Consider the following 54,641-nt stretch of genomic DNA (forward strand, 5'->3'; position numbering starts at 1 on the left):
CCGCAACAATCCCTGGTCAAGCAGACGCTTCTGCAGACGCGCATAGAAAAGCGCGGCCGACCGGCTGTCATCGGACGGGCCGGCCTCGCGCGCGGGTTGCGGCGGGCGGACGGCCGGCACGGGCGACGGCTCCACCGGGGGCGCGGTCGTCGGCTGGCAGGCCGCCAGCCCCAGGGCCAGCAGCAGGGCGGGGCGGCGCAGTTCGATCATGCGGGGGGAACGGCGGTGCCGGCATTGGTTCCCACACCGTCCTTGCGGGCGCTGGCCGAGGCGAGCGTCTCGCGCAGCTCCTTCTCCATCTGCTCCAGCTCGCGCTCGGCCTCGGCCCGGCGGGCCTTGCCCTCGTCGGCGATCTGCAGGCTTTCGTTGATCGTGGCGACCAGGTCTTCGTTGGCCTGGCGCACCGCCTCGATGTCGAACACGCCGCGCTCCATCTCCTGGCGGACGACGCTGTTGGCCTCCCGCAGGTTCTTGGCGTTCGCCGTCAGCAGTTCGTTCGTAAGGTCGTTCGCATCGCGCACGGCCTCGGCCGCCTCACGTGAACGTTGGATCGTAACGGCTTGGGCCAGTTGGGTTTCCCAAAGCGGGACCGTATTCACAAGCGTCGAGTTGATCTTGGTGACCAGCGACTTGTCGTTCTCCTGCACCAGACGGATCGAGGGCAGGGACTGCATCGTCACCTGCCGCGTCAGCTTCAGGTCGTGGACCCGCCGCTCCAGATCGTCGCGCGCGGCGCGCAGGTCGCGCAGCTCCTGGCTCTGGATCATCTTGTCGTCCTCGGGCGCGGCTTCGACCTCCGCCTCCTTGGCGGGGATGGTCGTGGCATCCAGATCGGCCAGCTTGGCCTCGCCCGCGGCGATGTAGAGACCCAGCTCCTCGTAGAAATCGAGCGTTTTCTCATAGAGCTTGTCGAGCGACTTGATATCCTTGAGCAACACGTGCTCGTGCTTGAGCAGGTCATCGGTCACGCGGTCGATCTGGCCCTGCACGTCCTCGAACCGGGCGACGAAATTGCTGAACGGGGCGGCGCGGCCCAGCAGCTTCTCCCACCAGGACCGCTTGCGCCGCACGTCGAGCTCGCTGACCGAGAAGCCGCGGATGGTCGAGACGATGTTGCGCAGGCTGTCGCCGGCGGGGCCGACATCCTTGTTCTTGACGTCCTGCAGCATCGCCTGGCTGATCTGCTGCAACTCGGCCTGTGCGGCCGAACCGAAGGCGATGATGGACTGCGTGTTGGTCATGTCCAGCTCGTCCATGCGCCGGCGGATGTCGGCGGCGACCGGTTCGGGCGCCTGTTCCAACGGGACGATCTCGCGCCCCGGTTCGGGCAGGGTCTGGGCGGCGACCTGGTCGATTTCGGCAGTCTCCTGCGCGGCCTTCTGGCGGGTGGCGGTGTCCATGGTGCTCAGTCTCCGGTTGGCAGGCCGTCGGCTTTCAGACGGTCCCTCAGAACTTCGATCTCGACGTCGAGGTCGGTGCGGTCGGACACCAGCAGCGTCTCGCGCTTGGCATTCATGCCCCGTTCCAATTCGTCGAGCAGGTTGAAATACGCGGCCTTCGCCTCCGCGTCGCGCGTCGCCACGTAGAGGTCGGCGAACTTCACCGTCGCGTCGCGCGCGCCCATCAGGTACACGCCCAGATAGCGGCGCGCGGCGGTCAGGTCCCGCGGGTCGTCCTCGACTGCGCGGAACATCTCGCGCGCCCGGGCCGACAGACGGGCCACGCGCGTCTCCGCCTCGCGGTCGCGGGCACGCCGAACGGCATCCTGCATCGCAGCCAGATGCCGTTCCGCCTCCTCGATGGTGCGGGCGACGCGTTCGGTCTGAAAGGCGTCCACGCCCTCCATCCCCTTGTCGGACATCGGATCCAGCCCGAAGGACACCACGTGCAGCGCGGACGCCACGATGCCGTAGACGATCGCGGCCAGCGACGGCTCGAACCCCGAAGCGGCCGCAAGCGCGACGCCGCAGCCGGTGACGACGGCGCCGAAAACCTTGCGCGGCAAGGCCGGGCGGCGTGCGATGCGGCGGGCCTGCCAGGCGGCTTCGGCCTTCAGCCCCTCGCGGGTCAGCGCCGCGCCCCCGAACAGCAGCGCGCCCGCCAGCAGGCTGCCGGCCAGCGACAGCGCCCCGTCCTGCGCAAAGGCCGTCACCACCGGCAGGGCGGACAAGGCCATCAGGATGGTCGTGCGGGCGCGTCCACGCAGCGGCGGCGGCAGGGTCGTTGCCGGCGCGCCCACCGGTCCTGGGCCGTCCGGTTTGCCGCCGGGGCTGAACTGTCCACCGAAGCGCCTGGCCATGCCCCTAGAGCCCCCCGCCGTCCAGGATGCCCAGACCGGCAAGCGTGATCAGCACCGCCAAAGCGACGAATGCGGTCTTCTGCACCCCGCTCGATCCCATGCCCCGCAGTCCTTTCAATTCCCGCCGGTATCCTATGACAGGTTCCTGCCGATAGACCACCCCGTCGCCCTAGCCCTTCTGCCGAAAGAGCAGGTCATGGCCGGTCTTCCGATCACGCAGGTCGCCGCGCAGGTCGGCCCTGAGCGCGCGGCCGGCGCGCACGCCGGGGCGGGCGCCGACCTCGTCCAGCCAGCGGGCCAGGTGGGGCTTGTCGTCGAGGGTCTGCTGCTGCCCTTCCCACAGCGAAGCCCAAGGCCAGACGGCGATGTCCGCGATCGAGAAGAAGTCGCCGGCGACATAGGCGTTCTGCGACAGTTGCGTGTCGAGCACGCGGTAGAGCCGCCCGACCTCGCCGCGATAGCGGTCCTTGGCGTAGGGCAGGTCCTGCGGCGGCTCCATCGCCGGGGCGTATTTCAGGAAGTGATGCGCCTGGCCCGCCATCGGGCCGACGCCGCCCATCTGCCACATCAGCCATTGGTCGACGGCCACGCGCTCCCGCTCCGATGCGCCATAAAGACGGCCGGTCTTGCGGGCGAGGTATTGCAGGATGGCGCCGCTTTCGAACACGGCGATGGGCGCGCCGTCGGGCCCGTCCGGGTCGACGATGGCGGGCATCCGGTTGTTGGGGCTGATGGCCAGGAAATCGGGCTTGAACTGGTCGCCCGCGCCGATATCGACAAGGTGCAGATCGAAGGGCAATTCCAGCTCGTGCAGCACGATCGAGGCCTTCCACCCGTTGGGCGTCGGCCAGAAGTAGAGGTCGATGGGGGCGGTCATGGCGGTCTCCGGCGGTTCGCGGCCACAGTTCGCATTACGCGGCGTCATTGCAAGCACGCAGCCCGACTTGACCGGACGGCGCCCAGGGGCTAGGCCCCGCTGCGAGGGGATTTGAACCAGCTTGCGGCCCTCGTGAAACATACCGCTAAAGAGGTCCGGCGTCCGCGCCCCCCTCCGAAAGTTCTGGTGCGTTTCATTCCGGTCCGAAGGAGGCCCACCCGTGAAAGACACATCCAATCGCCGGTTGAACCCCCGCACGAAGGCCGTGCATGCCGGCACGCGAAGGTCGCAATACGGCGAGGTGTCGGAGGCGATGTTCCTGACGCAGGGCTTCGTCTACGACACCGCCGAAGCGGCCGAGGCGCGGTTCCTGGAAAGCACGCGGGAGGAGTTCATCTATGCCCGCTACGGCAACCCGACGGTCGCGATGTTCGAGGATCGGATCGCCACGCTGGAGGGGACGGAGGATGCCTTCGCCTGCGCCTCGGGCATGGCGGCGGTGAACGGGGCGCTCATCTCGATGCTGAAGGCGGGCGACCATGTCGTCGCGGCGCGCGCGCTGTTCGGATCGTGCCTCTACATCCTCGACGAGGTGCTGCCCCGCTATGGGGTGGAGGTGACGCTGGTCGACGGGCGCGACCTGGGCGCGTGGAGGGCCGCGATCCGGCCGGACACGAAAGCCGTCTTCTTCGAGAGCCTGTCGAACCCCACGCTGGAGGTCATCGACATTCGCGGCGTCTGCGACCTGGCCCATGCGGTCGGCGCCACGGTGATCGTGGACAACGTCTTCGCCACGCCGACCTATTCGCGTGCGCTGGAACTGGGCGTCGATGTCATCGTCTATTCGACCACCAAGCATATCGACGGGCAGGGGCGCTGCCTTGGCGGCGTGATCTGCGGCACGACCGATTTCGTGCGCAAGGTGGCCGAGCCGTATCTGAAGCACACGGGCGGGTCGATGTCGCCCTTCAACGCCTGGGTGATGTTGAAGGGGCTTGAGACGCTGGACCTGCGCGTCCGCGCCCAGGCCGAGACCTGCGAAAGGCTCGCGCGGGAGTTGGAGGGGCATCCGAAGCTCGCCCGCGTGATCCATCCGCACCTCGCCTCGCATCCGCAGCAGGCGCTTGCCCGCGCGCAGATGGACAAGGGCGGCACGGTCCTGTCGCTGGACCTTGCGGGCGGCAAGGTGGCCGCGTTCCGGTTCCTGAACGCGCTGGAGATCGTCGTCATCTCCAACAACCTGGGCGATGCGAAATCCATCGCGACCCATCCGGCGACCACGACGCATCAGCGCCTTCCGGACGGGCAGAAGGCGACGCTGGGCCTCACACCCGGCTTGGTCCGGCTGTCCGTCGGGCTGGAAGACCCCGACGACCTGATCGCGGACGTGCTGGCCGCGCTCGACCATGCGTGAGGTCCGGCGTGGCATGTCCGACGATGTCCCTGCGCTGATCGACGTGTTCTGGTGCGGCGTCCATGAGGGCGCCGCCCCGGCCTATGACGAGGGCCAGCGGCGGGCCTGGCTTCCCGCGCGGCCGTCGGTCGAGGCTTTTGCAGCTCGGCTGGACCCGCAGACCGTGTTCGTGGCCGAAGCGGCGGGGCGGATCACCGGGTTCATGACGCTCCGTCCGGACGGCCATCTCGACCTCGCCTTCGTCCTGCCGGACGTGCGGGGCGACGGGACCGCAGCCGCGCTCCTCGCCATGGTCGAGAACCACGCCCGCGTGGCGGGCCTGACCCGGCTGGAGACACGGGCCAGCGACATGGCACGACCGTTCTTCCTCCGCCATGGCTGGACCGTCCTGCGACCCGCGCCGCAACTGCGGCATGGCGTCACCATTCCGGCGACCGAGATGTCCCGCGATCTGACCCGGATGGGCATTGCCCTCGCCTCCTGACATGGGCCCGTCGCGGACATGACGGCTGCGGGGGTGGACAGGCGCCTTCGCGGTCGCCACGTTAACACTTCACGCGCGAACCGAAGGGAGGGACGGCCATGAACGTCCACGGACCGGATATTGACCGCCAGCCGACCGAAGCCGAGGCGCAGGCCGCGCTCGATCTTCTGAAGCGCTATGCCGCCGGTGCGCGATCGCCCGCGCCGCAGTTCTATCCTGACCTGTCGGCGGTCTATCCCGATCACGTCGCCTCCGACGCCTATCGCGCGACCCTGCCCGACCTGCAGAACGGGCCCGCGACGACGATCCGGGGGGCGGACGTGCCGATCCAGCATGTCGGCATCTCGAACTTTCGCCTGCCGATGCGCGTGCCGACCCGCGCCGGCGATCATCCGGTGGACATGGCGGTGACCGGCACGGTCAGCCTCGTCGCCGGCCGCAAGGGCATCAACATGAGCCGGATCCTCCGGTCTTTCTACGATCACGCCGACCGCGCCGCAGGCTTCGACGTGGCCGAGGCCGCGCTCGACGACTACCTGACCGAACTGGACGCATTCGATGCGCGGCTGTTGCTGCGCCACACCCTGCCGCTGCGCATGGCAAGCCTGCGTTCGGGCCTGACCGGGTGGCAGTATTACGACCTCGCGATGGAGGTGGTGCAGGCCGGGCGGACGCGGCGGCGCATCCTGCATCTGGACTACGTCTATTCGTCCACCTGCCCCTGCTCGCTGGAGCTTTCGGAGCACGCCCGCCGCATGCGCGGCCAGCTTGCGACGCCGCATTCGCAGCGTTCGGTCGCGCGCCTGTCGGTCGAGGTGACGGGCGCGGTGACGTCCGAGGACCTGATCGACATGTGTCGCCGCGCGGTGCCGACCGAAACGCAGGTGATGGTCAAACGCGAGGACGAACAGGCCTTCGCCGAGCTGAACGCCGCCAACCCGATCTTCGTGGAGGATGCGGTGCGCCTGTTCGCCGCAGGCCTCGCGGCGATGGATGGCATCGGCGACTATTGTGTCGTGGCCAGCCATCAGGAAAGCCTGCACAGCCACGACGCCGTCTCCGTCCTGACGCGCGGCGACCTGTTCGCCGCCGAGACGCTGGAGCCGCGCCTGTTCGGAACGCTTACCCACGCCGGTTGACGCACGCCGCCCGCCCGCGCTAGCCATCGGGCGGGGTCGCGCACACCCCATCAGGCTCCGGCCCAAGTCGCGCATCCTTGTTACCGTTCACTCGGAGGATGCCCCTTGGCCCATCATTCCATCACCCCCGTCGATCTTGCCGCGCGTCTGCACCGCATCGATGCCCCCCGGATCCTCGACATGCGCGACGACGATGATGCCGCGTCCGATCCGCGCCGCATGCCCGGCGCATGCCCGATCCAGCTTGCCGAGCTGGAACGAATGCCGATCCCCGCCGGTCCCGTGATCTGCACCTGTCAGAAGGGCGGCAAACTGAGCCAGCTCGGCGCCGCGATCCTGCGGGCGCGAGGCGAGGTGGGACGCTATCTGGCGGGCGGGCATCTGGCCTGGGTGGCCGGGGATCTGCCACTTTGTGACGCAGGCCGTCCGGCGGCGCGATGGGTGGTGCCGTGCGATCCTGGTTGGGACGAACTTTGCGCGCTCTGGGTCCTTCGGCGACTGGTCGACCGCGATGCGCCCGCCATGCCGGTGGAGCGGGACTGGCGGGACGCCGCAGCCGAGACCTGGGACGCGAGGCCGTTGCCCGCCACGCCGGCGGAAATGGCGACGCTTGCCGGACTGGACCACCCGATCCTGCCGCGCCTTGCGGGCGGACCGGCGCGGCTCGTGGCGGGGCGGCTGGCGCGCGGCGGCGACCCAGTGGATGCGCTCGACCTCGTCGACGACTGGGTCGCGGCCCCGGCAATCGCAGCATGAACGTTCCGTCCTGGTCCGCGATCACCCGCACCTTCGGCCGCATCGGCCTTCTGTCCTTCGGTGGCCCGGCGGCACAGATCGCGTTGATGCACCGCGAACTTGTCGAACGCCGCGCCTGGCTCGATGAGGATACGTTCCTGCGCGGCCTCGGGTTCTGCACCCTGCTGCCCGGGCCGGAGGCGATGCAGCTTGCCACCTTCGCCGGGTGGCGCCTGCGCGGCACGGGCGGGGGGCTGCTGGCGGGGCTGCTCTTCGTGATCCCCGGGGCCGTGGTGATGATGGCCCTCGCCGCGCTCTACCTGACCTATGGGCGTCTGCCGTTGGTCGAGGCGGCCTTCCTCGGCGTCAAGGCCGCGGCCCTCGCCATCGTCGCGGGCGCGCTCTGGAAGCTGCGTGCCAAGGCGCTGAACGGGCCAGTGGCGGCAGGTGTGGCGGCGCTCGCCTTTCTCGCCCTCTTCGTCTTCGGGGTGCCGTTCTGGGCCGTGCTCGGCGCGGCCCTCCTCCTTGGCTTCGCGCGGGGTGGGGCGGGACGGGCACCTGTCGCGCCATCGGCCCCGGCGCGCACGTTGCGGACGATTGGCATCTGGCTCGCGATCTGGTGGGCGCCGCTCCTCGCCCTGCTGCTCCTCGCGCCGGGATCGGTCCCGGCACAGGCGGGCCTGTTCTTCAGCTGGCTTGCCACGGTCAGCTTCGGCGGCGCCTATGCCGTGCTCGCGGCGCTTGCGCAGACGGCGGCCGAGACGCAGGGCTGGCTCACCCCCGAACAGATGGTCGACGGGCTTGGCCTGGCCGAGACGACGCCCGGCCCGCTGATCCTGGTGACGGTCTTCACCGGCTGGCTGGGCGGCGCGCAGGTCGGGCCTGGCACGGCCATCGCAACGGCGCTCGTGACGCTCTGGGCGACCTTCGCGCCGTGCTTCCTGTGGATCTTCGCGGGCGCGCCGCATCTGGAGCGCCTGACCGCGAACCCGCGGCTTCGCGGCGCGCTCGACATGGTGTCGGCGGCGGTCGCGGGCGTGATCGCCAACCTCTCGGTCTGGTTCGCGATCCACGTGCTGTTCGTCCACGTCCGCGACACGCAGCCGCCGATCCCGGTCTGGGCCAGCCTCGATGCGAAGGCGCTCGCCCTGGCGGTCTTCGCGTTCCTCTGGCTCCTCGTGCTGAAGCGCGGGTTGCTGGAGGTGCTGGCGCTTGCCGCTCTGGCAGGGGCCGCGCTGCATCTCGTCTAGACGGCCGCGCGCACCGCGTCGGCCACGCCGTCGACGACATTGTCCAGAAGGGCCGGGTCCTCGCTCTCGGCCATCACCCGGATCAGCGGCTCCGTCCCGGAGGCGCGGATAAGCAACCGCCCCTTGCCTTCCAGTCGCGCCTCCGCGTCCGAGATCGCGGCCTTCACCGGCACGGCCTCCAAGGGCCGTGCCCCGGCCTCGTAGCGCACGTTCTCCAGCCGCTGCGGCACCGGATCGAAGCTGTGCATCAGATCGGCCGCCGGCTTGCCCGTTCGAACCATCTCGGCCAGGAACTGCAGTCCCGCGATCAGGCCGTCGCCGGTGGTGGAGTAATCGGTCATCACGATATGGCCCGACTGCTCGCCGCCCAGGTTGAAGCCGCCCTGGCGCATTGCCTCGACCACGTGGCGGTCGCCGACCCGCGTGCGATGCAGATGCAGGCCCTTGTCGCGCAGAAAACGTTCCAGCCCCAGGTTCGACATCACGGTCGCGACCAGGGTATCGCCGTTCAATCGGTCCTCGGCCGACCAGCGCGACGCGAACAGCGCCATGAGTTGATCGCCATCGGCCACGCGACCATCGGCATCGAGGATCATGACCCGGTCGGCATCGCCGTCGAGCGAGATGCCGACATCGGCCCCGTGCGCCACCACCGCCTCGGCGCAGGTGGCGGTGGCGGTCGATCCGCAGTCGAGGTTGATGTTGCGCCCGTTGGGCGACACGCCCACCGCCACCACGGTCGCGCCAAGTTCGACCAATACGTCGGGCGCGGCGCGATAGGCGGCGCCGTTCGCGCAGTCGATCACGACCTTCAGCCCTTCCAGCGACATGCCCGCCGGGATCGTGGTCTTGGCGTATTCGACATAGCGCCCGCGCCCGTCGTCGATCCGCTTGGCGCGGCCGATATTGGGCGCATCGGCGGGGGCCACGCCCTCGGCCACCATGCGCTCGATCTCGGCCTCGGCCTCGTCGGAGAGCTTGAAGCCGTCGGGGCCGAAGAACTTGATGCCGTTGTCGTCGGCGGGGTTGTGACTGGCCGAGATCATGACCCCCAGATCGGCGCGCATCGACCGTGCCAGCAGGCCCACGGCGGGCGTCGGTACGGGGCCCAGCAGCAGGACGTTCATTCCGGTCGAAGTCAGCCCGGCCGTCAGCGCGTTCTCCAGCATATAGCCCGATTGTCGCGTGTCCTTGCCGATGACCACCCGGTGCGCGGCCAGGCCCGTGCCTTCGCGACGAAAGTACCGGCCGGCCGCCGCACCCAGGCGCAGCGCCATTTCGGCGGTCATGTCGCCGTGGTTCGCGCGCCCGCGCACGCCGTCAGTTCCAAACAGGCCCATTCGGTTCCCCAGTCTCGCGCCACAGGGCCAGGCCCTGCGCCATCTCCGCCACGTCGTGGACGCGGTGCATCTGCACGCCTTGTGCCACAGCCGCCAGCGTCACCGCCAGAGTGCCCGGCATCCGGTCGGCGGCGACCGGCGCGTGGCCCAGGGTGCCGATGAATCCCTTGCGCGACACGCCCAGCAGGATCGGCACGCCAAGCCCGTGAAACAGCGCGATATTCCGCAGGAGCGTCAGGTTGTGGCTTTGCATCTTGCCGAAACCGATGCCGGGGTCGACGACCATCCGCGCGCGGGGGATACCCGCGGCCTCGGCCGTCGCGATCCGATCGGCCAAGGCGTCGTAGACGTCGAACAGGACATGGTCGTAGCGGGGCGCCCGTTGCATGGTGGCAGGGGTTTCTGTGCTGTGCATCAGACAGATATGGGCATCGGTCCGCGCGACGGTCGTCGCCATCTCGGGGTCGAAGCGCATGGCCGAAACATCGTTGACCAGTCTCGCTCCGGCCTGCAGCGCGGCGGTCGCCACATCGGCCTTGCGCGTGTCGATCGAGATGCGGCGGCCGTCCAGGGCTGCGATGACCGGCAGGACGCGTTCGGCCTCGACCTCGACCTCGACTTCCACGGCGCCGGGCCGTGTACTTTCGCCGCCGATATCCAGGATATCGGCCGCGGCCATCGCATCGGCGCGGGCCTTGGCCGCGTCGGGGTCCAGGAACCGGCCGCCATCCGAGAAGCTGTCGGGCGTGACATTGAGGATGCCCATAATCGACGGCCGGTCGCAGGGGACGCCGGCGATCGGCGGGCGGGTTTCGCAGAGGGGGGCCAAGGCGGCATCGGGCACGCTTGCGGCCGGTACGATCTGCGCCTCGGCCCCCCGGTCGAGCATGGCGACATGGTCGAACCGGCACCATCCGCCCGCCAGGCGCGGCCCGGTGGCATGCCGGGCGGGAAGGGGCAGGACGTAGGTCAAATTGCCGGGTCGGACCCGTTAGGCAGGATGCCGTCGGGGCCCGTGACGTCCAGCGCGTGGAATTGCGCGGCGAACCACTGCGCGAGCGTCCGTGGCGAGACGTCCGCAGGGCCATGCGTCGCATCGAGGACCAGCCGGGCCGGGGCCCAGACGGTCAAGCCGCCCCGGCGCATCGACCAGTCGAGTTCGGTGCGGCTGTCGACCACGATGCAGCGGCGGTCGCGCGCCGCGAGCCGCCAGGCCGCCTGTTCCAGCGTCAGCAGGTCGATACGCCGCTGCGCCATAGGATGCGCGGCGACCGGCGGCGGCGCGAAATCGGGCGTGGCGATCAGCACGACGGGCGCTGCCCGCGCGACGAGGTCGTCGAGGCGCGCGGGAAGGCCCGGATCGTCCTGCGCGCCGGGCGGCAGCAGCACGACATGGGGGCGCGGGGCATCATCAGAAAGGGCGCCTACGCGGCTCTGGGCGCGAGAGCGGACGATCTCCACCCCGAGCACATGCGGGCCCCGGTCGAGCTTTTCGATCCGGACGAAGACCCGCGCGGCCCGGTCGTGCAGCAGGACGCGGGCCGCAATACGTTCGGCAAGCGTTTCCAGCAGATTGAGGCGTTCGGCCTCCAGCTCGATCCCGATGGCGTCGATCAGCGTGTCGTAGCTGAGGATGCCATCGACGTCGTCGCCGGCCACGGCATCCGGGTCGGGCACGACCTCGGCGACGATGTCGAAGCGAACCCGCTGGGTGACGCCGCGCTCTTGCTGGAAGGCGCCGATTTCGACGTCGCGCACATGGTCGCGGAGCGAGATGCGGTCGAGCGGTGCGCCGCCTGCCCGTGCGCGATCGAGCGGGGCAGCGAAGGCCAGGCGCAGCGCCTCCTGGTCGGGGGCGATCTCGGCGGGCTTGGCGCTCATCTCTGGAACCTCGGGGCCGGGCGATTCATGCGCCCCCTCCAGACCACGGGCGGGGGGCATTGAAAAGCCCCGGGGGGCGTCCGGGCGCCGGCGCGGGGAATCAGGCGCCGGGGATCTGCTTGTAGAAGATATGCCGCCCCAGCGTCGCCGTGCGGGGATAGACCCGTGCCCAGTTCGGGCTGACATAATCGGCATGATAGTGGGTCGCATCGCCCGTCAGCGCACGCGGCGCCCCGTCGAGGAGATGACGCGCGATCTTGCCCGCCATGTCCCAAGATGCCTGGTCGTTGACGACCTCGTCCTGACCGTCACAGGTATAGCTGAACTGACAGGCATGCATGCGCCCGGTCCCCTGGTTGACGACGCGGCACACGGTGTCGGGATAGTTCGAGGCGTCGACGCGGTTCAGGATCACCTCGCCCACGGCAACCTGGCCCTTGATCGGCTCGCCGCGTGCTTCGAAGTAGATGGCTTCCGTCAGGCAGCGCCATTGTTCGTTCCCGACGGCCTTGGGCATCCCGGCGAAGGTGTTCTGGTCGAGGGCGGTGGGCGCATCCTCGTCCTGCGCGGTGGGGGAGGGCGACCGGGTTGCAACCCTTTTGCGTCCCTGGTCCGACAGCGGGCGGGCCGCACCGGGAAGACTGCGTCCGGTGTCCGAGCCGAGGCTGGCCAGCTGCGTGAAACTACGCAGTTCGACCGCGCCGGGCATCGTCAGGTGCTGCGCCGCGGCAGAGGTGACGAGACAAAAAACGAAAGCGGCCGCGGTCGAAAAGACCGCGTTCCAAGAAATACGCATTCGGAACCCCCAACATCAACAACATGATCGACCTAGACGGCCGACGTTAGGAAAGGGTGAATGGCAGACCCCCGATCCTGGGGGTCAGGTGCCGCCTCGGGGCGGTCGGTGCAACCTCAGTCGCCCCATGGGGTTCCGGGGGAGCCGGTAAGTCGCAGCTTTCCGCCGAGGGGTTCGCGGACGGTCGGCATCAATCCGCCACTTCGCCGCGCCCTGCCTCCGTTTGGGCCTGCGCCAACAACGTGGCCTGCGCGGCGGCGAGCTTGGCAACGGGCACCCGAAACGGCGAGCAACTCACGTAATCGAAACCGGCCAGACGGCAGAAGCTGATCGATTCGGGGTTACCGCCATGTTCGCCGCACAGCGCAAGCGTCACGTCCGGGCGCGCGGTCCGACCCCGTGAGGCGCCAAGCAGGAGCAACTCGCCCACGCCGTCCACGTCCAGCGTTCCGAACGGATCCTCGGGATAGACCCCCTCGTTGACATAGGCCGACATGAAACGGCCGGCATCGTCGCGCGACAGACCATAGGTCATCTGCGTCAGGTCGTTGGTCCCGAAGCTGAGGAAGGCCGCCATCTCGGCGATCTCGCCCGCGCGCAGGGCGGCCCGGGGCGTTTCGACCATGACGCCCAGGCGGTATTCGAACTCGGTGCCGGTTTCCTGGCGGACGGCGGTGGCGACGGCGTCGATCCGGCGCTTCACCAGCTCCACCTCGCGACGCGCGGTAACCAGCGGGATCATGATCTCGGGCGTGATCTCATGCCCCGAGGCCAGCGCGGCCACTGCGGCCTCGAAGATTGCGCGGGCCTGCATCTCGTAGATCTCGGGCAGGGCGATCCCCAGACGGACGCCGCGCATCCCCAGCATGGGATTGTATTCCTGCATCGCCGCGATCCGGGATCGCACCTCCGACAGCGGTCGATCCAGCGCCTCGGCCAGGGCCTGGATCCCGTGGGATTCCTGCGGCAGGAACTCGTGCAGCGGCGGATCCAGCAGACGGATGCAGACCGGCAGGCCCGACATCAGGCGGAACAGCTCGGTGAAGTCGTCGCGCTGCATCGGGAGCAGGCGTTCGAGGGCCGCGGCCCGGTCGGGGGCGCTTTCGGCGAAGATCATCTCGCGCATCACGGTCAGGCGGCCGCTGTCGAAGAACATGTGCTCCGTCCGGCACAGGCCGATGCCGTCGACGCCGAAGGTCCGCGACAGCGTGGCGTCCGCGACCGTGTCCGCATTGGCCCGCACGCCGATGTCGCGAACCGCGTCCGACCAGGCCATCAGGTCGCCGAACGCGCCGTCGAGCGCCGGTTCATGCGTGGGCACGATCCCGGCCAGCACCTCGCCCGAGGAGCCGTCGATGGTCAACTCGTCGCCCTCGCGCAGGCTGGTGCCGTCGGGCAGGAAGATGCGCCGCTTCTTGAAGCTGATCTTCAGGCCCACGGCGCCGGTCACACAGGGCAGGCCGAGGCCGCGCGCGATCACCGCCGCATGGCTGGTGGAGCCGCCGCGTTCGGTCAGCACGGCATCGGAGGCATGCATCCCGCGAACGTCGTCCGGAGAGGTTTCGCGCCGGACGAGGATGCAGGGCTCGTCCCGGCTGAGGCTGGCCTGTGCCGCCGCGGAGTCGAAGACGATCCGGCCGCCTGCCGCGCCTGGCGAGGCGGCGATGCCGCGGGCCAAGACCTTGCGCTTGGCTTGCGGGTCGATCTGCCGGTGCAGCAGATGCGAAAGCGCGCCGGGCGCCACACGCAACAGCGCCTCCGATCGCGGGATGATCCCGTCGCGCGCCAGGGCCGTGGCCACCGCGACCGAGGCGCGCGTCTCACGCGGGCATCGCACCGCGTCGAGGATGGCGAGGCGTCCCTGATCGATGGTGAACTCGATTTGCATTTCCTCGCGCAGGCGGCGGCGGCAACGTGCGCCCGCGTCCAACAGCTCGGCATAGACCTCGGGCAGCAGGTCCTGCAGCGAGGGTCCGCGCGGATCGCGCGTCAGGTAGAGCGCATGGTCGCGGTCGCGCAGGGCGTCGCGGCCCATGGCCTGGCCGAGATAGCGACCCGTGACCTGCGGATCGCCGGTGGCCGGGTCGATGAACTGCACCACGCCCGCCCCCGACTGCCCCGGACCCATTCCCTGCGCCATGCGCTGTACCACGAGGCCCAGCCCGGCATCGGCCGGCGCGCCCTGCGCCTGCCGCAGCAGCCGCGCCGACGTGCCTTCCCACGCGCGGGCCATGGATCGCAGGACGGCGGCCAGTTGATCCGTGATGGCCTGCGGGAAGGGTTCGTCCAGCTCGTCCTCGTAGGTTTGAAGGGCGCGGGCAGGCGTCTCGGCCTCGGCGAAGGGCTCCTCGTCCAGGCGCATCACGTCGATCGCGAAGGAGCGGATGAACCGCAGGTAGATCCGGTCGGCGACCGCCTTGCCGACCGAGCGGAAAAGCCAGGCATGGGCGTCGTCGTTCATCCCGATGTTCAGGACCGCACCGGGCCCGCCCCAGTCGGAGGCCTGCGAGGAGGAGCGAACGGACAGAAGCTGCGGCTCTCCGTCGAAAAGGCCGATCAGCGTGGCGAGGTCGGGCATCTGCCCGTCGGCGATCTTGCGCACGGTATCGAAGGGCAGGGCCACGGTCTGCGGAACCGGCAGTTCCATGCGGATCAGGCGCTGCAGGCATTTCGCGCGGTTGCCATGCCGCGCGACGTCGATGTCGGCGGTCGGGGTTATCTCGACGAAGCCGGGAGTGTCGAGCATGATGCGGCCCTTCGTATTTTGCATGTGCAGCATCGCACGTTGTTGCAATGCAGCATAGCCCCTTCCGTCAACTAGATACTAGGGCCTCGATCGCCTCCGGTCAGCGGGTTGCGGCGAGGGAACGACGGGCTGTTGCCCGACTGCAAGCGACGGGGGCGCGCATAGGTCGCGTGCCGAGGAGAGCCCTATGTGCCGATGCGGTTGAGGTCGCCCAGCTTTTCGCAGGTCCGCACGATTTCCGACAGCATGTTGAGCCGGTTGCGTCGTACGATGGCATTGTCGGCGTTGACCTGCACGGCTTCGAAAAAGGCGTCGATAGGGCCGCGCAGGGCGGCGAGTGAGGTAGCGGCCTTGGAATAGTCCTCGGCCGCGAGCGATGCGTCGATCTCTGGCCGCGCGGCTTCGATGGCATCGAACAGCGTGCGCTCCTCGTCGGTCTCGGCCAGCTTGCGTTCGGCGCCGTAGCTGTATTCGACGCCGTCGGCGGCTTCGGCCTGGGTCAGTATGTTCCGGGCGCGTTTGTACCCCTGCATCAGGTTCTCGCCATTCCCGGTGGCGAGGAGCCCGTTCAGCGCCCGCGCTCGGGCGGTCAGGTCGGCCAGATCGTCCGTCCGCTCGCCGGTGAGACAAGCGTCGATCACGTCGTGGCGGATGCCTTCGTCGCGGAGGTGCTGCTTCAGGCGGTCGTGGAGGAAGGAGAGGAGGTCGGATGTTATCAATCTAGCCTGCTCCTCGCCGCGCTTCAGGTCGCGTACTGTCGTTTCGTCGAGTTGCGGGTGAACATCCTTCGCCGGTTGATCCATAATGTGATCCTGCATCCGCGCGGCAAGGCGGATTTTAAGGCCGCGGCCCAGCACCAACCGCACCACCCCCAACGCCGCCCGTCGCAGCGCATAGGGATCCTTCGACCCCGTCGGCTTCTCGTCGATCGCCCAGAACCCGGCCAGCGTGTCCAGCTTGTCGGCAAGCGCCACGGCCACCGATACCGGTGCCGTCGGGACGTCGTCCGACGGGCCGAGCGGGGAATAGTGCTCCTCCGCTGCCGCCGCGACCTCGGGAGGTTCCCCGGCGGCCTCGGCGTAGTAGCGGCCCATCAGGCCCTGAAGCTCGGGAAACTCGTAGACCATTTCCGAGGACAGATCGGCCTTGGCCAGGCGCGCGGCCCGCTCCGCCAGGTCCGGGTCGGCACCGACGGCGGGCGCGATCTCGCGGGCCAGTGCGGCGATGCGGTCGATGCGGTCGCGCTGGGAGCCCAGCCTGGCGTGGAACGTGACGTTCTCCAGCGCATCGAGCCATGGCGTGGCCCAGTTATCGCCGCCGGCCCGCGCCACGCGCAAATCGTTCTTCCAGAAGAACTTGGCATCGGCCAGCCGGGCCGACAGGACCCGGCCGTTGCCCGCGAGGATCGTGGCGCCGTCGTCCGCCGTCTCGCGGTTGGCAACGGTGACGAAGCGGACGACCTGGCCATTGCCGTCCCGGACCGAGAAGAACTTCTGATGCTCCTTCATCGACGTGCGCAACACCTCGGGCGGCAGGTCCAGGAAACTCCCGTCGATCTCGCCCATTAGGACGACGGGCCATTCGACCAGTCCCGCAACCTCCTCCAGCAGGCCGCGATCCTCGACCACCTCCAGCCCGGCGGCGAAGGCGCGGTTGGTGGCGTCCTGCCAGATCGCGTCGGCGCGTTCCTCGGAGGAGAGCACGACGAAGGCGCGCTTCAGCTTGGCCTCGTAGTCGTCGAAACCGGTGACCCGGATCGGATCGGGGGCCATGAAACGGTGGCCCTCGGTCACGTCGCCCGCTTCGATGCCGTCCACCGTCAGCGGAACAACCTCGGCCCCGTCCTCGCGGCTGAGGATGCACAGTATGCGGCGCAGCGGCCGCACCCAGCGCAGCGTCCCCGTGCCCCAGCGCATGGATTTGGGCCAGGGGAAGTTGCGGATCGTCTCCTCCAGCACCTCGGCCACGATGGCGGCGGCGGGCCGTCCCGGACGCGTGATGCGGGCCATGTAGACCTGGCCCTTCTTGTCGTCGACCGCGTCCAGATCGTCGCGGCTCAGGCCGGTGGAGCGCAGGAACCCCTCGATCGCCTTGGCGGGGGCGTCGACGCGCGGGCCGCGGCGCTCCTCGGTCGTGGCGGGGCTTTCGTCGGTCAGACCCGCGACATGCAGCGCCAGCCGCCGGGGCGTGCAATGCGCGACCGCGCCGGCATAGGTCAGCCCGGCCTCGACCAGACCGTCCGTCAAGCGCTTCTTCAAATCGGCGGCGGCGCGCCGCTGCATCCGGGCGGGGATTTCCTCGGACATCAGTTCGATAAGCAGATCTGCCATCAGAGGCTTCCTTCGCTCAGCGGCTCATAGGTTTCGCGGTCGGGGCAGGCCTCGCCGACGGGCGTGCCGTCATAGGCCTTGCGCCCGCAATCGTTCAGTTCGTGCCAGGCCCATCCGCGCCCGTCACCCGTCAGCGCGACGATCCGGTCCACGCCGTAGGCCGCGTTCGGATAGGCGGTGTAGGCGGTGGCCCGGCCGTCGGCCAGTAATGCGCCGATCTGTTCCGCGTCGAAACAGTCGAACCAGCCGGGCGCGATGGTCGGGGCCGCTGCGGGGCGCGGTTCGACCGGGATATCGGCCCCCAGCGCGGCCAGGTCCAGATCGTGCCGGAAGCAGGCGCGGAACCCCAGCGGCGAGGAGGCGGAGGCGATGGCGGCGACCCCTTGGGCGGGCAGGGCGGTCAGTCCGCCATCGGGCGCGGCCAGGACGAGGGTGACCGGCCCCTCGACCGGGGCATAGTAGCCGTGCGTCTGGGCGTACCAGATGCCGCCGCCGAAAAGCAGCGCCGACAGAAGAACGGCGATGACCGCGAATTTCCCCAATGTCCAAGACCCTCATTCTGCCGATGGCGCCGGGCCGTGCCCGCGCGCGTCGGCGCCCCCTTATGCCACGTCGGTCCAGCCGCCGGCGCGCGTTTGCAGGAAGGCGTCGGCGCAGGCTTTGGCCAACGAGCGGACCCGGCCGATATAGGCCTGCCGTTCCGTCACCGAGATCACGCCCCGCGCGTCGAGCAGGTTGAAGATGTGGCTGGCCTTGATGCACTGGTCATAGGCGGGCTGAGCCATGACGATGCGGCGCCCTGTCTTGGGATCTTCCGCCGGCTGGTCGAGGATCGCGCGGCAATGCGCCTCCGCCTCCTCGAAATGACGGGTCAGAATGTCGGTGTCGGCCACGTCGAAATTCCACCTGGCATATTGCGCCTCGGCCTCGCGGAACACGTCGCCATACGTCAACGGGATGGCCGCATCGGGGTCGTTGAACGGCATCCGGTTGCCGTCGTCCTGACCCAGGACATACATCGCCAGCCGCTCCAGCCCGTAGGTCAACTCGCCCGATACGGGGTGGCAGTCATGGCCGCCGACCTGCTGGAAATAGGTGAACTGGCTCACCTCCATGCCGTCGCACCACACCTCCCATCCCAGGCCCCAGGCGCCCAGCGTGGGGCTTTCCCAGTCGTCCTCGACGAAGCGAATGTCGTGCATGTCCATGTCGATCCCAATCGCGGCCAGCGAGCCGAGATAGAGTTCCTGCAGGTCGGGCGGCGAAGGTTTGATGATGACCTGGTACTGATAGTAGTGCTGCCATCGGTTGGGACTGTCGCCATAGCGCCCGTCGGTGGGGCGGCGCGACGGCTGGACATAGGCGGCCGTCCATGGCGTGGGGCCGAGCGCGCGCAGCGTGGTGGCCGGATGGAAGGTGCCGGCGCCCACTTCCATGTCGTAGGGTTGCAGGATGGCGCAGCCCTTTCCGGCCCAATAGGACTGGAGCCTCAGGATGATTTCCTGGAAGGATCTGGGCGTGTCGGAACCGGTCATCGCACCCTCCGCTGGCGGTCCCGACCGCGTCTAAGCGGCAACAGTTCGGGCGTCAACGCGACGCGACGGGGCCATCGTGCATGGCCCGGCCCTTCACTTGACGGCGGGGATGGGAAAGTAAGAGGCCATTGTATTCCAGTGAGCTCGATTCCCATGCGTGCGTTTCTCCTTGTTCTGCTCCTCTCGCTTGCCGCCCAGGTCGCCGTCGCTCAGGAGCGGGCCTATGTCCAGATCGAGGCGCACCGGAACCTGGCCGAGGCGACGTCGCGGGCCCGGGCCTATGGCGGGATCGTCAAGAACATCAACGGCTACGCGTTGCCCGGCGGCTGGTACACGATTACGCTGGGACCCTACGACCCGGACCGCGCCCCGCGGGTTCTGCGCCGGCTGCGGGCCGAGGGCCTGATCCCGCGCGACAGCTTCGTGAGCGACGGGAACTCCTATCGCGACCGGTTCTGGCCGGTGGGTGCCCAGGCGGATGCCGCAGTCCCCGCCGCGCCGTCCGTCGGCGACAGCACGCAGACGGCCGGCATCTCGGTGCCCGAGACGCCCGCCGGACCGCCCGAGGAGACGCTGCGCGAAGCCCGCCGTTCCGAGGCGCAGATGTCGCGCGAGGAGAAGATGGACCTGCAGCGCGCGCTGAAGTGGTTCGGTCACTACGACGCGGCGATCGACGGCCGCTTCGGTCGTGGAACGCGGAACGCCATGGCGGCCTGGCAGGGCGCCGCCGGGGTCGAGGCGACGGGCGTGTTGACGACCCGCCAGCGCGCGCGGCTGCGGCGCGAGCGGGCCGATGCGCAGGCCGCGCTGGGTCTGGCCCCCCTGAAGATGGCGAGGGCGGGGGTCGCCCTGACGGCGCCGCTGGGGCTGGTGGCGTTCGACCGGATCGAGGCGCCGTTCGTCCACTACGCGCCCAAGGATGACAGCGGGGTGCGGTTGTCGTTGATTTCGCAATCGGGGGACGGCGCGGCGCTGGCTGGCCTCTACGAGATCCTGCAGACGCTGGCGATCGTGCCGCCCGAAGGGGAGCGGGGCCGGTCCGGCGACAGCTTCCGCATCTCGGGCCTCGCGCCTGACCGCACCACCGAGGTTTTCGCCCGCCGGATCGACGACCACATCGTCGGCTACATCCTGAGTTGGCCCGAGACGCAGGACGACCTGGTCGCGCGGGCCCTGCCCGAGATGGAGCGCAGCTTGCAGTCGACCGGTCGGCCATTGCCGTCCGATGCGGGGTTCCAGGCATCGGAGCAGAGCTTCGACATGGTGTCCGGCCTGTCCGTGCGCCAGCCGCTGCGGTCGGCGGCCGGATTCTTCGTCAACCCGCGCGGAACGGTCGTGACCGCCGCCGAGACGGTAGCCGGATGCGGGCGCGTGACGTTGGACCGAAGCCACGAGGTCGATCTGCAGCCCGCCGCGGGTGGCATGGCCGTGCTGACGCCCAGGGCGCGCCTGTCCCCGATGGCCGTCGCGACCCTGGCCCCGGCCGAGGGCCGGCTGCGCAGTGCCGTGTCCGTGGCCGGGTTCCCCTATGGCGGTGTCCTCGGCTCCGCGACGCTGAGCTTCGGGTCGCTGGAGGACGTGCGCGGTCTTGATGGGGATCGCGATGTCCTCCGCCTGTCGCTGGAAGCGCGCGACGGCGATGTCGGCGGCCCGGTCTTCGACGAGGCCGGGCGGGTCGCGGGCATGCTGCTGCCCGACCCAGAAGACGCGGCCCGCGCGCTGCCCGACGATGTGGCGCTGGCGCTGAAGGCAGGGGCGCTGCTCCGGGTGCTGGAAGGGCTGGAGATCGAACCCGCCACGACGGAGGACGCGCAGCCGATCGCGCCCGAGGACCTGACACGTCGCGCGGTCGCGATGACCGTGCTGGTCGATTGCTGGGAATGAGCGCGGCCCGGTTCAGCCCGCCCAGAAGCGGCGCGTGAACAGCACATAGACGACGACGAGTTCCAGCCGGCCAATCAGCATCGCCGCCGCCAGCAGCCATTTCGCCACGTCGCTCAGCGGTGCGAAGTTGCCGGCGGGCCCGATCACTGGGCCCAGCCCCGGGCCGATATTGGCGACCGCCGTCGCCGCGCCCGAGACCGACGTGACCAGGTCCAGCCCCGTCATCGCCAACAGGACCGAGAAGACGCCCATCGTGACCACGAACAGCACGAAGAAGGCCATGACGGAGGACAGCACGTCCTCGGACACGGTGCGCCCGGCATAGCGCGGACGGAAGATGCCGTGCGGTGAATGAATGCGGCGCAGCTGCGCCTTCACCGCGGCAAACAGGATCTGGTAGCGGAAGATCTTGACCGAACAGGAGGTCGAGCCCGCGCAGCCCCCGATCAGGCCGGTGAAGAAGAACAGCGCGATCACGAACCCGCCCCAGCGCATGTAGTCGACGCTGGCATAGCCCGTTCCCGTCAGGATGGAGGTGATGTTGAACAGCGCCTCGCGGATGGCACGCTCCAACCCGTAGCCTTCCACCGCGATCAGCGTGGTCACGACCGCGGCGACCAGCACCGCCGCCGTCCCCAGGAACGCGCGGACCTGGCTGTCCCACAAAAGCGGCCGGCCATGGCCGTTGATGAGCTGGATATAGAGGACGAAGGGCAGGGCCGCGGCCAGCATGAAGACAGTGGCGATATATTCATGGATCCCCTGGAACACGCCGAAGCTCGCGTCGTAATTGGCGAACCCGCCGGTCGAGACCGTGGTCATCGCGTGGACGATCGCGTCGAAGGCGTTCATGCCCGCGGCACCGTAGGCCATGGCGCAGAGGACCGTTATGCCCAGGTAGATGGTCGAGATGGTGGAGCTGATCTGCGCGGCGCGGGGCAGGACCTTGCCCATCGTGTCGAACGCCTCGGATCGGAAGATCTGCATCCCGCCGACGCGGAGCTCCGGCAGGAAGACCATGGCCACGACGATGACGCCGATGCCTCCGAACCATTGTAGCAGACCCCGCCAGAGGAGCAGGCCCGCCGGCAGGTCGTCCAACCCGGAAATGACGGTCGAGCCGGTCGTGGTCAGGCCCGACATCGCCTCGAAGAAGGCGTCCGTATAGCTCAGGTCGCTGGCGCCGATGGTCATCGGAAGCGCGGCGAAGATCGGCAGCATCAGCCAGACGCCCGTCGTCAGCAGGAACGTCTGCTGCAGGCTGAGCCGGTCGCGCACGGCGTTCGAGGTGGCCAGGGCCAGGCACATGCCCACCAGCATCGTCATCAGGCCGGCCTCGGCGAAAACGGGCCAGTGACCGTTCCGCTGGATCATGTCCGCCAGCATCGGCAGGGCCATGGACGCGCCCAGCATCAGCAGCAGAAGGCCGATCACGTATCCGACGGGGCGCACGTCCAGCATCGGGCCGGTGTCGGGCGCGGTGTCGTCCAAGTCAAGTCGGACGCGGCCGCCGTTTCGACTGCGATATCGCAAGGCCACAGGCGATCAGTGCCAGCGCGAGATAGAAGCGCGCGGGCAGCGTCTCGGACAGGACGAGCGTGCCGAAGAGCATCGACCAGACGGGCACCTGATAGTTGACCAGCGTCATGAAGCTGGGTCCCGCGCTGCGGATCACCTGCACGCGCAGCAACGCGGCGAAGGCGGTCGGCACGAGCCCCAAGAAGACGATGGCGCCCATCTGCAGGGCGGGGGCCGGTCCGGGGATGCCCTCGGTTGCCAGCATCGCCGGCAGCAGGATGACCGTGCCCACGACCAGCGTCAGCGCCGAAAGCCACATGCCGTCGATCGGTGGGCAACGGCGCGTGAGGATCGAGCCGACAGCATAGCTGACCGAGGCGGCGATGCAGGCAACGCGCCCCAGGGCCAACAGGTCGCCATCGCCGGCAGCCGCGATGCCCGGCCCCAGAAGGACGAGCGCGCCGACGAGGCCCAGCCCGAAGCCGCCCGCCTTGCGCAGCGATAGCCGGTCGCCCGGTACCAGCCAATGCGCCAGCGGCAGCACGAAGAGCGGCAGAACCGCCATGGACAGCCCGGCAAAGGCCGACGGCACGTATTGCTGCCCCCAGGACAGCAACATGAACGGAAGCGCCGTCGTCAGGACGCCAATCGACAGGACGAAGGTCACGGTCGGGGCGGTTACCTTCGGGAACGGGCGGCGCATCGCCCAGACCAGCGCCAATAGCGCCACCGCCCCCAGCGTTGTGCGCGCCGTGGCGACCGTGACCGGCCCATAGCCGCGCAGCGCCACCGCCACGACCATGAACGTGCCGCCCCAGATCAGGCCCAGGGCAAGGATGGCCGCATAGTTGCCGGTCGTCGGCGGTGTGACGGGTGTGTCGGTGGTACTGGCCATGGCCGCGATCTAGCGCGGGGCTTCTTCCTGCGACAGGGGCGATCGGTCCACCCGCCGGAGCCAGGTCCGGTCTTCGGCCCGGATGAACCCTTCGGCCTTGGCAAAGGCGTAGGTCTCGCGCCCCAGCGGGTCCTCGGCCAGCCGGGCGCGATAGGTCTCATAGGCGGCGAGGTTCTCGATGTCGTAGATGCCGTAGGCCAGGCTGGCCGAGCCTTCATGCGGCGCGAAATACCCCGTCAATCGTGCGCCGCAGCGGGGAATCGCCTTGCCCCAGTTGTGCGCGTAGCGTTCGAAGAGGTCGCGTCTGTTCGGGTCGATGTCATAGCGGATGATGCAGGTAATCATGGCGGTCCTCCGAATGTTGTTACGGGTCCGGCATAGCGGATGGACCGGCGCGGATGCTTCGGGCATGATCGAACCATGCGAAATGGCCCCGACATCGCCGCCACCGCCGCCTTGATCGGCGACCCGACCCGGGCCGCGATGCTTTCGGCATTGATGGGCGGCCATGCGCTGACCGCGACGGAACTGGCGCAGGAGGGGGGCGTGACGCCGCAGACGGCGAGCGCGCATCTCGCGCGGCTGGAGGCGGGCGGCCTTCTGACCCGGACGCGGCAGGGGCGGCATGCCTATCTCCGGCTGGCCTCGCCCGACGTCGCGCATGTGCTGGAGGCGCTGATGTCGCTGTCGCATGATCGCGGTCCGCGCCGGGCCCGGCCCGGGCCGAAGGACGCGGCGCTGCGCGAGGCACGGGTCTGCTACAACCATCTGGCCGGGCGGCGCGGAGTGCAGATGTATGAAAGCCTGGCCCGGATGGGCGCATTCGACGATCCGGCGGCAATGAGGGCGGCCTTGCATCCGCTGAACCTCGACCCCGCAACGCTGACGGGCCGGTCGCCGCTTTGCCGCGATTGCCTGGATTGGTCGGAGCGACGGATGCATCTGGCAGGCCGGCTGGGCCGTGCGTTGATGGCCGCGATGGAGGCGCGGCGCTGGCTCCGCCGTGATCCGTCCAGCCGGGCAGTTCATCTGACGGCGCCGGGCGCCCGTGCCTTTGACCGGGCGTTTCCACCGGCCTAGTGCGGGGCGGGCGCGGGTCGGAACCCGTTGCGGCAAACTGCCCGGAACCGCATGGGCGAACGGCACGTTTCCACGAATAGCCTCACACGAGCCGTTTGAAGGAGACGTCCATGGACTTCGCCATTCTTCTGCCGCTCCTGGCGCTGATCACGCTCGCTTGCGGGATCGCCTTCGCGCTCTGGAGCAAGTCGCGCACCGACCGATCGCTGGACAAGCACAGGCCCCACACGGCCAGCCCCCTGGCCCGCAAGACGCCGGATCCGAACTTCCAGCCGGATCCCGACGTGACCGATCCGCACCGGGTCATGCGTTGACCGACTGACAAGAAAACGGCCCGCGGAATGGCGGGCCGTTTCCGGTTGTCGAAGGGCGCTGCGATCAGTTGCGCGCCTTGTCGACCATCTTGCCGTCGGAAATCCACGGCATCATCCCGCGCAGCTTTTCACCGACCTGTTCGATCTGGTGTTCGTCGTTGAGGCGGCGTGTGGCCTTGAAACTGGGCTGGCCGACGCCGTTCTCCGCCATGAAATCGCGGACGAACTTGCCGTTCTGGATGTCGGTCAGAACCTCCTTCATGCGCTTCTTGGTCTCGTCATAGGGCAGGATGCGGGGGCCGCTGACATATTCGCCATATTCGGCGGTGTTCGAGATCGAGTAGTTCATGTTCGCGATGCCGCCCTCGTAGATCAGGTCCACGATCAGCTTCACCTCGTGCAGGCACTCGAAATAGGCCATCTCGGGCGCGTAGCCGGCCTCGACCAGCGTCTCGAACCCCATGCGGATCAGCTCGACCAGACCGCCGCACAGCACCGCCTGCTCGCCGAAGAGGTCGGTCTCGCATTCCTCGCGGAAGTTGGTCTCAATGATGCCGGAACGCCCGCCCCCGATGGCCGAGCAGTAGCTGAGCCCGATCTCGAGCGCGCGGCCGGAGGCGTCGTTGTCGACGGCCACGAGGCAGGGCACGCCGCCGCCCTTCTGATATTCGCCGCGCACGGTGTGGCCCGGCCCCTTGGGGGCCATCATGATGACATCTACGCCGGGCTTGGGCTCGATCAGGCCGAAATGCACGTTCAGGCCATGGGCGAACGCGATCGCGGCGCCGTCGCGCAGGTTGTCGTGGACGTGGTTCTTGTAGGTCTGTGCCTGCAGTTCGTCGGGCATGGTGAACATGATCAGGTCGCACCAGGCGGCGGCCTCCTCGATGCCCATCACCTGCAGGCCCTCGCCTTCGGCCTTGGCCTGGCTGGGAGAGCCTTCGCGCAGGGCGACGACCACGTTCTTGGCCCCGCTGTCGCGCAGGTTCAGCGCATGGGCATGGCCCTGGGAGCCATAGCCCAGGATGGCCACCTTCATGTCCTTGATCAGGTTCACGTCGCAGTCGCGATCATAGTAAACGCGCATCTTGGTCCCTCCGGGTTCAATATGCCGGAATGGATATTCCAGCTGAATGCCGATGACGAGAAGCGATCACGGTGGAAATGGCCCTGGGATTGCGGTAACTATTCTTGATTGGGATAAATTGCGGGTTTATCATGCTCGACGATATCGACCGGAGATTGTTGCGACTGTGGCAGGCCGAACCCGATCGGTCGCCTTCCGAACTGGGCGACGCGCTGTCGCTGCCCGCCGCGGCCGTGTCCCGGCGGATCGACCGCCTTCGGGAACGGGGCGTCCTGAAGGGGCTGCACGGCGTCATCTCCTGGGCCGCGCTGGGCTATGCGGTCGAGGTGAGCCTGCGGATCCAGATCGACAAGGCCGTGCCCGCGGCCTTCGACCGGTTCGCCGCCGCCGCGCGCGCCGTGCCGGAGGTGACCGAGATGCAGACCTTCCTCGGGCGCGTCGACCTCCGGTTGACGGTGATCGCGCGTGACATGGCGCATTGGCAGACGCTCTACCGCGACTGCATCCTGACCTTGCCGCATATCGCCGAGATCGAGGCGCTGATGCATGTGGCCACGGTCAAGACCGACCAGACCCTGCCGATATGACCGATCTGGATGCAACGGACCGCGCCATCCTGCGCGTGGTGCAGGCCAATGCCGCATTGTCGGCCGGCGCGGTCGGCCGCGCCGTCGGCCTGTCGCAGCCGGCCACCTGGCGGCGCCTGCGTCGCATGCGCGACGCGGGCATCCTGCGCGGTCGCGAACTGGCGCTGGACCTGGAGAAGCTGGGCTTCGGCGTGACGGTCTTTCTGGGGATCAAGCTGGCCACGAAGGGCCGCGTGAGCCTTGAGGATTTCGAGCGCGCGGTCAGTGCCATCCCCGAGGTGCGCCGCGTCGATCACGTTTTGGGGCGCTACGATTACCGTCTGCGGGTCACGGCGCGCGACCTGCCCGATTTCGAGCGCGTGCTGCGCCGGCGGATCATGGCCCTGCCCGGAGTGGGTGAGGTTGAGGCCAATGTCCTATTGAGCGAGGAGCGATTGCCGGGCCCGCTCTGACGGGCCTTGGCTTGGGCGCCGCGGGTGTGAAACAAGCGGTGCGAACATGGAGGGGGACGGAATGGCACTACTCGATACGGTCGATCCGCAGGGCATGGACGAATTCTCGGTCGTGTTCACCGACCGCTCGCTCAACCATATGTCCGCCGCGTTCCAGCAGGTCATGCGCGACATCGGTGCGGGCCTGAAGGAGGTTTACGGCGCCGATCACGTGGCGATCGTCCCTGGGGGCGGGACCTTCGGGATGGAGGCGGTCGCGCGGCAATTTGGGCAGGGGGCGCGGGCGCTGGTGGTGCGCAACGGCTGGTTCTCCTACCGCTGGAGCCAGATCATGGAGGCGGGCGCATTCACCCAGGGCGTCGAGGTCCTGAAGGCCCGGCAGGCCGGGAACGACAGCCGCGCGCCCTTCGCGCCCCCGCCGATCGAGGATGTGACCGCCTGCATTCGCGAGATGCGGCCCGACGTGGTCTTCGCCCCGCATGTGGAGACGTCGGCCGGCGTGATCCTGCCCGACGACTATGTCGCGGCGATGGCCGATGCGGCGCACGAGGTGGGCGGGTTGATGGTTCTGGACTGCATCGCCTCGGGCTGCGTGTGGGTCGACATGCACGCGACCGGTGTCGACGTCCTGATCTCGGCGCCGCAGAAGGGGTGGAGCGCGTCGCCCTGCGCGGGCCTCGTCATGCTGTCGAACCGCGCCCGCGCACGGATCGAGGACACGAAATCCGACAGCTTCGCCATCGACCTGAAGAAGTGGCTGTCGATCATGGATGCGTATCTGGGCGGTGGACATGCCTATCACGCGACGATGCCAACCGATGCGCTGCGCGTGTTCCGCGACACCTTGGACGAGACGCGAACGCATGGGTTCGCGGCGCTGAAATCGGCGCAGTGGGAGCTTGGCAACCGGGTGCGCGACATGCTGGCCGAACGGGGCGTTCCTTCCGTCGCGGCGAAGGGGTTCGGCGCGCCGGGCGTCGTGGTCAGCTATGCCCCGAATGCCGAGATCCAGTCGGGGCGCGCCTTTGCCGAACATGGCATGCAGATCGCCGCCGGCGTGCCGCTGCAATGCGATGAACCGGCGGATTTCGCGACTTTCCGTATCGGCCTCTTCGGTCTGGACAAGCTGCTGGACGTGGACGCCACCGTCGGCCGGCTGACGCGCGTGTTGGATCGGGTCATTCCGGCCTGACGACTGCGCCGAGGCCCAGCCGCATGACCGCACGACGCAGGGGCGGCACATCGTGGAGCGCGGCGATCCCGAACGCGCGGGCGGCTTGCACCGCGCCCAGCCCCGCGATGGAGGTGCGGTTCAGCAGGTCGACGCCGGCCATGCGGATGGCCACGTCGGCGCGGCGGCCACGTTCGTAGGCGGCCAGCATCTCCGCGCTGCCGATATCCTCTGCGCGGCAGAGGTCGCGCAGCGCGGCGACATCCTTGAGCGAGGTGTTCAGGCCCTGCGCCCCGATGGGCGGCATCGCATGCGCTGCCTCGCCCATCAGCGCCAGGCGCTGCCCCGTCCAGCGTTCGGCAAGTACCGATGTGATCGGCCAGGCCGCGCGACGCGATGCCAGCTCCAGCGGTCCCATCACGTCGGCGGACCGGGCCTGCGCCTCGATCAGGAACGGCCCGTCGTCCAAGGCCATCCGCTCCGCCTGCCTGCGGGCGTCGTCCATCCAGACGACCGCCGAACGATGCCCGCCCGCGTCGTCCGCGATGGGCACCAGCGTGAAGGGCCCCCCGGACAGGTGTATCTCGGTCGAGATATCGTCATGGGGGATCGCATGGCGGACGGCGAACACGATCGCGGTCTGGCCATATTCCGTCCGCCGGGTGCCGATACCGGCCATGCGGCGCAATGGGCTGTCGCGCCCGTCGCTGGCCAGGACCAGGCGCGCGGCGACGCGGCGGCCATCGGACAAGGTGGCGCGGATGCCTGCCTCGCGGGCGAAGATCGACCGGACCGACGCACCGAACGCCGTCTCGACCGTATCCAGCGCGGCCGCCCGCGCCAGCAGTTCGCGGCGCAGCAACCAGTTGGGGAAGTTCCAGCCGAAGGGCGCGTCCGAAATGTCTTGGGCGCGGAAATCGCGGGTGACGGGCGGGGCGGCGGACGCGTCGACGATCCGCATCGTCCAGAGCGCGGTGCCATACGGCGACAGCCCGTCCCACGCGCCGGCGCCAGCCAGCAGGTCGCGCGCAGGTTGCAGCAGCGCGGTCGTGCGCAGGTCGGCGTCGGGCGCGTCTTCGCCGGTCACCGGCGCGGCGGGGTCGACCAGCAGGACCCGGTGCCCCTCGGCGCCCAGGACGCAGGCCGCGGCCAGGCCCGCGGGACCGGCCCCGGCGATCAGGATATCGGTTCGGTCCGTCACGCTTGCGGACCTAGGGCCGCAGGCCTGGGCCGGCCAGGGGTCACGATGCCGCGCAGGAATGCCGTCAGGTCGGGGGCGTGGTGATGCACATGCGGGGCGGGATCGCGGAACGGGGCGACATGGACGGTGGTCACCCCCATCGCGCTGGGAACGGCGAGGTTGCGGGCGCTGTCCTCGAACATCGCGGCGCATGCGGGGTCGAGGCCGTCCAATGCGAAGACGCGCGCGAAGGCGGCGTGATCCGGCTTGGGCGCGTGGCCGGCATGCTCGACGCCGTAGATCGCGTCCCAGATCCCGCCGAGACCGCGGGCGGCCAGCACGTTCTCGGCATAAGGCGCGGTGCCGTTGGTGTAGATGATGCGCCGCCCCGGCAGGTCGGCGATGGCGCGGCGCAAAGCGGCATCCGGCGTCAGGACCGACATGTCGATGTCATGCACGTCGGCCAGGAAAGGGACCGGATCGTGCCCGTGTTCGCGCATCAGCCCCGCCAGCGTCGTTCCGTGGTCGTGCCACCAACGCGCGCGCAGCCTGTCGGCCTCCGCCTTCGACACGCCCAGGACGCGGACGATCCAGGCGACCATCCGCGCCTCGATCTGCGGGAAGAGCGGGGCACTCGGCGGGTACAGCGTCTCGTCCAGGTCGAAGATCCAAGTGGTGATGTGATCGAAGGACATGCGCAGGTCCTGCCGGGCCGGGCGGGGGCGGTCAAGGGACGCGGTTGCGCGGGTGACGCGGCAAGGCTAGCGTCCGCCCCCGCGCCCCCTGCCGGAGAGACCGCCCCGATGGACGCCCATGCCCTGATCCTCGACGCGATCGACCGTGGCGATTTCCGCCCGGGCGACCGCCTGGTCGAGAGCGAGCTCGCCGATCGCTTCGGCATGTCCCGCACGCCGGTCCGCGAGGCCCTGCAGCGACTGGAGACGCAATCGGTCCTGGTGCGTGACGGCCGGTCGCTGATCGTGGCGACGCTGGGCCACGATCAGATGGCGGAGCTGTACGCCGTGCGCACCGAGTTGGAGGCGCTGGCCGCGCGGCTGGCCGCGCGCCACGCGGCCGAGGAGGAGATCCGCGTGCTGCGCCGCATGGCCGAGGAGGATGCGGCGCTGCTGGGCGACCCGACGGCGCTGGTGCGGGCGAACCGCCGGTTCCACGGGCAGATTCACCTGGCCTCGCACAACCGGTACCTGGTGCAGCAGCTCGGCATGGTGCATCGATCGATGGCGCTGATGGCGACGACCTCGCTGGCCGCCGAGGGGCGGGGCGATGCGGCGCTGGCCGAACATCGCGCCATCGTCGAGGCGATCGCACGACGCGACGGCGAGGCGGCGGCCCAAGCCTTGCGCGAACATCTGAGCCGGGCGTTCGAGACTCGCTTGCGCGAGGAGGCGCGGCGGCTTTGACCGGCTAGCCACCATGCCCGCGGCGCGGGGGTGGCGGCGCATCGGCCGCCAGCGCGTCTTCCAGCGCGGAGATGTCGGCCTGGCCTGCGCCGCCGAACGTGCCATGCACCGTCTTGTCCCAGTGAAACGGCCGCAGCGCGATTTCACAAAGCGCCTTCAGGACAGCGACCGTCGCCAGCGGAAAATAGAGTTCCAGCGTCGGGATCCAGGCGCGCAGCCGCCGGTGATGGGGCGCCGCGCAGCCGATCCAGGACAGGGTCATAGACAACATCCCCGCGCCCAGCATCAGGACGGAGAGCGCGACGATCCCCTGGCCCGGAAGCCAATCCAGGATCGGGTGATGCCGACCGAAGGCGATCACGACCGTCGACCATAGCGCGGGCATCAGCAGGGCGTTCAGGATCGCGCCCAGGAAAAGCATCTGAAAGCCGAGGAACCGCCGTGCCCCGAGGTCGCGCCAGAGCCGGACCGGGTGGCGCGTGTGGACGGCCCAAGTCAGGATATAGCCCTTCATCCAGCGCGACCGCTGCTTGATCCAGGCCAGGGGTGAGGCGTTCGCCTCCTCCAGCGTGGTGGTGGGGAGGAGTTCCGTGCGATAGCCGCGGCGCGCCAGCCGGACGCCCAGATCTGCATCCTCGGTGACGTTGTGGGCGTCCCAGCCGCCAACCTGCTCCAGCGCCTCGCGCTGGAAGAACAGCGTCGTTCCGCCCAGCGGCACGACGAGGCCCATGCGCGCGATGCCGGGCAGCATGAGCCGGAACCAGCTGGCGTATTCGATGGTGAAGCAACGGGACATCCAGTTCCGCGTGGGGTTGTAGTAGTCCAGCACGCCTTGCAGGCAGGCGACCCGCGCGGGTGCGGCGCGGAACCGGCCCGCCACCTTCAGCAGCTGATCGGGGGCCGGCGCGTCCTCGGCGTCGTAGATGCCGACGATTTCGCCGCGCGCGAAGTTCAGGGCGTAGTTCATGGCGCGGGGCTTTGTGCGCGGATGTCCGTCGGGCACGGGGATCACGCGCATCCAGCAGGGCAGGGTGGTCCGTGCGAGGGCGTCGCGCGTCTCCGTGTCGCCCTCCTCGACCACCAGGCAGATGTCCAGGAGTTCGCGCGGATAGTCGAGGCGCGACAGCCGCTCGGTCAGCGGGCCCGCGATGTCGGGTTCGCGGTGCAGCGGCACGAGGATGGTGACGCAGGGCAGCTTGCGCGCGGATTCCTCGGCCGGACGGACCGAGGCGAAGCCGGTATCCGCGCGCTTCATCGTCCAGGCGGCGGCGAGGCGCAGGCCGAGGTTGGCCGCCATCACGGCGAGACCCAGCGCGGTGGCAAGGCGCAACGCACCGGCGGGCCAGATCGCCACGGCCAGCAGAAGGGCCAACAGGCAGAACGCGAGGACGGAAGCCCCCGGCCGTGCGCGCCAGAGGCGACAGCTCAGGTTTTCGGGCACGCGACACTCGGCGCTGCGGGCGAGGGCGGCGCCGTGGACCGCGTGCATGCGCGCCTCGATCGCGGAATCGGTGGCGACGGCGAAAAGGCACGGGCCGAGTTCAGCGGGCAGTGCGGCCCGAAGCTCGTCCACCGCCTCGGGGCGGGCCGTCGCGATCAGGGTCACGCCCCCCATGCGGCGCCAGGGCAGGGCGCGGAAGGCCAGTGCGGTCTCGAGTGGCAGGCGGCGTGCCAGGGCATCGTTCTGGGGCGTCGATGCGGGTGCGGGCCCGGCCTGGCCCATCGCGCGTTGCCGGCCCAATGCCTTGGCCAGCGCGGCCTCGTCGATATGCCCGCGGCGCAGAAGGACATCGCCAAGCCGCGCCGTCAGCCGACGCTGCAGGATCAGGGCATGCGCAAGGTCGGCGGCGTCGATCGCCTCCATCTCCAGCAGGACCTCGCCCAGCTTGGGGCGTCGAACGTAGGTTCGCCGAAGAAACCGCATCCCCGGTGCGACCGGCGTCGGCCCGCATGTCGCTGATTCATCCGAGGGCGGCATCGCCGGAGGAAAGGGAATGATCCGCCCGGTCGCCCGCGGACAGGGATCCTTCGGTCGCGCGTCATCACGCGCCAATGCGTTCGACAAGGGGGGAGGCGGCATGTCCGGTCTCGCTTTGCAGGCAATCCGACCGCTGGAGAACGAACGTTAAGAAAAGCTTAATGCCGGGCGGATCTCAGGACGTCCGCGCCGTCATCGCCGCGCTGAAATCGTCGAAAAGGTAGGCGCTGTCATGTGGTCCGGGGCTGGCCTCGGGGTGATACTGGACCGAGAAAACGGGACGGCCGGACAACCGTATCCCGCAATTCGAGCCGTCGAAGAGGGACACATGCGTCTCCTCCACGCCCTCAGGCAGGCTTTGCGCATCGACGGTGAAGCCGTGGTTCATCGACGTGATCTCGACCTTGCCGTCGGCGCGACGCTGCACCGGGTGGTTCGCCCCGTGATGGCCGTGGTTCATCTTGACCGTCCGCGCGCCCATCGCCATGGCCAGCATCTGGTGGCCCAGGCAGATGCCGAACACCGGCAGGCCGCTATCCACCATCTCGCGGATCATGGGCACGGCGTATTCGCCCGTGGCCGCCGGGTCGCCCGGACCGTTGGACAGGAAGACGCCGTCGGGTGACAGGGCCTTGACGTCCTCGGCCGTCGCGGTGGCCGGCAGCACGGTCACGTCGCACCCGACCGAGGCGAGCGAGCGCAAGATGTTGCGCTTGGCGCCGAAGTCGATGGCGACGACCTTGTGACGCGGCGCATTCTGCGTGCCGAACCCGTCGGGCCAGGCCCATTTCGTCTGATCCCAACGATAGGACTGCGCGCAGGTCACTTGCCCGGCCAGGTCCATCCCCTCCAGCCCGCGGAAGGCCCGCGCGCGAGCGACCAGCGCCTCGATGTCGAAATCGCCGTCCGGATCGTGGGCTAGGGCCACATGCGGCGCCCCCTGCTGGCGGATGGCGCGGGTCAGGCGGCGGGTGTCGACGCCGCCCATTCCGATCCGGCCCGCGGATGCGAGCCAGCCTTCCAAGTCGCGGGTCGCGCGCCAGTTCGACGGCTCGGTCGGGTCCCATTTCACGATCATGCCGGCGGCGACGGGGTCTCCGGTCTCGTCATCCTCGGGCGTGGTGCCGGTGTTGCCGATATGGGGAAAGGTGAAGGTCACGACCTGCCCGGCATAGCTGGGATCGGTCATGATCTCCTGATAGCCGGTCATCGCGGTGTTGAAGCACAGCTCCGCCTCGGCCACGCCGGAGGCGCCGAAGCCGCGGCCGTAGAAGACGGTGCCGTCGGCGAGGGCAAGGCAGGCGGTGGGGGTGTCGGGCATGGTGACCTCGGGCTGTATGGGGGTGTCGCGGGACCGGCCGGGCAAACTCGCCGGGTTCTAGGCGCGGCGTGCGGGGGCGTCAACCAATGCGGCCTGACGTTCGGGAATGGTTTGCCGGCTGTCCCCGGCTGCGCTAACACTCGCGCCTCAACATGGCGACATGGGATGGCGGGATGGACATGCGGGACCGGCTGGCGCAGCGGCTGAAGGAGGCCATGCGCGACAAAGATTCGCGGCGGGTGGGGACACTGCGCCTGATCAACGCGGCGCTGAAGGACCAGGATATCGCCCTGCGCGCCGAGAACCGGACCGTCGGCGATGCCGAGGCCCTTGCGATCCTGGCCAAGATGGTCAAGCAGCGCCGGGAGAGCGCCCGCGCCTACGAGGAAGCGGGACGGCTGGAGCTGGCGCAGCAGGAGCTGGACGAGATTTCCATCATCGAGGAATTCCTGCCCCGCAAGCTGACCGACAGCGAGGTCGAGGCCGCGGTCGCCGACGCAATCGCGCAGACAGGCGCCACCTCGGTCAGCGACATGGGCAAGGTCATGGGCGTCCTCAAGGGGCGCTATGCCGGCCGGATCGACTTCGGCGCGGTCGGACCCAAGGTCAAGGCGCGGCTGGGCTGACCCGGCCCGGGCGCGTGCCGGGTTGAAGCGATCCCCCCGCGCGGGCATCTAGGGCGGAGGATGAGGGGGATGACGCATGGCGCTGCCGGTCCGTCAACAGATGATCTATTGGGGCGTCGCGCTGGCGTTCTTCCTGGTGCTGCTGTGGTATCTGGGCCCTGTTCTGCTACCGTTCCTGGTCGGCGGGGCGATCGCCTACATCCTCGACCCGCTGGCCGACCGGCTGGAAGGGATCGGGCTGCCTCGCGCGCTCGCCACGACCGTGATCACGCTGATCGGCATCCTGATCCTGGTGCTGGCGATCGCCTTCCTGATCCCCACGCTGGTCAAGCAGACGAACGCGCTGATCCGCCTGGCGCCGGACTATTTCAACGCGCTGCGCGGCTGGTTGACGCTGCGCTTTCCCGAAATCGTGGCCGAGGGCGGATTGGTGCAGACCACGCTGGTCGACCTGGGCGAGGCGATCCGCGCGCGCGGCGGTATGCTGGCGCAGCAGGTGCTGGCCTATGTGTTCGGGGTCGTGAATGCGGTGGTCTTCGTCGTGGTGGTGCCGGTCGTGGCCTTCTACCTGCTTCTCGATTGGGACAACCTGGTGGCGCGGGTCGACGAATTGCTGCCGCGTGAACATGTCGGTCGCATCCGCCGCATCGCCAGCGAGATCGACGCCACGCTGGCGAGTTTCGTGCGCGGGCAGCTGACGGTCTGCCTGATCCTGGGGACGTTCTATTCGGTCGGCCTGATGCTCGTCGGCTTGCAGTTCGGGCTGGTCGTTGGGGCGATCGCGGGGTTGATCACCTTCATCCCCTATGTCGGCGCCCTGGTCGGCGGGGCGCTGGCGATCGGGCTGGCGCTGTTCCAGTTCTGGGGCGAATGGGGGGCGATCGCGCTGGTCGCAGGCATCTTTGCCGCCGGGCAGTTCCTGGAGGGGAACATCCTGACACCCAAGCTCGTCGGGTCTTCGGTCGGGCTGCACCCGGTCTGGCTGCTGTTCGCGCTGTCGGCCTTCGGGTCGATCTACGGCTTCGTGGGCATGCTGGTCGCGGTCCCCGTCGCCGCCGCCCTGGGCGTGGTGGCACGACACGCGGTGGCCGAATACAAGGAAAGCCTGCTCTATACCGGCGAGATGCCGATGCCCCCGCCGGTCACAGACGATCTGACATCGCTCGGCCCGCGGGACTGACGGATGCGTCAACTGACGATCGACCTGCCCCGGCTGAACGCGCAGGGGCGCGACGATTTCATGGTCTCGTCCTCCAACGCCACCGCGATGGCGCTGGTCGCGTCCTGGCCGGACTGGCCGCATCGCCGCCTCGCCCTGGTCGGGCCGGCCGGCGCGGGGAAGTCGCATCTGGCTGCGATCTGGGCGGACGAAGTGGGCGCACGCCGGGTCGCGGCCGCCACGCTCGGCCCCGCTGCGACGGCTGATCTGTCGAAGACCCCCCTGGTGATCGAGGACGCGGATAGGGGCGTGCCCGAGGAGGCGCTGTTCCACCTCTGGAACGCCATGGCCGAGACCGGGCAGGGCCTGCTGCTTACGGGCCGGACGCCGCCGTCGGATTGGAACGTCGCGCTGCCCGACCTGGCCAGCCGCCTGGCCTCGCTGACGCCGGCGGTGATCGAGGATCCGGACGACGCGCTCCTGTCTATCGTGTTGGTAAAACTCTTCGCAGACCGGCAGTTGCGTGTGAAGCCGGCGCTGATCGGCTATCTGCTGGGCCGGATGGAGCGGAGTTTCGCGGCTGCACAGCGGATGGTCGACCGCCTGGACACGGAATCCTTGCGGCGCGGCGTCGGTGTCACGCAGGCTCTCGCGCGCGAGGTTATGGACGACCCGCTGGACAGCGGCGGCACCGGCGCCTAGCCTGTCACGTCCCCGTCACATCGTATCGCTAGCCGCCAAGATCATGCCCGGATCCAAAGTTCCCGACGTCGATTTCCTGAACGCGCCGCTGCCCGCGCCCGTGGCGCTGGACGAGGAGCGGACGAAGTCGCCCAAGCGGTTCTTCAACCGCGAGCGGAGCTGGCTGGCGTTCAACTGGCGCGTGCTGGAGGAGGCCGAGAACCCCCGTGTGCCGTTGCTGGAGCGGTTGCGCTTCCTGTCGATCTCGGCGGCGAACCTCGACGAGTTCTACACCGTCCGCGTGGCTGGCCTGCGCGAACTGGCGCGGGCCGGCAACCAGACGCCGGCCGCCGATGGGCGCACCCCGGTCGAGCAGCTGGTGCTGATCGACAAGGATGCCGGCAGGCTTCTGGAGCGGCAACAGGACGTCTGGAAGGCGCTTCGACGCGAGATGGAGGAGACCGGGATCTGCCTGCTATCGGGCGACGCGCTGTCGGTGGAGGAGCGCGGCGAGATGGCCGATCTGTTCCTGCGCGACGTGTTCCCGATCGTGTCGCCCCTGGCCATCGACCCCGCGCATCCGTTCCCGTTCCTGCCCAACGAAGGCTTCGCGCTGGCTGTGGAACTTGAGCGCAAGGCCGACCGGAAGACTTTGCGCGCTTTGCTGCCGATCCCCACGCAGATCGACCGTTTCATCCGCTTGGCCGACGGCGCGGGCAAAGACGACGCCCCGATCATACGGTTCCTGCCGATGGAAGAGTTGCTGCTGATGCAGATCGAGCAGTTGTTCCCCGGCTACGTCCTGAAGGGGCGCTGCGCATTTCGGGTGCTGCGCGACAGCGACCTGGAGGTCGAGGAGGAGGCCGAGGACCTGGTGCGCGAATTCGAGACCGCGCTGAAGCGGCGCCGGCGGGGCGAGATCGTGCGCATGAAGATCACGTCCGAGGCGCCCCAGGGCCTGCGCCGCGAAATCGTCGACGAGATCGGCGTGGACGAGAGCGAGGTGATCGAGGTCGACGGCCTGGTCGGGCTGGCCGCGTTGAAGCAACTGGTGGTGGACGACCGCAAGGACCTGCTCTGGCCCAGTTTCCGACCGCGTATCCCCGAGCGCGTGCAGGACCATGACGGCGACATGTTCGCCGCGATCCGCCAGAAGGACATGCTGCTGCACCACCCCTACGAGACGTTCGACATGGTCATCCGCTTCCTGACCCAAGCGGCGAACGACCCCAACGTCCTGGCGATCAAGCAGACGCTCTACCGCACGTCCGAGAACAGCCCGATCGTCGCCGCCCTGTGCGAGGCGGCGGAGGCCGGCAAGACCGTCACCGCCCTGGTCGAGCTGAAGGCCCGCTTCGACGAGGCCGCCAACATCCGCCAGTCGCGGCGGCTGGAACGGGCGGGCGCGCATGTCGTGTATGGCTTCACCCGCCTCAAGACCCACGCCAAGATCAGCACGGTCGTCCGCCGCGAGGGCGACCGGCTGGTGACCTATTCGCATTTCGGCACCGGCAATTATCACCCGATCACTGCGCGCATCTATACGGACCTGTCCCTGTTCACCTGCGACGCATCGCTCGCCCAGGACGCGACCAAGGTCTTCAACTACATCTCGGGCTATGCACCGCCGGACGGGCTACAGTCGCTGTCGATTTCGCCGCTTCAGCTCAAGGCGCATCTGCTGGCGTCGATCGAGGCCGAGGCCGAACATGCGCGCGCCGGTCGGCCGGCGATGATCTGGGCCAAGATGAACGCGCTGATCGAGCCCGACGTGATCGACGCGCTCTATGCGGCCAGCCAGGCGGGCGTGCGCATCGACCTGATCGTGCGCGGCATCTGCGGCCTGCGCCCGGGCGTCGAGGGCCTGAGCGAGACGATCCGCGTCAAATCCGTCGTCGGGCGCTTCCTGGAACACAGCCGCATCGTCTGCTTCGGCAACGGCCACGGACTGCCGTCCAGGAAGGCGCGCGTCTACATCAGTTCCGCCGACTGGATGGGCCGCAACCTGAACCGGCGGGTCGAGACGCTGGTGGAATGCGTCAATCCGACGGTCAAGGCGCAGATCGTCAGCCAGATCATGGCCGCGAACCTCGCCGATGTCGCGCAGAGCTGGATCCTGGGCCCGGAAGGAAGCTGGATGCGGCCCGATCTGTCGAAGCTGGACAACCCGTTCAGCTGCCACCGCTTCTTCATGGAGAATCCGTCCCTTTCGGGGCGTGGGAGTGCGGGGGCGAAGGACGTCCCGGAACTGACCCATTCGAGCGATTGAAGCAGGTCCACGGGCATATCGGCCCCCGCTCAGTCGTCGTCGCCGTTGTCCATGTCACCCGAGAATGTGGGCGCGCCCGTCACGCCGTTCGGTCCGGGCGACGGCGTCGCGTTGCACGCAGCAAGCACCGTCAGCAGAAGGATGGCAATCGGTCGGATCGGCATGGCGGTCTCCTCGCATGTCCACGCCCCTCGAGCTGGGGTGAGGCGCGTCGCGATCCAGTCCGCCCGCGATCAACTTCGCGTGCGCTGGCGAAGGTCCGCCCGTCGCCCGAACCGTTCTGGGCAATTGACCGCCCGCGATGGCCCGTGCCAGACGGGGGGCGCGAGATCGGTCTCCGGGGGGTGCGCAGCCAATGATCGAGGACACCCTGGAATCCGAGGGGTACGGCCCCTTCGGCGCGCCGCTGTTCGATGGTCCCGAGGCACGCGCGCTGCGGCGGGTGGGGGTGATCGACGTCGGCTCCAACTCGGTCCGGCTGGTGGTGTTCGACGGTGCGGCGCGGTCGCCCGCCTATTTCTATAACGAGAAGATCCTCTGCGGCCTGGGCGCGGGCCTGGCCGAGACCGGCAAGCTCAACCCGGAGGGGCGGGAACGGGCACTGGCATCGCTCAGGCGTTTCGCGATCCTGGCGCGGGGGATGGAGGTCAACTCGCTGACGGCCGTGGCCACCGCCGCCGTGCGCGAGGCCGAGGATGGATCCGCGTTCGAGGCCGAGGTCCAGGAGGCCACGGGCCTGAACCTTTGGGTCATCGACGGCGCTGAGGAGGCGCGGCTGTCGGGCCAGGGCGTCCTGCTCGGCTGGCCCGAGGCGGAGGGGCTGATGTGCGACATCGGCGGGTCAAGCATGGAATTGGCCGAACTGTCCGGCGGCCGGGTGGGGAGCGCGGTGTCCGGCAAGCTGGGACCGCTGAAGCTGCAGGGCGTGAAAGGCAAGGGCGCCCGCAAGGCCGAGATCGACGCTGGCGTGGCGAAGATGGCAAAGGCGCTGGGCCGGGACCGCTACGATCGCCTCTATCTCGTCGGCGGAAGCTGGCGCGCCATCGCCCGCGTCGACATGGAACGGCGCGGCTATCCGCTGCACGTCCTGCACGAATACACGATGACGCCCAAGGACCTGCGCGCCACGATCGACTACATCGGTCAGGCCGACATGACGGAACTGGGTCGCGCGACCAACACCAGCCAGGCGCGCATGTCGCTGGTGCCCATCGCGTCGGAGGTCCTGTCGCGCGTCACCAAGGCGTTCCGTCCGAAGGAGATCGCGATCTCCAGCTACGGGATCCGCGAAGGGCTCCTCTACGAGCAGATGCCCGACGTGCTGCGCGCGCGCGATCCGTTGATCGAAAGCTGCCGGCAGAGCGAGGCCGCCTATGCCCGCCTGCCGGGCTTCGGGCGCGTTCTCTACCATTTCATCACGCCGCTGTTTTCGCGGGCCGACGACCGCCGCAAGCGCCTGATCCGGGCATGTTGCCTGCTCCACGACGTGTCCTGGCGCGCGCATCCCGACTACCGCGCCGAGATCTGTTTCGACAACGCGACGCGCGCCAATCTCGGCGGCCTGACCCATTCGGAGCGGGTCTATCTGGGGCTGGCGCTGCTGCATCGCTACCGCAACAAGCGCGAGGGCACGCCGTTCGAGGCGCTGGCGCCCCTTCTGGGCGAGGACGATACAAGCCAAGCGGAGATGGTGGGCAAGGCGATGCGTTTCGGGGCGATGTTCTCGGCGCAGGATCCGGCGTTGATGGGCAAGCTTAAGCTCTACCCCAAGAAGAAAGAGCTGGAACTGACCCTGCCCAAGGGCGACGGCGAAGCCCTGTTCGGCGAGGTCGCGGAAGCGCGCTTCAAGTCGCTCGCCGGGTCGATGGACGCGACACCGAAGGTCCGGGTCGTCCGCAACTAGGGGCGCCGCGGATGGCGCCCCCTTGATGCGTCAGTGGCAAGCCGGGCGCGCGCCGGGCAGCAGCACCTTGTCGACCACGTGGATGACACCGTTGTCGGCGCGGATATCGGCCACAACGACGTTGGCTACGGCGTCGGTCGAATCCGCGATCGTCACACCGCCGCCGGCCTTGGTCACGCACAGGCGGGCGGTCTCGAGGATCGGCTTGACGTAGATCGATCCCGCCGGGATCTGCCCCGAGGTCAGCACCCGATCATCCACGTGATACAGCAGCACATCCGTCAACTGCCCCTTGTTCTCGGGCTGGAGCAGGGTTTCGACCGTGCCGTCGGGAAGGGCCGCGAAGGCGTCGTCGAGCGGGGCGAAGACGGTGAAGTTGCCCGGCCCGGCCAAGGTGTCGGTCAGGCCCGCGGCCTCGACGGCGGCGAGCAGTGTGCCGAAACGGCCGTCCTCGCTGGCGATCTGCGCGATCGAGGCCGCGGAGGCGCCGGTGGCTGTCGCGGCCATGGCCGCCGCGGCGATCAGGGTCTTCATCTTCATGGTCTTCTCCCGTTGTGGTCCACTCCGGCGGGTGCCGGGAATGCACTTTAGACGAGCGGTCCCGTGCGCCGGACCACCGCGTTCACGGTTTCGTGACCCGGGGTCCGTCTCGGACAGCGGCGCTGACGCCATCCATATCGTGCCAAGCCGCCAACGATGGTCCGGGGCGTTGACGGGACCGGCGGACGATGTTCAGGCGAGGTTCGGGCGGTGGCGTAGCGATTGCAGGTCGCCCTGCATTCGCCCCATTGGCCCGGGTCGGGCCTGCGCATCGTCCAGACGGGCAATGCCGCGCCAGTCTGATGGCGAAGACCACGGGTGGCGTGCCTTCCATCGTGGACGGCCCCGATCCGCCTGGCTGCGGGCGATCGCGGCACCGCTTGCCCCGACCCGCCGCGAACGCTATCGCAAGCCGGAGCCGACATCCCCGGAGCCCCGTCCATGCGCCTGAGCCGCTACTTCCTGCCAGTCCTCAAGGAGACCCCGTCCGAGGCGCAGATCGTCAGCCACCGCCTGATGCTGCGGGCCGGCATGATCAAGCAGGCCAGTGCCGGCATCTATTCGTGGCTGCCGCTGGGTTATCGCGTCTTGCGCCGGATCGAGCAGATCGTCCACGAGGAACAGCAGCGCGCCGGCCACATCCCGATGCTGATGCCGACCCTGCAATCCGCCGATCTGTGGCGGGAAAGCGGGCGCTATGACGCCTACGGCCCCGAGATGCTGCGCATTCGCGACCGGCAGGATCGCGACATGCTGTATGGCCCGACCAACGAGGAACTGATCACGGACATCTTCCGCTCCAACGTCAGCAGCTACAAGGACTTGCCGCTGACGCTGTATCATATCCAGTGGAAGTTTCGCGACGAGATGCGTCCCCGTTTCGGTGTCATGCGCGGGCGCGAGTTCCTGATGAAGGACGGCTACAATTTCGACCTGACCAAGGAAGATGCGCTGCACGCCTACAACCGCCACCTCGTCACCTATCTGCGCACCTACGAGCGGATGGGTCTGCAGGCGATCCCGATGCGCGCCGATGGGGGACCGATCGGCGGCGACTACACGCATGAGTTCCTCGTCCTGGCGGAAACGGGCGAGAGCGAGGTTTTCTATGACGCCGAGGTCACGGACCTGACCTTCGGCGATCGGGAGATCGACTATGACGACCGCGCCCAATGCGCCGCCGTCCTGGAGGAATTCACCACCCGCTACGCCCGCACCGACGAGACCCATGACGAGGCGGTCTTCGCCCAGGTGCCCGAGGATCGACGCCGCAGCGCCCGCGGAATCGAGGTCGGGCAGATCTTCTATTTCGGCACCAAGTATTCCGAACCCATGGGCGCCACCGTCCAGGGCCCCGACGGCAAGCCCGCCCCGGTCCATATGGGATCGCATGGCATCGGCGTGAGTCGCCTGCTGGGCGCGATCATCGAGGCCAGCCACGACGACCGCGGCATCATCTGGCCCGAGGGCGTGACCCCCTATCACGCCGGGATCGTCAACCTGCGCCAAGGCGACAGCAGCACCGACAGCGCCTGCGACGGGATCTATCGGCAACTGGGGGCCGAAGGACTGACCGCGCTCTATGACGACCGCGAGGAGCGGGCGGGTGCCAAGTTCGCCACGATGGACCTGATCGGGCTGCCCTGGCGGATCACGGTGGGTCCGCGCGGCCTGGCCAACGGAAAGGTGGAGCTGACGTCCCGCCGCACCGGCGAGAGCGAGGAAATGGCCCCCGAAGCGGCCATCGCCCGGCTCAAGGACATCTACGCCCGACACCTGTAATGCCTCCGGGCAACGCCTGACCCTCCTGCAAGAACCGATCGGACGCCGCCCCATGTTCTCCCGCTACGAATGGATGATCGCCTGGCGCTATCTGCGCGCGCGCCGGTCCGAGGGCGGGATCAGTGTCATGACCTGGATCAGCCTTGCGGGTATCGCGCTGGCCGTGTTCGCGCTGATCGTGACGCTGGCCGTTCGGTCGGGGTTCCGGCATGAGTTCGTGGACACAATCGTCGGCGCCAACCCGCATGTCAGCGTGCTGAGCTATGGCGAGACGATGCCCAATGGCGGGTCGAGCCGGACGATCGCGGATTACGACGCGGTGGCCGAACGTCTGGCGGCGGCGCCGCGTGTCACGCGTGCCGTGCCGGTGGTGACGGGGCAGGTGATGGCCTCGGCCAACGGGGCCAATACCGGCGCCCAGGTGATCGGCATCCGCGCGGACGACCTGGTGCGGATCCCTCGCGTCGCGAACCCTGAGCGGTCTCAGGGCGACATCGCCGCCTTCGCGGACGGCGTCGCGGTCGGATGGCACCTGGCGGAGAAGCTGAACGTGCGGGCGGGCGACACGCTGCGCCTGATTTCGCCCGACGGGGTGAAGGGGCCCTTCGGCACCTCGCCCCGCGTCAAGGCCTATGAAGTCGCCTACGTCTTCCGCGTGGGGCGGTACGATATCGACCTGACGCGGGTCTACATGCCGTTCGAGGAGGCGCAGCTCTATTTCAACCGCGAGGGACTCGCCGACGAGGTGCAGGTCTCGATCACGGACCCCGAGGCGGTCGACGAAATCGGCCCCGCGCTAATCGGCGCGGCGGGCGAGAACCACTACCTCTGGACCTGGAAGGACAGCGCAGGCGGCTTCCTTCGCGCGCTCCAGATGGAGGACAACATCATGTTCGTCATCCTATCGATCCTCGTCCTGATCGCGACGCTGAACATCACGTCCGGCCTCGTCATGCTGGTCAAGAACAAGGGCCGCGACATCGGCATCCTGCGCACGATCGGCCTGACCGAAGGCACGATCCTGCGCGTCTTCTTCATCTGCGGCGCGTCCATCGGGGTGGTCGGCACGGTCCTGGGCGTGATCGCCGGCGTCGCCTTCGCGATCTGGATCGACCCGATCTTCGCCTTCGTGAACTACCTCGCCGGCGGCGGGGTCTGGGACCCGTCGGTCCGCTACATCTCGCAGCTGCCCGCGCGGCTGGAGCTGGCGGACGTCGCATCGGCGGTCGCGCTCTCGCTCTCGCTCAGCTTCGTCGTCACAATCTTTCCGGCCCGCCGCGCGGCCCGCATGAACCCGGTCGAGGCGCTGCGCTATGAGTGATCCCTTGCGTCTGGAGGCTGTCGAGAAGGGGTATCACCTGGGGCAGCCGAACGAGATCCGCGTCCTGAACGGCACCGATCTGACGCTCGCCCCCGGCGAAGTCTGCGCGATGGTGGCGCCCTCGGGGGCGGGCAAGTCGACGCTTCTGCATATCGCGGGGCTGCTGGACACGCCCGATGCCGGCCGCGTGGTGATGGACGGCCGCGACATGGGCGGCGAGGGCGACCGCGCCCGCACCCGCGCGCGCCGCCAGCGCATCGGCTTCATCTACCAGTTCCATCACTTGCTGCCCGAGTTCACCGCCGCCGAGAACATCGTCCTGCCGCAGCTCGCCAACGGCGTTTCGGCCAAGGAGGCGCGCGGGCGGGCCGAGGACCTGCTGGCCCGTGTCGGCCTCGCCCACCGGATGGACCACCGCCCAGCCGAGATGTCGGGCGGCGAGCAGCAGCGCACCGCCTTCTGCCGCGCGCTGGCCAATGGGCCGGGCCTGTTGCTGGCGGACGAGCCGACGGGCAACCTCGATCCCGGCACCTCGGATGCGGTATTCGCCGCATTGATGGACTTGGTGCGCCAGACCGGCATGGCCGCGCTGATCGCGACCCACAACCTCGACCTCGCCGCGCGCATGGATCGCGTCGTGCGGCTAGAGGATGGCCGCCTAGTCTAGATGCGCCGCGATCGCGTCGAAGACCTGATTGCGGATTGCGGGCCCCTCCATCAGGACCTCGTGGCGCGCGCCCTCGATCATTTCCAGCCGCGCGCCCGGCCAGGACCCGAGGCGCACATGAATGGAATCCGGGGACACGATATCCTCGTCGCTCCCCAGGAATGTCAGGCACGGAAGGTCGGGCGCGGGTTCGCGGCTCAGGCGGTGCATCTCGCGCAGGGCCGCCCAGACCCAGTTGAGCGAGGGGCCGCCCAGGGCCAGGTCGGGATGAGCGGTGATTTGTCGCTTCATCCAGGCGAACATCTGCGGATCGGTCGTCAGCAAGTTGTCCTCGAACGGGGCGGCGGCCGGGTCCGCCACCTTGCCCGAGCCGGGGGCGCTCCGTTCGCCCAACCCCGCCGCCGTGGCCAGCGAGGCCAGTCCCCAGCCCAGCAGTCGACGATGGGGCGCGAGCGGCAGGCCCCACATCGGTGCGCTGAAGACGACGCGCTGGAAGAGGTCGACGCGGTAGAGCGCCCGTAGTGCGATCAGGCCACCCATCGAATGCCCCATCAGATGCCAGGGACGCGGCAGCCCGACCTTGCGGCAAACGTCCAGAACGGCATCAAGGTCGTGTTGAAAATCCTTGAAATCGCTCACATGTCCAACATGACGGTCATGCGACGGTCGCGGCGACAATCCCTGACCGCGCCAGTCGACCGCGACGCTGGCATAGCCGCGCGCGCCCATCTCGCGCGCGGCATCGGAGTATTTCTCGACGTATTCCGTGCGTCCCGGTCCCATGACCAGGGTTCCGCGCGTCCCCTCGGGCCAGACGCCGACACGGATGCGCTTGCCGTCGCGCGTCGTGGCCCAATAGGCATGACCGCCCGGCGGGCCATTGGCCACGTCGGCGTGATAGGGGGCCGCGTCCATGTCGGAGGTCAGGACAGCTGTGCGCCCAGCTTCATCGCCTGACCCATGTCGCCATCCACCGAAAGCTTGCCGGTCATGAATGCGGAGGTCGGGTTGACGTCCCCGTCCAGGATGCCGCGGAACGTCTCGGCATCGGCGGTCATCGTGCATTCCGCATCCTCGTCGCCTTCGCGCACGCCGGCCTCGTCGACCATGATCGCGCCTTCGTTCTCGATCACGAACTTGACGCTGCCGTCGAAGGTGCCAATCTTTGAGGAAAGCTGCGTGACGGCCTCGTTGATGATGTCGCTCATGTCGGTCCTTTTGGTTTATGCGCCGGAATGGCGGGATGGGGTCGCGGATACGATGGTTGACCTTCGCGTCACGCTCAAGGCCCTCTCGGTCGCGATCCTGTGCATTTACGCCACGTCCTCTCCCGGGCAAGTGCTGGAGGGGGACGCGGATGCGCTGCTGAATCGGCTGGGCACCCTGACTTCGGAGGCCGACGCGGCCGAGGCCGCCCGCCTTGCCGCCGAAATACAGGAGCGTTGGACCCATTCCGGCAGCCCGACGATGGACCTGCTGCTGCGCCGGGGGCAAGAGGCCATCGCGGCCGGAGACTATCCGCGTGCCATCGCCCACCTGACCGCGCTGACCGATCATGCGCCGCGCTTCGCCGAGGGCTGGAACCAGCGTGCCACGGCCTTCTTCCTGCAGGAACGCTATGGCGAGGCGCTGTCGGACATCGAACAGGTCCTCATCCTCGAGCCGCGCCATTTCGGCGCCATGGCCGGGCTCGGCATCATCCTCGAAGGGCTGGGTGACACGAAGGGCGCGCTGCGTGCCTTCGAGGCGGCCGCCCAGGTCTACCCGGCCGAACCGAACGTGCAGGGCGCAATCGAACGCCTGCAGCAGCAGACCGGCGAACGGACCCTCTGATGGACACGAACCTGGGGCGGGTGACGGCGGTCCTCGGGCCGACGAACACCGGCAAGACGCATTTCGCGATCGAGCGGATGCTGGGCCACCGCACCGGCATCATCGGCCTGCCGCTGCGCCTTCTCGCGCGCGAGGTCTATGATCGCATCGTCGCCGTGCGCGGCCCGTCCGTCGTGGCCCTGGTGACGGGAGAGGAGCGGATCGTGCCGCCGCGTGCCGCCTATTGGGTTTGCACGGTCGAGGCGATGCCGCAGGGAACCGGCGTCGATTTCGTGGCCGTCGATGAGATCCAGCTCTGCGCCGACCCGGAGCGCGGCCACGTTTTCACCGATCGCCTGCTGAACATGCGCGGCCTGCACGAGACGCTTTTCATGGGCTCCGACACGATGCGTCCCGCGATCGCGCAGCTGATCCCGAAGGTGCAATTCGCCCGCCGCGAGCGGTTCAGCGAGCTGACCTATACCGGATCGAAGAAGATCAGCCGGATGCCCGGCCGCACCGCCATCGTCGGTTTCAGCGTCGAGAACGTCTATGCCATCGCCGAACTTCTGCGCCGTCAGAAGGGCGGGGCCGCCGTCGTGATGGGCGCGCTGAGTCCCCGGACGCGGAACGCGCAGGTGGAGATGTACCAGAACGGCGATGTCGATCACCTGGTCGCCACCGACGCCATCGGCATGGGCCTGAACCTCGACATCAAGCATGTCGCATTCTCAGCCACCTCGAAGTTCGACGGCCACCGCATCCGCCCGCTCATGCCGCATGAGCTGGCGCAGATCGCCGGCCGGGCCGGGCGCTACATGCAGCCCGGCACCTTCGGCGTGACGGGCGAGGCGGGACCGCTGGACGACGGCGTGGTGGAGGCGATCGAGGATCACAGCTTCAAACCCATCGACCGCCTGATGTGGCGCAGCGACCGGCTGGATTTCGGGTCGGCCGAGGCGTTGATCGCCTCGCTCGAGGCGCCCAGCACCGACCGGATCCTGACCCGGGGGCGGGAGGCCGACGACGTCTCCTCGCTCAAGACGCTGAATGCGTTGGAGCACGTGGCCGTGCGCCTGCGCGACGCGCGCGACTTGCGCCTCCTCTGGGATGTTTGCCGCATCCCGGATTTTCAGGGCATCAGCCACGGCGAGCATACGACGCTGCTGGCGCGCATCTTCGGTTTCCTGCACGAGGCCGGGCGGGTCCCCGACGACTGGTTCGCGCGCCAGATCAAGCGCATCGACCGCACCGACGGCGATATCGACACATTGTCGAAACGTCTGGCCTATATCCGAACCTGGACCTACGTCGCGCAGCGCAAGGGATGGGTGGACAATCAGACCCATTGGCGCGAAGCCACGCGCGCGGTAGAAGACCGATTGTCGGACGCGCTGCATCGGGCGCTGACCAACCGGTTCGTCGACAGGCGAACCAGCGTGCTGCTCCGGCGGCTGAAGATGAAGGAGGGCCTGTTGGCCGACATCAACGACAAGGGCGAGGTCATCGTCGAGGGCGAGACGCTGGGCCGTCTCGAAGGGTTCCGCTTCCATCAGACGGGCACGACCTCGCCGGACGAGGCGAAGACTGTGCGCCAGGCCGCGACGCAGGCGCTGCGCCCCGAGTTCCATCTGCGCGCCGACCGCTTCTACAACGCGCCCGACACCGAGATGGACTTCACCGAACAGGGTGGCCTGATGTGGGGCGACCAGGCCGTCGGCAAGCTGGTTGCGGGGGCGGAGCCCCTCCGGCCAGGGGTGGAGGCATTCGTCGATGACGAGGCGGGCCCCGAGGTCATGCAGAAGGTCCAGCGCCGCCTGCAGCATTTCATCGACCGCAAGGTCGCCGCCGCGATGGAGCCGCTGCTGGCGATGTCGCGCGACGAGGCGGTGACGGGCCTGGCCCGTGGGTTCGCGTTCCGCCTGCTGGAATCCTTCGGGATCCTGCCGCGCCACGAGGTCGCCCAGGAGGTGAAGGACCTGGATCAGGACGCGCGCGGACAGTTGCGCAAGCACGGCGTCCGCTTCGGCCAGTTCACGATCTTTCAGCAGTTGCTGCTCAAGCCCGCGCCGACGCGCCTGCGGCTGGTGCTGTGGTCGCTGTCCAGGGACCTGACAGAGTTTCCCGAGGCGCCGCCGCCCGGCTTGGTGACGGTTCCGGCGGTCGAGGGGGCCCCGGACGGCTACTATGCGATGGCCGGGTACCGGCTGGCCGGGCAGCGCGCGATCCGCATCGACATGCTGGAGCGCCTGGCCGACCTGCTGCGCCCGGCGGATTCGCGCGGCGGGTTCGAGGCCACGCCCGACATGCTATCGATCACGGGCATGACGCTGGAACAGTTCGCCGACCTGATGGGCGGGCTGGGCTATGCCGCCGAGAAGGGCGAACGTCCGAAGGCACGCCCCGCCCCGCAAGCGCCGGCGACGACCGATCCCGCCGCCGAAAGTAACGAGACGCCCGACCCGTCCGCCGTTTCGCAGGCGGAATCCGACGACGCAACGGCCCCCGATGCGGAACCGGCAGCCGAAGCTGCCGACGCCCCGGTCCCGCCAGCCGACGCGGTGGAAGAGGCCGCGCCCGAGGCCGTGGCGCCAGCGATCGCCGAACCCGTGGGCGAGGCGGTCGTGGCATCCGGTGCCCCCGAAGGCGAAACGACCGAACCCGCCGAGCCGTCCGATGCCGACGCGCCCGCCGAGAGCGAAGTGTTCTACACCTTCACCTGGGCACCGCGGCGCCAGAAGCGCGGGCCCCGCCGCGAAGGTGGCGATGCCGACCGCGCGCCGCGCAAGGGCAAGCCGAAAGGCAAATCACGCGGCCCCAAGGGTGGCAAGGGGTCCGATCGCGGCCCGAAGACCTACGAATCGAAGCCACGCCGTGACAAGCCGGTCGACCCCGACAATCCGTTCGCCGCCTTGGCGGCGCTAAAGGACAAGTGAGCGACGCCGCCCGACTGCGTGTGGACAAGTGGCTCTGGCATGCGCGTTTCTTCAAGACGCGCAGCCTGGCCGCCAAGGTCGTTACGGGGCCGGGCATCCGCGTCAACGGCGAGCGGGTCACCAAGGCGTCGCATACCGTGGCGCCGCCCGACAGCCTGACCTTCGCGCAGGGCGACCGCATCCGTGTTGTCGAGGTCGCGGGCCTGGGGACACGCCGCGGCCCCGCCGCCGAGGCGCAGGCGCTTTACGTCGATCACACGCCGCCGCCCGCACCTCGGGTGGGCCCGCGCCCGACGGGGCGGGACCGGCGCCGCATGGATGCCGCCCGCGACGAGGGTCACGGCTAGCCCCGGCCGGGATCGGGCGTCCGATGCCGCGTTCGTGACCCGCGTCCCGGCCCCGCTTGATCCCCCGGAACGGGGCGGCTAGATCGCAGGCGGAACCGAAAGGACACCGGCCATGACCTATATCGTCAACGACGCCTGCATTGCCTGCAAATACACCGATTGCGTCGAGGTCTGCCCCGTGGATTGCTTCTACGAGGGCGAGAACATGCTGGTGATCCATCCCGACGAATGCATCGATTGCGGCGTCTGCGAACCCGAATGCCCCGCCGACGCGATCCGCCCGGATACCGAGCCCGATGCGGAGAAATGGGTTGAATTCAACCGCAAGTACTCCGAGCTCTGGCCGGTTATCATCACCAAGAAGGACCCTTTGCCGAACGCCGAGGAGATGGAAGGCAAGGAGGGCAAGATGGACCTGTTCTCCGAAACCCCGGGCGAGGGCGGGTGACGTAGGGGAAATTTGGGTCAGTCTGCATGACGCTTTCGCGAAGGCCGTTTTTGTGGTATTGTGAGTCTCGTTCGCGGCATGAAACCGCGGAAATCTGCCACGTTCGGGTGGTTCGCGTCGAGTGATGGGAACCAGTCTGACGGAAATGCGCTTGTTGATCGACCTTCGGACATCGTGCGAAGGCCGGTTTCCTTTGTTGCCGGAGGGGGAGATCCGGTGAAGCGCGACAAGACATCAAGAGGATGCCAATGCCCAAGAAGCCCGAGTTTCGCCCGAATGACTTCGTCGTCTATCCCGCCCATGGCGTGGGTCAGATCGTCTCCATCGAGAAGCAGGAGGTCGCGGGTCTGGAACTGGAATTGTTCGTCATTTCGTTCGTGAAGGACAAGATGACGCTGCGGGTTCCGACCAACAAGGCGACCGATGTCGGCATGCGGTCGCTGTCCTCGCCCGAGGTCGTGACCAAGGCGATGGCGACGCTGAAGGGCAAGGCCCGCGTCAAGCGTGCCATGTGGTCGCGCCGCGCCCAGGAATACGAGGCGAAGATCAATTCCGGCGATCTGATCGCCATCGCCGAGGTGGTCCGCGACCTGCACCGCAGCGACGAGCAGCGCGAGCAGTCCTATTCCGAGCGTCAGCTCTACGAGGCCGCGTTGGACCGGCTGACTCGCGAACTTGCCGCGGTTAACGACATGGACGAGGATGGCGCGCTGAAGGCCGTCGATGAAATCCTGTCCTCCCGGCCTGCTGCCGCCTGAGTTCAGGCACCGCGCCGATCCATGTTTCGGGGCGTCCGGTCGGGCGCCCCGTGCGCGTTCGGCCAAGCGGTTCTATTCCCACCAGCGGTCGATGCGGGCGATATCATCGTCCGACCAGCCGAAATGATGCGCAAACTCGTGCACCGTGACATGCGCGATCAATGCCCGCAGCGATACGTCCTCCCGCGCTGCCCATTCGTCCAGAATGGGGCGGCGGAACAGCGTCACCTGCGAGGGCGGTTCAGGCCATTCGACGGAGCGTTCCGTCAGGGGCACGCCCTCGTAGAGGCCGGTCAGGTCGCTGGCGTCACCGATCTCCAATTCTGACATGAGGGTCTCCGACGGCCATTCCTCGACAGTCAGGCGAACCTCGGCGGCAAGGCCCGCGAAGGGTGCCGGAAACGCGTCTCGCGTCTCCTCCGCGACCCGTTCGAAGGCCTTCGCATCTGGTGCCGGCGCGTCCATCATGCGATGCGGCGCAGGCCCGATGGCGTCTGAACCGCCGCCGCGATCCGGCGCGGGCCATCTTCGACCGTGATGCGCGGATCTTCGGTCAGGGCGGCGACCACGGTGGCCAATCGGTCCGCCCGCGGGTGACGTAGCGAGAGGCCCCGCAGACGCAGGCCGGCATCCGCGAAGGCGGGCCTGTCCGACTGCCACTGGATCAAGGCGGGGAAGCAGCCGTCGAATGGCAGGATCCCGTCATCGGGCACCGCCATCCGCCAGCGATAGGCTCCGCGCGTGAATGCCACGGGGCGTCCCGCCTCGGGGTGGCGGGCAATGGCAGCATCGAGGTCGTCGGTGCGGAGGATCCAGTTGCCGATCCCAGGCGGGCCCGATCGCCGGTCGAGGTCGAACCAGCGCGGTCGGTCGGGCTCGGGCGCGCAGGGGTCGATCGCGATCACCTCGAGATACTCGCCCGGGCCCAGCCCGCTCAGCCGGTTATGCGTCGACATGAGCGCATGTTCGCCGCCGGGACCCATCTCATGGCCAAGATGCCGGTGGACATGATTGACCCCTTCTTCCAGCGTTGCGGCCGAGATGGCGAAATGGTCAAAGGCGGTCATGGGGGAAGACGCTAGCCTTGCCGCGCGAAAGGCGCAATTGCGCCGGACCTGCCTGGCGAGGCGGGCGTCCGTCGGCGCGGAAGCGCGCGCCGCGGCGGGGGCGCGCCTCTATGCCCGGCTGATGGGGCTGCGCGGGCGAACGATCGCCGGCTATCTTCCGATCGGATCCGAGGCGAGTCCGGTCGGAACCATGCGCGTGTTGTCGCGCGACAACCGCATCTGCGTTCCGGTCGTCGCCGGCAAGGGCGCGCCGCTGCGCTTTCGTGAGTGGTGGCCCGGCTGCACCTTGGAGACAGGGCCATTCGGCGTCTCGGTGCCGACCGAGGGGGGGTGGCGCGTTCCCGATGTGCTGATTGTTCCGCTGGTCGGTTTCGACGGTCGCGGTGGGCGTTTGGGCTATGGCGGCGGCTTCTACGACCGTACGCTGGCGGGTCTGGGCGGCGGGCTCGTCGTGGGGCTCGCGCTCGAAGCGCAGCGGTTGGATGCGGTGCCTTCGGAGGCGACGGACGTTCCGCTGCCCTGGATCGTCACCGAGGCAGGGGTTTTCGGCGCGGACGCCGTTGTATAAGTCCGGCAGCATCGGAGAGACCAGATGACCCACACGTTCAATCGCGCCCTCAAGATCGCCCCCTCGATCCTCGCCGCCGATTTTGCCGCCTTCGGCGCGGAATGCGAGGCGGTCGAAGGCCAGGGGGCCGATTGGGTCCATGTCGACGTGATGGACGGGCATTTCGTGCCGAACATCACTTTCGGGCCGGCCATGTGCGCGGCCCTGCGTCCGCATATCCGAACGGTGATGGATGTGCATCTGATGATCGCTCCGGTCGATCCGATGATCAACGCCTTTGTCGATGCGGGTGCGGATATCCTGACCGCGCATGTCGAGGCGGGGCCGCACGTGCATCGCACGATGCAGGCGATCCGGGCGGCGGGGTGCAAGGCCGGCCTCGCCCTGAATCCCGGAACTCCGGTCGAGGCGGTCGCCCCGTTGCTGGACGATATCGACCTGGTCTGCGTGATGACCGTCAATCCCGGGTTCGGCGGTCAGTCCTTTATCGAGAGCCAGATCACGAAGATCCGCGCCCTGCGGAAGATGATCGGCGACCGCCCCGTGCATATCGAGGTCGACGGCGGGGTGGATTCGACCACAGCCCCGATGGTCCGGTCCGCCGGCGCCGACGTCCTGGTCGCGGGGTCCGCCGTGTTCCGGGGCGGGAGCGTGTCGGACCCGTCGGCCTATGGCCGGAACATCATCGCCATCCGGAACGCCGCGGGCGCCTGAACGGCCGCGCAGGCGCCACCCATATCCCGCGGGGCGCAATCGGTTCGTGCCACGGCGTACCGGGCGTTCGCCCCGGGTACTGCGGGGCCGACGGGGACCGTGGCCCCCAGCATCGCGAGCGCAAGCAGCAGGAAGATGATCCGTTCGTTGTGCGCACGCGTGAAGGGGAGGGCGAGTGTCGGTGCGCGCATTCTGCGTCCTTTCGATCGGTTTCTACCGGTGGTCCCGGGCGCGGCGCGGCCGCGCGCGGGAATGACCGGGGTTCGGATCCGGTCGTCCCGGCTGGCCTAACGCGGCGATCGTAAGGAAAGGGTTAAGCGGCCACCTCATGCCGTAACGGGACGCTGCAGATTCTCGTCGTATTCGACCGGAAGCCGGCATTTGGCGGCGGCGGACGCATAGCAAAGCTCCACCTGCTGCATGACCCGCAGGTAGTCCCGGGCCTCGTTCTCCAACTCGCCATCCCCCGTCAGCGCGGCGACGACATGGGACTGCAGCGCGTAAACGCAGTCGCCGGCGAAGCCCGGACGGTCGCGCGCGGGCAGCACGGTGCGCGCGTCGGTCCAGCCATGCGCGCGGCAGGTGACACCACCATCCCCGGCCAGGTGCAGCACAGCCTCGTCGCCCTCCAACCATGCCTCGCCGAAGGTGCGGCGGGGATCGTCGGTTTCGAAATCCACCAGGCGATTGCCGTCGAGCATCGCCCGCTGACCGGTTCCGTAGTCCAGGATGACATGGCCGGCATCCTCGCCACGAATGGCGGGGTTCAGGCGGCGCAGGTCGGCATAGATGCCGTCGGGTTCGCCGAACAGGAAGCGGAACGTGTCGAGATAGTGGACGCCGGTTTCGTGGATGAGGAAACGGGGCATTGTTTGGAAATAGGGTTGCCGGGCCAGATAGGCGTCCGGCCCGCGTCCGTCGCCGGGCCGCAAGCGAAAGGTCAGGTTCAAGGGGCGGCCGACGGCGCCATCGTCCAGCGCCGTCTTCATCGCGCGGAACCAGGGCTGAAAGCGGAAGTTCTCGTGCACGATCAGGGGGATGCCGGCCGCCTCGGCGGCGGTCACCATCGACGCGGCCTCCTCGGGCGAGGTGCAGAACGGCTTCTGGCAGATGATCGCGCGGGGGCCCGCGTCCAGCGCCTGGCGAATGGCCATTGCATGCGTCTGGGGCGGGGTGGCGATGTCGACGATGTCGGGCCGCTTCGCCAGCATGTCGTCCAGCCGAACGTGATCGGCGCCGCGGGCCGGATCGGCGTCGCAGGTCGCCGCCAGTTCGGCCCCCTCGATCCGGCGCCAGGCATCGGCGTGGTAGCCCGCGAAATATCCCAGG

At 68.6% G+C, this 54,641-nt stretch carries 54 protein-coding genes and 1 riboswitch (2 of these 55 cut by a window edge); of the genes, 27 read left to right on the forward strand and 27 right to left on the reverse strand.

Annotated elements, in window-relative coordinates:
* From MWU52_RS00335 to MWU52_RS00350, 4 genes are all read right to left on the reverse strand, one after another.
* Positions 1 to 210 carry the 5' portion of a DUF2927 domain-containing protein gene (locus tag MWU52_RS00335; RefSeq protein ID WP_246948046.1) on the reverse strand. The gene continues 741 nt to the left of window position 1, outside the view, so only the first 210 of its 951 coding nucleotides appear in the window; its start codon is at positions 208 to 210; the stop codon falls past the left edge of the window.
* Complete coding sequence (locus MWU52_RS00340) at positions 207 to 1,400, reverse strand: toxic anion resistance protein (protein WP_246948049.1); 1,194 nt, start codon at positions 1,398 to 1,400, stop codon at positions 207 to 209. Before MWU52_RS00340 ends, MWU52_RS00335 begins: the two co-directional genes overlap by 4 nt.
* A gap of 5 nt (positions 1,401 to 1,405) precedes the next feature.
* Complete coding sequence (locus MWU52_RS00345) at positions 1,406 to 2,299, reverse strand: 5-bromo-4-chloroindolyl phosphate hydrolysis family protein (RefSeq protein WP_246948052.1); 894 nt, start codon at positions 2,297 to 2,299, stop codon at positions 1,406 to 1,408.
* A gap of 169 nt (positions 2,300 to 2,468) precedes the next feature.
* The gene (locus MWU52_RS00350; RefSeq protein ID WP_246948054.1) at positions 2,469 to 3,176 is read right to left on the reverse strand and encodes a glutathione S-transferase N-terminal domain-containing protein; all 708 of its coding nucleotides are present in this window, start codon (positions 3,174 to 3,176) and stop codon (positions 2,469 to 2,471) included.
* A 93-nt stretch (positions 3,177 to 3,269) separates the two neighbouring features.
* Positions 3,270 to 3,346, forward strand: a riboswitch (SAM riboswitch).
* 50 nt (positions 3,347 to 3,396) lie between these two features.
* Here MWU52_RS00350 and metZ point away from each other — a divergent pair.
* The 5 genes from metZ to chrA all read left to right on the forward strand — a co-directional run bounded on the left by metZ (position 3,397) and on the right by chrA (position 8,198).
* Complete coding sequence (gene metZ / locus MWU52_RS00355; RefSeq protein ID WP_246948058.1) at positions 3,397 to 4,590, forward strand: O-succinylhomoserine sulfhydrylase; 1,194 nt, start codon at positions 3,397 to 3,399, stop codon at positions 4,588 to 4,590.
* 13 nt (positions 4,591 to 4,603) lie between these two features.
* Entirely contained in the window at positions 4,604 to 5,074 is a 471-nt protein-coding gene (locus tag MWU52_RS00360; protein ID WP_246948061.1) for a GNAT family N-acetyltransferase, read from the forward strand.
* A gap of 98 nt (positions 5,075 to 5,172) precedes the next feature.
* Complete coding sequence (gene folE2 / locus MWU52_RS00365) at positions 5,173 to 6,213, forward strand: GTP cyclohydrolase FolE2 (protein WP_246948067.1); 1,041 nt, start codon at positions 5,173 to 5,175, stop codon at positions 6,211 to 6,213.
* A 105-nt stretch (positions 6,214 to 6,318) separates the two neighbouring features.
* Complete coding sequence (locus MWU52_RS00370) at positions 6,319 to 6,969, forward strand: hypothetical protein (protein WP_246948070.1); 651 nt, start codon at positions 6,319 to 6,321, stop codon at positions 6,967 to 6,969.
* A complete protein-coding gene (gene chrA / locus MWU52_RS00375) occupies positions 6,966 to 8,198 on the forward strand; it encodes a chromate efflux transporter (protein ID WP_246948073.1) in 1,233 nt (410 codons plus the stop codon). The genes MWU52_RS00370 and chrA overlap by 4 nt, the downstream gene beginning before the upstream one ends.
* On the opposite strand, the gene glmM is transcribed toward chrA, so the two are convergent.
* The 8 genes from glmM to MWU52_RS00415 form a co-directional block, all read right to left on the reverse strand.
* The gene (gene glmM, locus MWU52_RS00380) at positions 8,195 to 9,538 is read right to left on the reverse strand and encodes a phosphoglucosamine mutase (protein ID WP_246948080.1); all 1,344 of its coding nucleotides are present in this window, start codon (positions 9,536 to 9,538) and stop codon (positions 8,195 to 8,197) included. The genes chrA and glmM overlap by 4 nt on opposite strands.
* A complete protein-coding gene (folP, locus tag MWU52_RS00385; RefSeq protein ID WP_246948084.1) occupies positions 9,519 to 10,511 on the reverse strand; it encodes a dihydropteroate synthase in 993 nt (330 codons plus the stop codon). The genes glmM and folP overlap by 20 nt, the downstream gene beginning before the upstream one ends.
* Positions 10,508 to 11,419, reverse strand: a complete 912-nt coding sequence (locus MWU52_RS00390) for a dihydroneopterin aldolase (RefSeq protein WP_246948087.1) — start codon at positions 11,417 to 11,419, stop codon at positions 10,508 to 10,510. The genes folP and MWU52_RS00390 overlap by 4 nt, the downstream gene beginning before the upstream one ends.
* 100 nt (positions 11,420 to 11,519) lie before the next feature.
* Positions 11,520 to 12,215, reverse strand: coding sequence for a cell wall hydrolase (locus MWU52_RS00395; RefSeq protein WP_246948090.1), 696 nt, complete (start codon positions 12,213 to 12,215; stop codon positions 11,520 to 11,522).
* Between the two features lie 190 nt (positions 12,216 to 12,405).
* Positions 12,406 to 14,994, reverse strand: a complete 2,589-nt coding sequence (locus MWU52_RS00400; protein ID WP_246948103.1) for a putative PEP-binding protein — start codon at positions 14,992 to 14,994, stop codon at positions 12,406 to 12,408.
* A 152-nt stretch (positions 14,995 to 15,146) separates the two neighbouring features.
* A complete protein-coding gene (gene glyS / locus MWU52_RS00405) occupies positions 15,147 to 17,291 on the reverse strand; it encodes a glycine--tRNA ligase subunit beta (protein ID WP_246948106.1) in 2,145 nt (714 codons plus the stop codon).
* Positions 17,291 to 17,833, reverse strand: a complete 543-nt coding sequence (locus MWU52_RS00410; RefSeq protein ID WP_246948112.1) for a DUF6446 family protein — start codon at positions 17,831 to 17,833, stop codon at positions 17,291 to 17,293. Before MWU52_RS00410 ends, glyS begins: the two co-directional genes overlap by 1 nt.
* A 60-nt stretch (positions 17,834 to 17,893) precedes the next feature.
* Positions 17,894 to 18,826 carry a glycine--tRNA ligase subunit alpha gene (locus tag MWU52_RS00415; RefSeq protein ID WP_246948115.1) on the reverse strand — a complete coding sequence of 311 codons (933 nt, stop codon included), beginning with the start codon at positions 18,824 to 18,826 and terminating at the stop codon, positions 17,894 to 17,896.
* 153 nt (positions 18,827 to 18,979) lie between these two features.
* On the opposite strand from MWU52_RS00415, the gene MWU52_RS00420 reads away from it, so the two are divergent.
* Positions 18,980 to 20,710: a serine protease gene (locus tag MWU52_RS00420; RefSeq protein ID WP_246948117.1), complete on the forward strand. Its 1,731-nt coding sequence runs from the start codon at positions 18,980 to 18,982 to the stop codon at positions 20,708 to 20,710.
* 12 nt (positions 20,711 to 20,722) lie between these two features.
* On the opposite strand, the gene MWU52_RS00425 is transcribed toward MWU52_RS00420, so the two are convergent.
* Genes MWU52_RS00425 through MWU52_RS00435 form a run of 3 tightly spaced genes read right to left on the reverse strand, consistent with a single transcriptional unit; the run spans position 20,723 to position 23,468 of the window.
* A complete protein-coding gene (locus MWU52_RS00425) occupies positions 20,723 to 22,171 on the reverse strand; it encodes a TrkH family potassium uptake protein (RefSeq protein ID WP_246952701.1) in 1,449 nt (482 codons plus the stop codon).
* 31 nt (positions 22,172 to 22,202) lie between these two features.
* The gene (locus MWU52_RS00430; RefSeq protein WP_246948120.1) at positions 22,203 to 23,123 is read right to left on the reverse strand and encodes a DMT family transporter; all 921 of its coding nucleotides are present in this window, start codon (positions 23,121 to 23,123) and stop codon (positions 22,203 to 22,205) included.
* 9 nt (positions 23,124 to 23,132) lie between these two features.
* The gene (locus MWU52_RS00435; RefSeq protein ID WP_246948123.1) at positions 23,133 to 23,468 is read right to left on the reverse strand and encodes an NIPSNAP family protein; all 336 of its coding nucleotides are present in this window, start codon (positions 23,466 to 23,468) and stop codon (positions 23,133 to 23,135) included.
* Positions 23,469 to 23,543: 75 nt separating this feature from the next.
* On the opposite strand from MWU52_RS00435, the gene MWU52_RS00440 reads away from it, so the two are divergent.
* Positions 23,544 to 24,203 (forward strand): helix-turn-helix transcriptional regulator, encoded by a 660-nt coding sequence (locus MWU52_RS00440; RefSeq protein WP_246948125.1) that lies wholly within the window; start codon positions 23,544 to 23,546, stop codon positions 24,201 to 24,203.
* Between the two features lie 110 nt (positions 24,204 to 24,313).
* Positions 24,314 to 24,517, forward strand: coding sequence for a hypothetical protein (locus MWU52_RS00445; RefSeq protein WP_246948127.1), 204 nt, complete (start codon positions 24,314 to 24,316; stop codon positions 24,515 to 24,517).
* A gap of 64 nt (positions 24,518 to 24,581) precedes the next feature.
* Here the strand turns inward: MWU52_RS00445 and ilvC are convergent, their stop codons facing one another.
* Complete coding sequence (gene ilvC / locus MWU52_RS00450; protein WP_246948132.1) at positions 24,582 to 25,604, reverse strand: ketol-acid reductoisomerase; 1,023 nt, start codon at positions 25,602 to 25,604, stop codon at positions 24,582 to 24,584.
* A gap of 131 nt (positions 25,605 to 25,735) precedes the next feature.
* Between ilvC and MWU52_RS00455 the strand changes: the two genes are divergently transcribed.
* The 3 genes from MWU52_RS00455 (at position 25,736) to MWU52_RS00465 (ending at position 27,835) form a co-directional block, all read left to right on the forward strand.
* Positions 25,736 to 26,191, forward strand: a complete 456-nt coding sequence (locus MWU52_RS00455; protein ID WP_246948135.1) for an Lrp/AsnC family transcriptional regulator — start codon at positions 25,736 to 25,738, stop codon at positions 26,189 to 26,191.
* Positions 26,188 to 26,643 carry an Lrp/AsnC family transcriptional regulator gene (locus MWU52_RS00460; protein ID WP_246948136.1) on the forward strand — a complete coding sequence of 152 codons (456 nt, stop codon included), beginning with the start codon at positions 26,188 to 26,190 and terminating at the stop codon, positions 26,641 to 26,643. Before MWU52_RS00455 ends, MWU52_RS00460 begins: the two co-directional genes overlap by 4 nt.
* 61 nt (positions 26,644 to 26,704) lie before the next feature.
* Entirely contained in the window at positions 26,705 to 27,835 is a 1,131-nt protein-coding gene (locus MWU52_RS00465) for an aminotransferase class V-fold PLP-dependent enzyme (RefSeq protein WP_246948137.1), read from the forward strand.
* Here MWU52_RS00465 and MWU52_RS00470 read toward each other — a convergent pair.
* On the reverse strand, positions 27,822 to 29,015 hold the full coding sequence (locus MWU52_RS00470) for an FAD-dependent monooxygenase (RefSeq protein ID WP_246948138.1): 1,194 nt from the start codon (positions 29,013 to 29,015) through the stop codon (positions 27,822 to 27,824). The genes MWU52_RS00465 and MWU52_RS00470 overlap by 14 nt on opposite strands.
* Positions 29,012 to 29,689: a pyrimidine 5'-nucleotidase gene (locus MWU52_RS00475; protein WP_246948139.1), complete on the reverse strand. Its 678-nt coding sequence runs from the start codon at positions 29,687 to 29,689 to the stop codon at positions 29,012 to 29,014. Before MWU52_RS00475 ends, MWU52_RS00470 begins: the two co-directional genes overlap by 4 nt.
* Positions 29,690 to 29,797: 108 nt before the next feature.
* Here MWU52_RS00475 and MWU52_RS00480 point away from each other — a divergent pair, with 108 nt between their 5' ends.
* Complete coding sequence (locus MWU52_RS00480) at positions 29,798 to 30,415, forward strand: GntR family transcriptional regulator (RefSeq protein ID WP_246948140.1); 618 nt, start codon at positions 29,798 to 29,800, stop codon at positions 30,413 to 30,415.
* Positions 30,416 to 30,419: 4 nt separating this feature from the next.
* Here MWU52_RS00480 and MWU52_RS00485 read toward each other — a convergent pair whose 3' ends face one another.
* On the reverse strand, positions 30,420 to 32,339 hold the full coding sequence (locus tag MWU52_RS00485) for a glycosyltransferase family 2 protein (protein ID WP_246948143.1): 1,920 nt from the start codon (positions 32,337 to 32,339) through the stop codon (positions 30,420 to 30,422).
* A 229-nt stretch (positions 32,340 to 32,568) separates the two neighbouring features.
* Positions 32,569 to 33,714, reverse strand: coding sequence for a glutamine-hydrolyzing carbamoyl-phosphate synthase small subunit (gene carA, locus MWU52_RS00490; RefSeq protein WP_246948144.1), 1,146 nt, complete (start codon positions 33,712 to 33,714; stop codon positions 32,569 to 32,571).
* Between the two features lie 173 nt (positions 33,715 to 33,887).
* Here carA and MWU52_RS00495 point away from each other — a divergent pair, with 173 nt between their 5' ends.
* From MWU52_RS00495 to MWU52_RS00510, 4 genes are all read left to right on the forward strand, one after another.
* Positions 33,888 to 34,340, forward strand: coding sequence for a GatB/YqeY domain-containing protein (locus tag MWU52_RS00495; protein WP_246948152.1), 453 nt, complete (start codon positions 33,888 to 33,890; stop codon positions 34,338 to 34,340).
* 76 nt (positions 34,341 to 34,416) lie between these two features.
* Complete coding sequence (locus tag MWU52_RS00500; protein ID WP_246948154.1) at positions 34,417 to 35,520, forward strand: AI-2E family transporter; 1,104 nt, start codon at positions 34,417 to 34,419, stop codon at positions 35,518 to 35,520.
* A 3-nt stretch (positions 35,521 to 35,523) separates the two neighbouring features.
* Complete coding sequence (locus MWU52_RS00505; protein WP_246948155.1) at positions 35,524 to 36,201, forward strand: chromosomal replication initiator DnaA; 678 nt, start codon at positions 35,524 to 35,526, stop codon at positions 36,199 to 36,201.
* Positions 36,202 to 36,244: 43 nt separating this feature from the next.
* Complete coding sequence (locus tag MWU52_RS00510; protein ID WP_246948157.1) at positions 36,245 to 38,449, forward strand: RNA degradosome polyphosphate kinase; 2,205 nt, start codon at positions 36,245 to 36,247, stop codon at positions 38,447 to 38,449.
* A 29-nt stretch (positions 38,450 to 38,478) separates the two neighbouring features.
* Here the strand turns inward: MWU52_RS00510 and MWU52_RS17915 are convergent, their stop codons facing one another.
* Positions 38,479 to 38,613 carry a hypothetical protein gene (locus tag MWU52_RS17915; RefSeq protein ID WP_281493875.1) on the reverse strand — a complete coding sequence of 45 codons (135 nt, stop codon included), beginning with the start codon at positions 38,611 to 38,613 and terminating at the stop codon, positions 38,479 to 38,481.
* Positions 38,614 to 38,804: 191 nt separating this feature from the next.
* Between MWU52_RS17915 and MWU52_RS00515 the strand changes: the two genes are divergently transcribed.
* Complete coding sequence (locus MWU52_RS00515; RefSeq protein ID WP_246948160.1) at positions 38,805 to 40,352, forward strand: Ppx/GppA family phosphatase; 1,548 nt, start codon at positions 38,805 to 38,807, stop codon at positions 40,350 to 40,352.
* 30 nt (positions 40,353 to 40,382) lie between these two features.
* Here MWU52_RS00515 and MWU52_RS00520 read toward each other — a convergent pair whose 3' ends face one another.
* Entirely contained in the window at positions 40,383 to 40,892 is a 510-nt protein-coding gene (locus MWU52_RS00520) for a fasciclin domain-containing protein (RefSeq protein WP_246948165.1), read from the reverse strand.
* Positions 40,893 to 41,333: 441 nt separating this feature from the next.
* On the opposite strand from MWU52_RS00520, the gene proS reads away from it, so the two are divergent.
* The 3 genes from proS to MWU52_RS00535 are packed head-to-tail and all read left to right on the forward strand — an operon-like array spanning position 41,334 to position 44,662.
* Positions 41,334 to 42,674 (forward strand): proline--tRNA ligase, encoded by a 1,341-nt coding sequence (gene proS, locus MWU52_RS00525; protein WP_246948168.1) that lies wholly within the window; start codon positions 41,334 to 41,336, stop codon positions 42,672 to 42,674.
* A 52-nt stretch (positions 42,675 to 42,726) separates the two neighbouring features.
* Positions 42,727 to 43,995 (forward strand): lipoprotein-releasing ABC transporter permease subunit, encoded by a 1,269-nt coding sequence (locus MWU52_RS00530; RefSeq protein ID WP_246948171.1) that lies wholly within the window; start codon positions 42,727 to 42,729, stop codon positions 43,993 to 43,995.
* On the forward strand, positions 43,988 to 44,662 hold the full coding sequence (locus MWU52_RS00535) for an ABC transporter ATP-binding protein (RefSeq protein WP_246948173.1): 675 nt from the start codon (positions 43,988 to 43,990) through the stop codon (positions 44,660 to 44,662). Before MWU52_RS00530 ends, MWU52_RS00535 begins: the two co-directional genes overlap by 8 nt.
* Here the strand turns inward: MWU52_RS00535 and MWU52_RS00540 are convergent.
* Together MWU52_RS00540 and MWU52_RS00545 are read right to left on the reverse strand one after the other, a co-directional pair.
* A complete protein-coding gene (locus MWU52_RS00540; RefSeq protein ID WP_246948175.1) occupies positions 44,654 to 45,577 on the reverse strand; it encodes an alpha/beta hydrolase in 924 nt (307 codons plus the stop codon). The genes MWU52_RS00535 and MWU52_RS00540 overlap by 9 nt on opposite strands.
* An 8-nt stretch (positions 45,578 to 45,585) precedes the next feature.
* Positions 45,586 to 45,870 (reverse strand): SCP2 sterol-binding domain-containing protein, encoded by a 285-nt coding sequence (locus MWU52_RS00545; RefSeq protein WP_246948177.1) that lies wholly within the window; start codon positions 45,868 to 45,870, stop codon positions 45,586 to 45,588.
* 52 nt (positions 45,871 to 45,922) lie between these two features.
* Between MWU52_RS00545 and MWU52_RS00550 the strand changes: the two genes are divergently transcribed.
* The 5 genes from MWU52_RS00550 (at position 45,923) to MWU52_RS00570 (ending at position 50,963) form a co-directional block, all read left to right on the forward strand.
* Entirely contained in the window at positions 45,923 to 46,495 is a 573-nt protein-coding gene (locus tag MWU52_RS00550; protein ID WP_246948187.1) for a tetratricopeptide repeat protein, read from the forward strand.
* The gene (locus MWU52_RS00555) at positions 46,495 to 49,410 is read left to right on the forward strand and encodes a helicase-related protein (RefSeq protein WP_246948189.1); all 2,916 of its coding nucleotides are present in this window, start codon (positions 46,495 to 46,497) and stop codon (positions 49,408 to 49,410) included. The genes MWU52_RS00550 and MWU52_RS00555 overlap by 1 nt, the downstream gene beginning before the upstream one ends.
* Entirely contained in the window at positions 49,407 to 49,757 is a 351-nt protein-coding gene (locus MWU52_RS00560) for an RNA-binding S4 domain-containing protein (protein ID WP_246948192.1), read from the forward strand. The genes MWU52_RS00555 and MWU52_RS00560 overlap by 4 nt, the downstream gene beginning before the upstream one ends.
* A 112-nt stretch (positions 49,758 to 49,869) precedes the next feature.
* On the forward strand, positions 49,870 to 50,205 hold the full coding sequence (gene fdxA / locus MWU52_RS00565) for a ferredoxin FdxA (protein WP_246948199.1): 336 nt from the start codon (positions 49,870 to 49,872) through the stop codon (positions 50,203 to 50,205).
* Positions 50,206 to 50,447: 242 nt separating this feature from the next.
* Positions 50,448 to 50,963 carry a CarD family transcriptional regulator gene (locus MWU52_RS00570; RefSeq protein ID WP_246948202.1) on the forward strand — a complete coding sequence of 172 codons (516 nt, stop codon included), beginning with the start codon at positions 50,448 to 50,450 and terminating at the stop codon, positions 50,961 to 50,963.
* 72 nt (positions 50,964 to 51,035) lie between these two features.
* Here the strand turns inward: MWU52_RS00570 and MWU52_RS00575 are convergent, their stop codons facing one another.
* Positions 51,036 to 51,431: a metallopeptidase family protein gene (locus MWU52_RS00575; RefSeq protein ID WP_246948206.1), complete on the reverse strand. Its 396-nt coding sequence runs from the start codon at positions 51,429 to 51,431 to the stop codon at positions 51,036 to 51,038.
* Positions 51,428 to 52,030: a VOC family protein gene (locus MWU52_RS00580; protein ID WP_246948209.1), complete on the reverse strand. Its 603-nt coding sequence runs from the start codon at positions 52,028 to 52,030 to the stop codon at positions 51,428 to 51,430. Before MWU52_RS00580 ends, MWU52_RS00575 begins: the two co-directional genes overlap by 4 nt.
* On the opposite strand from MWU52_RS00580, the gene MWU52_RS00585 reads away from it, so the two are divergent.
* Together MWU52_RS00585 and rpe are read left to right on the forward strand one after the other, a co-directional pair.
* Positions 52,029 to 52,598 carry a 5-formyltetrahydrofolate cyclo-ligase gene (locus MWU52_RS00585; protein WP_246948211.1) on the forward strand — a complete coding sequence of 190 codons (570 nt, stop codon included), beginning with the start codon at positions 52,029 to 52,031 and terminating at the stop codon, positions 52,596 to 52,598. The two genes, MWU52_RS00580 and MWU52_RS00585, sit on opposite strands and share 2 nt — an antisense overlap.
* Positions 52,599 to 52,622: 24 nt before the next feature.
* Positions 52,623 to 53,312, forward strand: coding sequence for a ribulose-phosphate 3-epimerase (rpe, locus tag MWU52_RS00590; protein WP_246948215.1), 690 nt, complete (start codon positions 52,623 to 52,625; stop codon positions 53,310 to 53,312).
* Between the two features lie 326 nt (positions 53,313 to 53,638).
* Here rpe and MWU52_RS00595 read toward each other — a convergent pair whose 3' ends face one another.
* Positions 53,639 to 54,641, reverse strand: partial view of a Gfo/Idh/MocA family oxidoreductase gene (locus MWU52_RS00595; protein WP_246948218.1) — the 3' portion only. The gene runs 26 nt beyond the window's last position; the window shows 1,003 of its 1,029 coding nt (coding positions 27–1,029); the start codon falls outside the window, past its right edge; it ends in the stop codon at positions 53,639 to 53,641.

The organism is Jannaschia sp. S6380, from assembly GCF_023015695.1.
Classification (GTDB): Bacteria; Pseudomonadota; Alphaproteobacteria; order Rhodobacterales; family Rhodobacteraceae; genus Jannaschia.

What these genes read in the sequence shown, in the direction of transcription:
- MWU52_RS00500 (WP_246948154.1), top strand. Translation starts at nt 34,417, where the DNA reads ATGGCGCTGCCGGTCCGTCAACAGATGATCTATTGGGGCGTCGCGCTG.
- MWU52_RS00430 (WP_246948120.1), bottom strand. Translation starts at nt 23,123, where the DNA reads ATGGCCAGTACCACCGACACACCCGTCACACCGCCGACGACCGGCAAC.
- MWU52_RS00510 (WP_246948157.1), top strand. Translation starts at nt 36,245, where the DNA reads ATGCCCGGATCCAAAGTTCCCGACGTCGATTTCCTGAACGCGCCGCTG.
- MWU52_RS00485 (WP_246948143.1), bottom strand. Translation starts at nt 32,339, where the DNA reads ATGCGGTTTCTTCGGCGAACCTACGTTCGACGCCCCAAGCTGGGCGAG.
- MWU52_RS00340 (WP_246948049.1), bottom strand. Translation starts at nt 1,400, where the DNA reads ATGGACACCGCCACCCGCCAGAAGGCCGCGCAGGAGACTGCCGAAATC.
- MWU52_RS00570 (WP_246948202.1), top strand. Translation starts at nt 50,448, where the DNA reads ATGCCAATGCCCAAGAAGCCCGAGTTTCGCCCGAATGACTTCGTCGTC.
- MWU52_RS00415 (WP_246948115.1), bottom strand. Translation starts at nt 18,826, where the DNA reads ATGACCGGTTCCGACACGCCCAGATCCTTCCAGGAAATCATCCTGAGG.
- MWU52_RS00530 (WP_246948171.1), top strand. Translation starts at nt 42,727, where the DNA reads ATGTTCTCCCGCTACGAATGGATGATCGCCTGGCGCTATCTGCGCGCG.
- MWU52_RS00390 (WP_246948087.1), bottom strand. Translation starts at nt 11,419, where the DNA reads ATGAGCGCCAAGCCCGCCGAGATCGCCCCCGACCAGGAGGCGCTGCGC.
- fdxA (WP_246948199.1), top strand. Translation starts at nt 49,870, where the DNA reads ATGACCTATATCGTCAACGACGCCTGCATTGCCTGCAAATACACCGAT.
- MWU52_RS00515 (WP_246948160.1), top strand. Translation starts at nt 38,805, where the DNA reads ATGATCGAGGACACCCTGGAATCCGAGGGGTACGGCCCCTTCGGCGCG.
- MWU52_RS00395 (WP_246948090.1), bottom strand. Translation starts at nt 12,215, where the DNA reads ATGCGTATTTCTTGGAACGCGGTCTTTTCGACCGCGGCCGCTTTCGTT.
- MWU52_RS00550 (WP_246948187.1), top strand. Translation starts at nt 45,923, where the DNA reads ATGGTTGACCTTCGCGTCACGCTCAAGGCCCTCTCGGTCGCGATCCTG.
- rpe (WP_246948215.1), top strand. Translation starts at nt 52,623, where the DNA reads ATGACCCACACGTTCAATCGCGCCCTCAAGATCGCCCCCTCGATCCTC.
- MWU52_RS00520 (WP_246948165.1), bottom strand. Translation starts at nt 40,892, where the DNA reads ATGAAGATGAAGACCCTGATCGCCGCGGCGGCCATGGCCGCGACAGCC.
- carA (WP_246948144.1), bottom strand. Translation starts at nt 33,714, where the DNA reads ATGCCCGACACCCCCACCGCCTGCCTTGCCCTCGCCGACGGCACCGTC.
- MWU52_RS00420 (WP_246948117.1), top strand. Translation starts at nt 18,980, where the DNA reads ATGCGTGCGTTTCTCCTTGTTCTGCTCCTCTCGCTTGCCGCCCAGGTC.
- proS (WP_246948168.1), top strand. Translation starts at nt 41,334, where the DNA reads ATGCGCCTGAGCCGCTACTTCCTGCCAGTCCTCAAGGAGACCCCGTCC.
- MWU52_RS00545 (WP_246948177.1), bottom strand. Translation starts at nt 45,870, where the DNA reads ATGAGCGACATCATCAACGAGGCCGTCACGCAGCTTTCCTCAAAGATT.
- MWU52_RS00440 (WP_246948125.1), top strand. Translation starts at nt 23,544, where the DNA reads ATGCGAAATGGCCCCGACATCGCCGCCACCGCCGCCTTGATCGGCGAC.
- glmM (WP_246948080.1), bottom strand. Translation starts at nt 9,538, where the DNA reads ATGGGCCTGTTTGGAACTGACGGCGTGCGCGGGCGCGCGAACCACGGC.
- MWU52_RS00580 (WP_246948209.1), bottom strand. Translation starts at nt 52,030, where the DNA reads ATGACCGCCTTTGACCATTTCGCCATCTCGGCCGCAACGCTGGAAGAA.
- MWU52_RS00345 (WP_246948052.1), bottom strand. Translation starts at nt 2,299, where the DNA reads ATGGCCAGGCGCTTCGGTGGACAGTTCAGCCCCGGCGGCAAACCGGAC.
- MWU52_RS00540 (WP_246948175.1), bottom strand. Translation starts at nt 45,577, where the DNA reads ATGGACGCGGCCCCCTATCACGCCGACGTGGCCAATGGCCCGCCGGGC.
- MWU52_RS00435 (WP_246948123.1), bottom strand. Translation starts at nt 23,468, where the DNA reads ATGATTACCTGCATCATCCGCTATGACATCGACCCGAACAGACGCGAC.
- chrA (WP_246948073.1), top strand. Translation starts at nt 6,966, where the DNA reads ATGAACGTTCCGTCCTGGTCCGCGATCACCCGCACCTTCGGCCGCATC.
- ilvC (WP_246948132.1), bottom strand. Translation starts at nt 25,604, where the DNA reads ATGCGCGTTTACTATGATCGCGACTGCGACGTGAACCTGATCAAGGAC.
- MWU52_RS00465 (WP_246948137.1), top strand. Translation starts at nt 26,705, where the DNA reads ATGGCACTACTCGATACGGTCGATCCGCAGGGCATGGACGAATTCTCG.
- glyS (WP_246948106.1), bottom strand. Translation starts at nt 17,291, where the DNA reads ATGGCAGATCTGCTTATCGAACTGATGTCCGAGGAAATCCCCGCCCGG.
- MWU52_RS00460 (WP_246948136.1), top strand. Translation starts at nt 26,188, where the DNA reads ATGACCGATCTGGATGCAACGGACCGCGCCATCCTGCGCGTGGTGCAG.
- folE2 (WP_246948067.1), top strand. Translation starts at nt 5,173, where the DNA reads ATGAACGTCCACGGACCGGATATTGACCGCCAGCCGACCGAAGCCGAG.
- MWU52_RS00455 (WP_246948135.1), top strand. Translation starts at nt 25,736, where the DNA reads ATGCTCGACGATATCGACCGGAGATTGTTGCGACTGTGGCAGGCCGAA.
- MWU52_RS00425 (WP_246952701.1), bottom strand. Translation starts at nt 22,171, where the DNA reads ATGCTGGACGTGCGCCCCGTCGGATACGTGATCGGCCTTCTGCTGCTG.
- MWU52_RS00555 (WP_246948189.1), top strand. Translation starts at nt 46,495, where the DNA reads ATGGACACGAACCTGGGGCGGGTGACGGCGGTCCTCGGGCCGACGAAC.
- MWU52_RS00480 (WP_246948140.1), top strand. Translation starts at nt 29,798, where the DNA reads ATGGACGCCCATGCCCTGATCCTCGACGCGATCGACCGTGGCGATTTC.
- MWU52_RS00575 (WP_246948206.1), bottom strand. Translation starts at nt 51,431, where the DNA reads ATGATGGACGCGCCGGCACCAGATGCGAAGGCCTTCGAACGGGTCGCG.
- MWU52_RS00400 (WP_246948103.1), bottom strand. Translation starts at nt 14,994, where the DNA reads ATGCTGCACATGCAAAATACGAAGGGCCGCATCATGCTCGACACTCCC.
- MWU52_RS17915 (WP_281493875.1), bottom strand. Translation starts at nt 38,613, where the DNA reads ATGCCGATCCGACCGATTGCCATCCTTCTGCTGACGGTGCTTGCTGCG.
- MWU52_RS00350 (WP_246948054.1), bottom strand. Translation starts at nt 3,176, where the DNA reads ATGACCGCCCCCATCGACCTCTACTTCTGGCCGACGCCCAACGGGTGG.
- MWU52_RS00445 (WP_246948127.1), top strand. Translation starts at nt 24,314, where the DNA reads ATGGACTTCGCCATTCTTCTGCCGCTCCTGGCGCTGATCACGCTCGCT.
- MWU52_RS00585 (WP_246948211.1), top strand. Translation starts at nt 52,029, where the DNA reads ATGGGGGAAGACGCTAGCCTTGCCGCGCGAAAGGCGCAATTGCGCCGG.
- MWU52_RS00475 (WP_246948139.1), bottom strand. Translation starts at nt 29,689, where the DNA reads ATGTCCTTCGATCACATCACCACTTGGATCTTCGACCTGGACGAGACG.
- MWU52_RS00505 (WP_246948155.1), top strand. Translation starts at nt 35,524, where the DNA reads ATGCGTCAACTGACGATCGACCTGCCCCGGCTGAACGCGCAGGGGCGC.
- MWU52_RS00360 (WP_246948061.1), top strand. Translation starts at nt 4,604, where the DNA reads ATGTCCGACGATGTCCCTGCGCTGATCGACGTGTTCTGGTGCGGCGTC.
- MWU52_RS00495 (WP_246948152.1), top strand. Translation starts at nt 33,888, where the DNA reads ATGGACATGCGGGACCGGCTGGCGCAGCGGCTGAAGGAGGCCATGCGC.
- MWU52_RS00535 (WP_246948173.1), top strand. Translation starts at nt 43,988, where the DNA reads ATGAGTGATCCCTTGCGTCTGGAGGCTGTCGAGAAGGGGTATCACCTG.